The 57,671-nt window shown below is 57.6% G+C and carries 53 protein-coding genes and 1 pseudogene (1 of these 54 running past the window's edge); 21 read left to right on the top strand and 33 right to left on the bottom strand.

Translation table 11 applies throughout. The features are described from left to right. Both J5M72_RS22345 and J5M72_RS22340 read left to right on the top strand, forming a co-directional pair. Positions 1–22 carry the 3' end of a DUF927 domain-containing protein gene (locus J5M72_RS22345; protein WP_207867124.1) on the top strand. The gene continues 2,861 nt to the left of window position 1, outside the view, so 22 of the gene's 2,883 nt are visible here — the last part of the coding sequence; the start codon falls outside the window, past its left edge; the stop codon is at positions 20–22. Positions 23–117: 95 nt separating this feature from the next. Continuing rightward, positions 118–972: a hypothetical protein gene (locus J5M72_RS22340; RefSeq protein WP_207867123.1), complete on the top strand. Its 855-nt coding sequence runs from the start codon at positions 118–120 to the stop codon at positions 970–972. A gap of 460 nt (positions 973–1,432) precedes the next feature. Here the strand turns inward: J5M72_RS22340 and J5M72_RS22335 are convergent, their stop codons facing one another. Then, positions 1,433–5,254 carry a hypothetical protein gene (locus J5M72_RS22335; protein ID WP_207867122.1) on the bottom strand — a complete coding sequence of 1,274 codons (3,822 nt, stop codon included), beginning with the start codon at positions 5,252–5,254 and terminating at the stop codon, positions 1,433–1,435. A 148-nt stretch (positions 5,255–5,402) separates the two neighbouring features. Next, positions 5,403–6,272 carry a nucleotide-binding protein gene (locus J5M72_RS22330; protein WP_207867121.1) on the bottom strand — a complete coding sequence of 290 codons (870 nt, stop codon included), beginning with the start codon at positions 6,270–6,272 and terminating at the stop codon, positions 5,403–5,405. Between the two features lie 246 nt (positions 6,273–6,518). Here J5M72_RS22330 and J5M72_RS22325 point away from each other — a divergent pair, with 246 nt between their 5' ends. The 4 genes from J5M72_RS22325 to J5M72_RS22310 all read left to right on the top strand — a co-directional run bounded on the left by J5M72_RS22325 (position 6,519) and on the right by J5M72_RS22310 (position 10,517). Further along, positions 6,519–6,848 (top strand): hypothetical protein, encoded by a 330-nt coding sequence (locus J5M72_RS22325; RefSeq protein ID WP_207867120.1) that lies wholly within the window; start codon positions 6,519–6,521, stop codon positions 6,846–6,848. Between the two features lie 447 nt (positions 6,849–7,295). After that, entirely contained in the window at positions 7,296–7,649 is a 354-nt protein-coding gene (locus tag J5M72_RS22320) for a hypothetical protein (protein WP_207867119.1), read from the top strand. A 132-nt stretch (positions 7,650–7,781) separates the two neighbouring features. Beyond that, on the top strand, positions 7,782–8,525 hold the full coding sequence (locus J5M72_RS22315; protein WP_207867118.1) for a hypothetical protein: 744 nt from the start codon (positions 7,782–7,784) through the stop codon (positions 8,523–8,525). Positions 8,526–8,597: 72 nt separating this feature from the next. Continuing rightward, on the top strand, positions 8,598–10,517 hold the full coding sequence (locus J5M72_RS22310; RefSeq protein WP_207867117.1) for an alkaline phosphatase D family protein: 1,920 nt from the start codon (positions 8,598–8,600) through the stop codon (positions 10,515–10,517). A gap of 89 nt (positions 10,518–10,606) precedes the next feature. Here the strand turns inward: J5M72_RS22310 and J5M72_RS22305 are convergent, their stop codons facing one another. Further along, positions 10,607–11,782 carry an aspartate aminotransferase family protein gene (locus J5M72_RS22305; protein WP_169431807.1) on the bottom strand — a complete coding sequence of 392 codons (1,176 nt, stop codon included), beginning with the start codon at positions 11,780–11,782 and terminating at the stop codon, positions 10,607–10,609. A gap of 102 nt (positions 11,783–11,884) precedes the next feature. Here J5M72_RS22305 and J5M72_RS22300 point away from each other — a divergent pair, with 102 nt between their 5' ends. The 4 genes from J5M72_RS22300 to J5M72_RS22285 all read left to right on the top strand — a co-directional run bounded on the left by J5M72_RS22300 (position 11,885) and on the right by J5M72_RS22285 (position 16,286). Next, positions 11,885–12,790, top strand: a complete 906-nt coding sequence (locus tag J5M72_RS22300; RefSeq protein WP_169431808.1) for a LysR family transcriptional regulator — start codon at positions 11,885–11,887, stop codon at positions 12,788–12,790. Between the two features lie 281 nt (positions 12,791–13,071). Next, entirely contained in the window at positions 13,072–14,553 is a 1,482-nt protein-coding gene (locus J5M72_RS22295; protein WP_207867116.1) for an MBOAT family protein, read from the top strand. Positions 14,554–14,564: 11 nt separating this feature from the next. Further along, positions 14,565–15,692, top strand: coding sequence for a hypothetical protein (locus tag J5M72_RS22290; RefSeq protein WP_207867115.1), 1,128 nt, complete (start codon positions 14,565–14,567; stop codon positions 15,690–15,692). A 78-nt stretch (positions 15,693–15,770) separates the two neighbouring features. Further along, positions 15,771–16,286 carry a hypothetical protein gene (locus J5M72_RS22285; protein ID WP_207867114.1) on the top strand — a complete coding sequence of 172 codons (516 nt, stop codon included), beginning with the start codon at positions 15,771–15,773 and terminating at the stop codon, positions 16,284–16,286. A gap of 7 nt (positions 16,287–16,293) precedes the next feature. Here J5M72_RS22285 and msrA read toward each other — a convergent pair whose 3' ends face one another. Genes msrA through msrB form a run of 3 tightly spaced genes read right to left on the bottom strand, consistent with a single transcriptional unit; the run spans position 16,294 to position 19,384 of the window. Next, entirely contained in the window at positions 16,294–16,998 is a 705-nt protein-coding gene (msrA, locus tag J5M72_RS22280; protein WP_169431812.1) for a peptide-methionine (S)-S-oxide reductase MsrA, read from the bottom strand. Positions 16,999–17,013: 15 nt separating this feature from the next. Next, positions 17,014–18,822 (bottom strand): cytochrome c biogenesis protein DipZ, encoded by a 1,809-nt coding sequence (locus tag J5M72_RS22275; RefSeq protein ID WP_207867113.1) that lies wholly within the window; start codon positions 18,820–18,822, stop codon positions 17,014–17,016. 43 nt (positions 18,823–18,865) lie between these two features. Then, a complete protein-coding gene (gene msrB / locus J5M72_RS22270) occupies positions 18,866–19,384 on the bottom strand; it encodes a peptide-methionine (R)-S-oxide reductase MsrB (RefSeq protein ID WP_169431814.1) in 519 nt (172 codons plus the stop codon). A gap of 151 nt (positions 19,385–19,535) precedes the next feature. Here msrB and J5M72_RS22265 point away from each other — a divergent pair, with 151 nt between their 5' ends. The 3 genes from J5M72_RS22265 (at position 19,536) to J5M72_RS22255 (ending at position 22,589) form a co-directional block, all read left to right on the top strand. Next, a complete protein-coding gene (locus J5M72_RS22265) occupies positions 19,536–20,252 on the top strand; it encodes a response regulator transcription factor (RefSeq protein WP_096822804.1) in 717 nt (238 codons plus the stop codon). Continuing rightward, positions 20,249–21,769, top strand: coding sequence for a HAMP domain-containing sensor histidine kinase (locus J5M72_RS22260; RefSeq protein WP_207867112.1), 1,521 nt, complete (start codon positions 20,249–20,251; stop codon positions 21,767–21,769). Before J5M72_RS22265 ends, J5M72_RS22260 begins: the two co-directional genes overlap by 4 nt. A 115-nt stretch (positions 21,770–21,884) precedes the next feature. Further along, a complete protein-coding gene (locus tag J5M72_RS22255) occupies positions 21,885–22,589 on the top strand; it encodes a hypothetical protein (RefSeq protein ID WP_169431816.1) in 705 nt (234 codons plus the stop codon). A 72-nt stretch (positions 22,590–22,661) separates the two neighbouring features. Here J5M72_RS22255 and J5M72_RS22250 read toward each other — a convergent pair whose 3' ends face one another. The 6 genes from J5M72_RS22250 to J5M72_RS22225 all read right to left on the bottom strand — a co-directional run bounded on the left by J5M72_RS22250 (position 22,662) and on the right by J5M72_RS22225 (position 29,593). Further along, positions 22,662–23,387, bottom strand: a complete 726-nt coding sequence (locus tag J5M72_RS22250) for a phosphocholine cytidylyltransferase family protein (RefSeq protein WP_207867111.1) — start codon at positions 23,385–23,387, stop codon at positions 22,662–22,664. Further along, positions 23,384–23,986: a gamma-glutamyl-gamma-aminobutyrate hydrolase family protein gene (locus J5M72_RS22245; protein WP_207867110.1), complete on the bottom strand. Its 603-nt coding sequence runs from the start codon at positions 23,984–23,986 to the stop codon at positions 23,384–23,386. The genes J5M72_RS22250 and J5M72_RS22245 overlap by 4 nt, the downstream gene beginning before the upstream one ends. After that, positions 23,983–26,343 (bottom strand): PEP/pyruvate-binding domain-containing protein, encoded by a 2,361-nt coding sequence (locus J5M72_RS22240; protein WP_207867109.1) that lies wholly within the window; start codon positions 26,341–26,343, stop codon positions 23,983–23,985. Before J5M72_RS22240 ends, J5M72_RS22245 begins: the two co-directional genes overlap by 4 nt. Positions 26,344–26,420: 77 nt before the next feature. Next, a complete protein-coding gene (locus J5M72_RS22235) occupies positions 26,421–27,731 on the bottom strand; it encodes an ATP-grasp domain-containing protein (protein ID WP_169431820.1) in 1,311 nt (436 codons plus the stop codon). Positions 27,732–27,749: 18 nt separating this feature from the next. Continuing rightward, entirely contained in the window at positions 27,750–28,367 is a 618-nt protein-coding gene (locus J5M72_RS22230; RefSeq protein ID WP_169431821.1) for a CDP-alcohol phosphatidyltransferase family protein, read from the bottom strand. 32 nt (positions 28,368–28,399) lie between these two features. After that, entirely contained in the window at positions 28,400–29,593 is a 1,194-nt protein-coding gene (locus J5M72_RS22225; protein ID WP_169431822.1) for an MFS transporter, read from the bottom strand. Positions 29,594–30,148: 555 nt separating this feature from the next. On the opposite strand from J5M72_RS22225, the gene J5M72_RS22220 reads away from it, so the two are divergent. Then, positions 30,149–31,579, top strand: a complete 1,431-nt coding sequence (locus J5M72_RS22220; protein ID WP_169431823.1) for a PLP-dependent aminotransferase family protein — start codon at positions 30,149–30,151, stop codon at positions 31,577–31,579. Here J5M72_RS22220 and J5M72_RS22215 read toward each other — a convergent pair. From J5M72_RS22215 to J5M72_RS22170, 10 genes are all read right to left on the bottom strand, one after another. Next, entirely contained in the window at positions 31,576–32,385 is an 810-nt protein-coding gene (locus tag J5M72_RS22215; RefSeq protein ID WP_207867108.1) for an N-acyl homoserine lactonase family protein, read from the bottom strand. The two genes, J5M72_RS22220 and J5M72_RS22215, sit on opposite strands and share 4 nt — an antisense overlap. A gap of 14 nt (positions 32,386–32,399) precedes the next feature. Next, positions 32,400–33,359: a diiron oxygenase gene (locus J5M72_RS22210; RefSeq protein WP_207867107.1), complete on the bottom strand. Its 960-nt coding sequence runs from the start codon at positions 33,357–33,359 to the stop codon at positions 32,400–32,402. A 67-nt stretch (positions 33,360–33,426) separates the two neighbouring features. Beyond that, complete coding sequence (locus J5M72_RS22205) at positions 33,427–34,185, bottom strand: TauD/TfdA family dioxygenase (protein ID WP_169431826.1); 759 nt, start codon at positions 34,183–34,185, stop codon at positions 33,427–33,429. A 20-nt stretch (positions 34,186–34,205) separates the two neighbouring features. Next, positions 34,206–35,078, bottom strand: coding sequence for a branched-chain amino acid aminotransferase (locus J5M72_RS22200; RefSeq protein WP_169431827.1), 873 nt, complete (start codon positions 35,076–35,078; stop codon positions 34,206–34,208). Positions 35,079–35,110: 32 nt separating this feature from the next. Further along, the gene (locus tag J5M72_RS22195; RefSeq protein ID WP_207867106.1) at positions 35,111–36,463 is read right to left on the bottom strand and encodes a lysine 2,3-aminomutase; all 1,353 of its coding nucleotides are present in this window, start codon (positions 36,461–36,463) and stop codon (positions 35,111–35,113) included. Positions 36,464–36,486: 23 nt separating this feature from the next. Next, positions 36,487–37,131, bottom strand: coding sequence for a glutathione transferase (gene yfcF / locus J5M72_RS22190; protein ID WP_169431829.1), 645 nt, complete (start codon positions 37,129–37,131; stop codon positions 36,487–36,489). A 215-nt stretch (positions 37,132–37,346) separates the two neighbouring features. Beyond that, a complete protein-coding gene (locus tag J5M72_RS22185) occupies positions 37,347–37,832 on the bottom strand; it encodes a cupin domain-containing protein (protein WP_169431830.1) in 486 nt (161 codons plus the stop codon). A 78-nt stretch (positions 37,833–37,910) separates the two neighbouring features. Next, the gene (locus tag J5M72_RS22180) at positions 37,911–38,402 is read right to left on the bottom strand and encodes a RidA family protein (protein ID WP_169431831.1); all 492 of its coding nucleotides are present in this window, start codon (positions 38,400–38,402) and stop codon (positions 37,911–37,913) included. A 38-nt stretch (positions 38,403–38,440) separates the two neighbouring features. After that, on the bottom strand, positions 38,441–39,709 hold the full coding sequence (locus J5M72_RS22175) for a biotin carboxylase (RefSeq protein WP_207867105.1): 1,269 nt from the start codon (positions 39,707–39,709) through the stop codon (positions 38,441–38,443). Positions 39,710–39,731: 22 nt separating this feature from the next. After that, on the bottom strand, positions 39,732–40,832 hold the full coding sequence (locus J5M72_RS22170; protein WP_207867104.1) for a hypothetical protein: 1,101 nt from the start codon (positions 40,830–40,832) through the stop codon (positions 39,732–39,734). A gap of 123 nt (positions 40,833–40,955) precedes the next feature. On the opposite strand from J5M72_RS22170, the gene J5M72_RS22165 reads away from it, so the two are divergent. Further along, positions 40,956–42,368: a PLP-dependent aminotransferase family protein gene (locus J5M72_RS22165; RefSeq protein WP_169431834.1), complete on the top strand. Its 1,413-nt coding sequence runs from the start codon at positions 40,956–40,958 to the stop codon at positions 42,366–42,368. Positions 42,369–42,430: 62 nt separating this feature from the next. Here J5M72_RS22165 and cyoE read toward each other — a convergent pair whose 3' ends face one another. From cyoE to cyoA, 5 genes are read right to left on the bottom strand one after another with little or no spacing between them, the layout of a single operon-like run. Next, the gene (gene cyoE / locus J5M72_RS22160) at positions 42,431–43,318 is read right to left on the bottom strand and encodes a heme o synthase (protein ID WP_085668163.1); all 888 of its coding nucleotides are present in this window, start codon (positions 43,316–43,318) and stop codon (positions 42,431–42,433) included. Between the two features lie 10 nt (positions 43,319–43,328). Continuing rightward, positions 43,329–43,664: a cytochrome o ubiquinol oxidase subunit IV gene (gene cyoD / locus J5M72_RS22155; RefSeq protein WP_007956718.1), complete on the bottom strand. Its 336-nt coding sequence runs from the start codon at positions 43,662–43,664 to the stop codon at positions 43,329–43,331. Next, positions 43,664–44,284, bottom strand: a complete 621-nt coding sequence (locus J5M72_RS22150; protein WP_207867103.1) for a cytochrome o ubiquinol oxidase subunit III — start codon at positions 44,282–44,284, stop codon at positions 43,664–43,666. The genes cyoD and J5M72_RS22150 overlap by 1 nt, the downstream gene beginning before the upstream one ends. A 3-nt stretch (positions 44,285–44,287) precedes the next feature. Next, on the bottom strand, positions 44,288–46,318 hold the full coding sequence (gene cyoB, locus J5M72_RS22145; RefSeq protein ID WP_169431836.1) for a cytochrome o ubiquinol oxidase subunit I: 2,031 nt from the start codon (positions 46,316–46,318) through the stop codon (positions 44,288–44,290). Positions 46,319–46,321: 3 nt separating this feature from the next. Beyond that, on the bottom strand, positions 46,322–47,263 hold the full coding sequence (cyoA, locus tag J5M72_RS22140; RefSeq protein ID WP_011335843.1) for a ubiquinol oxidase subunit II: 942 nt from the start codon (positions 47,261–47,263) through the stop codon (positions 46,322–46,324). A gap of 27 nt (positions 47,264–47,290) precedes the next feature. Here cyoA and J5M72_RS29260 point away from each other — a divergent pair. Next, a pseudogene (locus tag J5M72_RS29260) lies at positions 47,291–47,592 on the top strand (hypothetical protein). Positions 47,593–48,086: 494 nt separating this feature from the next. On the opposite strand, the gene J5M72_RS22135 reads toward J5M72_RS29260, so the two are convergent. From J5M72_RS22135 to hmpA, 3 genes are all read right to left on the bottom strand, one after another. Beyond that, positions 48,087–48,596, bottom strand: coding sequence for a disulfide bond formation protein B (locus J5M72_RS22135; RefSeq protein ID WP_065261343.1), 510 nt, complete (start codon positions 48,594–48,596; stop codon positions 48,087–48,089). Between the two features lie 25 nt (positions 48,597–48,621). Beyond that, positions 48,622–49,182, bottom strand: coding sequence for an ester cyclase (locus J5M72_RS22130; protein WP_207867102.1), 561 nt, complete (start codon positions 49,180–49,182; stop codon positions 48,622–48,624). A gap of 236 nt (positions 49,183–49,418) precedes the next feature. Continuing rightward, positions 49,419–50,600, bottom strand: a complete 1,182-nt coding sequence (gene hmpA / locus J5M72_RS22125) for an NO-inducible flavohemoprotein (RefSeq protein WP_207867101.1) — start codon at positions 50,598–50,600, stop codon at positions 49,419–49,421. 163 nt (positions 50,601–50,763) lie between these two features. Between hmpA and norR the strand changes: the two genes are divergently transcribed. The 5 genes from norR to J5M72_RS22100 all read left to right on the top strand — a co-directional run bounded on the left by norR (position 50,764) and on the right by J5M72_RS22100 (position 55,265). Beyond that, complete coding sequence (norR, locus tag J5M72_RS22120; protein ID WP_207867100.1) at positions 50,764–52,320, top strand: nitric oxide reductase transcriptional regulator NorR; 1,557 nt, start codon at positions 50,764–50,766, stop codon at positions 52,318–52,320. A 339-nt stretch (positions 52,321–52,659) separates the two neighbouring features. After that, positions 52,660–53,562, top strand: a complete 903-nt coding sequence (locus J5M72_RS22115) for a chemotaxis protein (RefSeq protein ID WP_169431840.1) — start codon at positions 52,660–52,662, stop codon at positions 53,560–53,562. 27 nt (positions 53,563–53,589) lie between these two features. Then, positions 53,590–54,048, top strand: coding sequence for an N-acetyltransferase (locus J5M72_RS22110; RefSeq protein ID WP_207867151.1), 459 nt, complete (start codon positions 53,590–53,592; stop codon positions 54,046–54,048). Between the two features lie 62 nt (positions 54,049–54,110). Continuing rightward, a complete protein-coding gene (locus J5M72_RS22105) occupies positions 54,111–54,428 on the top strand; it encodes a hypothetical protein (RefSeq protein WP_207867099.1) in 318 nt (105 codons plus the stop codon). An 87-nt stretch (positions 54,429–54,515) separates the two neighbouring features. Beyond that, complete coding sequence (locus tag J5M72_RS22100) at positions 54,516–55,265, top strand: YkgJ family cysteine cluster protein (RefSeq protein ID WP_163976410.1); 750 nt, start codon at positions 54,516–54,518, stop codon at positions 55,263–55,265. Here J5M72_RS22100 and J5M72_RS22095 read toward each other — a convergent pair. The 3 genes from J5M72_RS22095 to J5M72_RS22085 all read right to left on the bottom strand — a co-directional run. After that, entirely contained in the window at positions 55,235–56,851 is a 1,617-nt protein-coding gene (locus J5M72_RS22095; protein ID WP_207867098.1) for a PAS domain-containing methyl-accepting chemotaxis protein, read from the bottom strand. The genes J5M72_RS22100 and J5M72_RS22095 overlap by 31 nt on opposite strands. Positions 56,852–57,002: 151 nt before the next feature. Then, positions 57,003–57,230 carry a hypothetical protein gene (locus J5M72_RS22090; RefSeq protein ID WP_207867097.1) on the bottom strand — a complete coding sequence of 76 codons (228 nt, stop codon included), beginning with the start codon at positions 57,228–57,230 and terminating at the stop codon, positions 57,003–57,005. A 134-nt stretch (positions 57,231–57,364) separates the two neighbouring features. Then, the coding region (locus J5M72_RS22085) for a DUF6124 family protein (RefSeq protein WP_207867096.1) at positions 57,365–57,671 on the bottom strand (307 nt) is incomplete at its 5' end.

Here is a 57,671-nt window from a genome sequence, read left to right as displayed (position 1 = left end):
CTCTGAAACCGAAGCCGCTTAAGGCTGAGGCATCAGCAGGGAAAGCCGGCCGCTATGGGTCTGGCCAGCCCAAACCAAACCGAACGAACCATCAATTTAAGATACGGAAATTTTCAAATGAGCGAATATCAGAAGCAACTCAAGCAACATCAAATCGACATCGAACAACTCAAAAAGCAGTTACCGAGCCTACGAGAAAATGCCCAAGAAGCTAAAAAGGCATTCGCACGAAGCCGCGCCGGTAGGCCCGAATACCCCCATGAAATTGTTGACGCTTACAACAACGTCAAAACGGCGATTGAGGCGCACACATCCGAGATCAAGCGGCTACAAATTCTGATTGAGTGGGAAGACGGTGTGCGATTCGCGAACACCAATATCAAAAAGGCTCAGAAGGAAATCAGCCAAGCGCAGACAGATCTCCAAAAGCTGCAGGATAAGCGTGCAAAGCTTTCAACCAAACTTCAGAAACTAGAGAACGAAAAACGCACCGAAATTGAGAAAGCTCAGTCTGCTGAGCAACAAGCGGCAGCCGGTTATGCCGCGGCATTGAGTGAAGGAGACGACGCGGACGAACAACGAGCGGAGAAGCTTCTCAAACAGGCATCAGAGGCCCTGACGCTGGCGACACGCGGTAAACGCGGAGTGGCAACGGTTGTGAATGCCTTGACGGCCGAAGTCGAAAAGCTCAATGAAACTATCACCGTCACCAAACAGCACTTGACCGATCTGCGCCAAGACCAGCTGCGAGCAGTTCGCTTCCTCTGGGCCGACCGCCTGGACAAAGCCGCTCAGGACTTTGCAAACGTTGCAGCACAGTTGTCCGCCGCCGAAAAAGCACTGGGCCGTTATAGCTCGCTGCAGGATCTTTACCTGCCATTGCAGGCGCCTATGGGTCGGCAACACATTAGCCAAAGTGAAATCCGTGAGAAGGCAAACGCGATCTCTATCGAGCAGCTACTGGCTGCGTGACCATCTATGCATCGCCGCGACAGGCGGTGATGCTCTCCCCTCCAACCGGAACAGCATTCGCGGAACACCAAACGTGTTCCGCGCAACTGGTGTTCCGGTTGTTCGCATTTGGTGTTCCACCTCTGAAAGCCTTGAAAGACGTGGCCTCCAGTAAATCTGGAACACATGGAACACACGGAACACCTGTATTTACACACCTCCGCATTAGCATTCCCCTCGCCCCTTTTCACAGCGTGAACCTTCAGCGAGAACGGGCGCGGCAGGTAGCTCCGGATCTTCGAAGGTCTGCCCTGACTTCATCGCAGCCTGCGCACCCGACACGGCAGATTTTACGGGTCCTCCCAAAGGGGGGCCCCCTACACGGGTTATCAGACTCGCAGCTTTCCTCTAGCTGAGACTTTCGTAGAGATGTCCGTCTTTATAAAGGAGTTACTGCCACGCTGGCATGACGTGTACCAAATCACTCAAAACGCTGCTCGCGTGTTAAATCTTGACTAGCCTCTTTTTCTCGCTGAGCCTTAATGAACTTCCCAGCAAGAATAATTTTCTCTTCCACTACAACACGCACTTCTACCATTGGAAAATCTAAAAGCGCTGAAAAAGCTTTCGCCCTCAACTCTAAAATATCAGCCAATGAATTCGTCCATGAGTCAGGGCTAATCTTTTCAAAGAACACTTCTATAATGTCGATTTTATTAGCAGCTGCTGCCAATACCGCTAGCGCATGCTCGCTAATTAAAAATCCTTTTGGAGGATCAATATTTTGGAGACTATCAGCAACTGGCAAATACACAGTTAACGCAGAAGCGATAAACTGAAGCTTTTGTTCATCCTTCTCACACCAATCAATTAGCCGATGGACAGGCACAGAATTTAACGGAGAAGCCTCTCTAGAAACCCTATCTTTAAAAAAAACATGAACCGCTTGTTCAACAGGCTTATCTTTTCGAAAAATTCTATCCAGCAACAATTCTGGAAAATTTTTAACAACAGTTTCGATTATATTTAAAATTTCAAAATTATATAAACGATACGACATCAACCCCTCGTATAGCACATCTATGATCTCGACAACTTTAGTAGTTATCACAGAGACTGAAAGACAAACAGCCAACACTAAATCGATGCTATGACTGGGGAGGCCTTTAATTTCATTTCGATGCATCGTCAAAAGAACATGGAGTGAGTTGGTCCCTATAGATACCAACTCATCTGACGGAGAATAGCTATTACCTTTCTCAGCAAAAAACCTCATACCTAAGATATCCAGCGAAGTCAGAACACCGCAATCCAACCTATTTATGGATGTTAATATGCAACATAAATCAGAGTCGGAAATATTGCTGTGAGCTTGGCCATGTCCAAGCTGTCGAAAGCGCCACGCATCTACCTCTTTACTGTCAGCTAATAAAATAAGCTTTTGGATGCCCCAATCATCTATAGGGCTGGCGCACAGCAAAAATATGAAATAAGGAGAAAGCTCAGGTGCCTCAAGAACGCATTGCAGAATGAAGCGAGCACATTCAGTATCTGCGGAGTACACCTCATTAATAAAGCCTGCGAATAACCCTGGCTCTATAGTTTCCTGCTTTTGGTCTCTCATCAATTGCAGAAGATACTCAAACATTCCATACGGATCACTACTCCCTCGCGCAAGCCCTTTACCAAACAACCGAAGTGAATCGATTTGTTTACTCCACAACTTATCTCCGATTGATTCGAGTAGCCTGTAGTCCGACGCAGCGCGGACACCTAATAAAATAACCCTTTCATGAATCGCATCCACTTGCGCGGTATAATTATCTGAAAAACTTTCCGACTGATCCCAAGTATTGGTTAGTGCATAAGCCTCAATCTCAGCATTAACCCCCATGGGAGCCGTCAATTTTTCCAGCGCTTCCAAGCGAAGTAAAAGCTCACCGCCAAAATTTTTACCACGAAACTTAATGGTCCGTTGTATGGATCTCCAAATTTCAGTCCACTTTCCTTCAGCGCCATACTTTTTAATCACTTCCTCCAATTCTTCAATGCATCCCGCGAAGGACCACAACCCCATAAAATGCCTTGCAATTAGAGTTTTCGCGAGTGACTGCGTTTTTTTATCTGTAGATTCCAGACAAGCGTGAAGTTGCTTGATAAACCCTCTATACCAAGCCTGGCCTTCACTCTTATTTGCTGGGACCCAACCATATGTTCTAGTCCTCGCACCAAAATTAAAACTAGCTGAAGATGACCAATTAGAAACTTGAAAAGCAGAGTCAAATAACTTTTCTGCAATTTCCTGATGACGACCATTACTCGAAACTATTAGCTGCCCAGCAACTTTCTGCCGTAACGAAGGTGGCGCATTAGTCCCTGACAAATAAAGAGAAAACAACTGATCAAGCCTACCAACAATACTATTATTATTCTCATCAACCTTCTCAGACTCAGCAAACTTCAATATAACCTGCACAGCTCTATCAAACAAACTTTCATCATAAGCAATTTTACATAACAAATTCACAAACCGATTGAAAGACTTATTATCTCTAGATGCAAACCCCTTCTCATTCGACGCCAAATCAATTGCATTAAGAACCACAACAGGAAATACCGGAGCTATATATTCCAAAGCCTGCAACTGTTCATCGTTACAAGTTGCTACATCCTGCAAAGGCCCTCCAAACCTAACCCAAGAGCCCGCCAAATCATAAGCCAGGTCTATATCGTGCAAATAACCAATTCTGTGCGCACACGACACTAATAGCCGTGAATTCTCAGGTTTAAACAACTCAGAATTTATCTCATCTACTGAAATATTCTCCAAAGCTCGCTTTGCCAGCCGATTGGCAAGAGCATGTGGAAGCACGGCACGCCAATTTCCGCGTTTTTGTGACAGTTGTCGCCTCAACAACTCTGCGTGAGATTTATATAGCTCGCGTCGACTCGCCCCACCAATTAAAGCCAAAACCTCCAGCTCGTTATTCAATAACGCCGAGTCCACATTGAATGAATATACAAGCGATAAAATCGCAGCATGCTCCATTAAATTTTCACTGCTTTCCTTTCGCTGGGTAAACAAACGGTAAAACAGCTCCTCATCGGTAAAATTTGAAAGTGTTTCACCTGCCTTTACCCGGTCAGCCAACGCTAATGCAATACGGGCGTTACCTCCGGCAAACTCTGATATCTTATCGGCATTAGGCGGCCCCAGATTTGGAAATCGTTTCTGCACCAACTTTGAAACATTTCCCTCACTAGATGGCTCCATATGGAACACCATAGTTTCTTCTGGGTGATCATCAGAAATATCATACTCAATAGTTAATAAACTTAGTTTTACACCGCCTTTAAAAATCAGCTTCTGCAACCTTCGATGAACATCAGGAGGACAATTATCTAGCACAACATAGGCGCAAAAATTATTAGCAATCAGATAGGAAACCAACTCTGAGGCAGAAGGAGAGATCTCATCACCCAAATCTGCATAGATCACATCGGTCGAAGGAATCGCATCTTTGCCAACACTTGACTCAAATAGTGCCTGAGCAAAACGTGTTTTCCCTACTCCCGACAGGCCAGTAATACGTACTACGCTCCCAGCGGCGCGAAGCTGCTTACGTACCAAATTTATCCCATCTAGTAATGACACAGGGTCCGCCATACCAGAACTTTTATCCAGAATGCAGGGGTGTTCATCCTGTAGGAAATCATCAGAGCCAGCAGGAGCGGACGTCCATCGGCCGAATGGAAGCCAACCTGATAATTGTTTACCTAATTTTGATCGAACCCATAAACCAACGCCAGGATGTTGCCGTAGCCAAACGGCTAAGCGATCCCTACCGTAAAAATCGACGACTAGATTATTTTTATCCTTTAAATCAACAAGTGCTGCCTTCATGCCTGCTACACGCTCAGAAAGCATTTTATCGGTGCAGTCATCTTTCCCACTTACAATTATGTAAGCGCCATTCTTGCCTGCCAAGCTCTTAATAACTTCCTTTGGCTGCCCTTTGTATAGCATTTCCTTCTTACATGCAGCTTTGCCCATGCTGTTTTTCTTTACTTGAAATCCTGTATTATCTCGAACTACAAAACCCGGCTTCGTGAGACTTCCTGCCCCCCTAACATATACATCCAATCCACCATCCGGAGCCTCTTGAGCGCCTCCCCAAAATACACAGGAGGGCTGTATTTTTTGTCGAGACAACTCTGCTTCACACAATCTCGCCACCAACTCTCTTAGATCGCCGTCGGTAAGATCAGATATATCAGCCGGGTCGAGTTCAAAAAACTTCATGAAAGCACTCTTTTAAAGATTATTTTCGGACCCACTGCCCATGCATCCTGCGCGTGGACCAGTTTACGGCTACATTCAGCTTTTTAAGCACTCTTATAGGCTCAATTGATAGCTTTAATAAAAGTAGACTAATAATTGGAATCGACCATCATGATTTCATTACTTTGTTCCAATCAATATCGTATCCGGCTTCTTGAAGTTCCCGGCCCAATGCCTGCTTCCAATTGCCCTCCATCGATTCATAAACCACTCCAGCGTAATCAGTCGGAATTTCCAATGTCCCTCGCTTGAGCGCGCAGACTTTCCCTCGCCCAAGTCGACCAATGAAATATCCGAGCTCTAGGATCACATTTTGCCGAGCACGTGGCCCAGGTGTTCCCCCACGAACGCAGCCCTCATCATCAGGAGTGAGCAGCACCACAGCAAATCCAACATCACCGTATGCCTCTACTTTCTCGATGACGGTTCGTCCCTGGTTTGCTTGCTCATGCAAAATGACGGCTTCAAAACCAATTCTTTCGAGAAAACGAGCAACCATTTCGCGTGAACCATCATCATGGCCATGAACCACGAACACGCGACGCGAGAGCGCTTCAGAAACGGCCAATGTGGAAGTAGTGCCGTCGGATTCGAGCTCAAAGTCTGCGAGATCCTCTCTCAACGTCCGCTGGGCTTGATTTAGGAGAGCGATAGCTGTCTTGATGTGCTTCTCGATCGGCCCAATGTAATCGGGCGAGACGTCACCCGCCCAGAACCTTGGGTAGTACGTGAGTTGAGCAGCACCTTGAAAATGGTTGTAGGTGGATGTGTTTTCGCCAAAGCATCGTGCCAAGGTGTCCTTGATGGCTATCTCTAGACCTTCAAGCTCGGGCGTATTACCGCGACGAACTGTGTTCACCTCAAATGCTTCAAGCTCAGAAATTCGATCTTGGAGTCGATCGATTCCTCGCTCAATATTTTGACGGGACGGTTGAGGCTTTACAGCGGTTGGCATCGCTGGGGGCTTAGCTCGAGCCATCGAGGACATACTCCTTTAAGTGGTGAAGGCATTATTCCATAATGGGAAATGTGCCAGCATCCATCAGGCTGTATCCCTGCATGTATCCCTGACCATAAAACCTTGCTGCAAGCCACGGTTTATATGGTGCCCTACAGTCTCCCTCGGGCACCAAAATTAAAAAAGGTCTTGCTTAGCAAGGCCTTTTTTTTCGTCTGTCGGAAAGTGCCGCTGACCATCCGACGAGAACTCACACAGGTTCACCGTATGGAAACGTCACTGGAAACCGTCGCCCTGTTCTCCCTCAAACTCGCCTACGAAGAAGAAGGCCTGAGCCCGATTCTGCGGGATGACATGGTCATGGGCGACTATCAGAAAGACGTGTTCGAATTGTTGGTGCGCCGAGGTGATGTCGAGACGATCCAGTTCAAGATGAACGAGTGCCTGGCGCTGGCGATGGATGCGTTGGGTGGCGTCGAGACACCGTTGGGGCGGGAACTGCACAAGTTGTCGACCGACTTCAGTCAGGCGCAGTCGCTGGATCAGCTGGATCAGCCGCTCCTCGCGCTCAAGGGTTATTTGAAGGACGTTCTGTAATCAGACGTGCGATCTGAAGAAACAGCCCCTCGGACTACTTGCACACCTTTACCACTTGAATGTCGATGGGGAACCCGTCTGCTCCTTCCAGCTTCTTCCATCCCACGTATTGAAAAATCGCGTCACGATCGGTGGTATCGACCCTCTCCACCATGGCTCCGCCCGGCACCGCGACCTCTCTATAGATTGCGCAGTTGCCCTAATCGGGATGGGCGGTGTAGATCACCTAGGATTTGACGTATCGCACGGCTCGGCAATGTCGGCCGCCACGCCAGTCGACCTTGATCATCAATGTCTTCAGATGCGCTTCGCCAGAAATGCCAGGCACGTGTAGTCCATTGCGCAGCTGAAGAAAGTGGCGCGACGCTACTATTTTGCTATCTTGCCATCCACTGCCGGGCGGGGCGCAAAGAACCTGACCGGTACTGACTCAAATGGAAGGATTCGATGGACTTTGCGTTTTGTCTTTTAGCCTGGGCGGCCATGTGGGTGTGGGTCGTCCAGCAGCGTGGTAGCTGGAACCTGTTTCTCGCCAACCTGCTGGGCGCTGTCAGCGGTCTGGTGGTGGGACTGGTGGTCTCGGAGTTTTACATCGGCCTGTTCGGGTCGACCCGGCCACACGTATCCGGGCTGACGGGTACATTGCTGGAAATGATGACAACCGCCGCGGCACTGATCGGCGTGTGGATGCTGGTCGCGCGACGCTCGCAAGTCGAGCCCGTCATTGCGCGGCAGCTTCTGGCAGGCCTTTGTGGCACGGTGGCCGGTATTACAGCCCTGGCGTTTTTTGCACTCAAGTAATCTGTATCGACACGGAGCATGAAGGTTCTCGTGGCACCAGAAATCTATTTTGATATCTTGCCGTCCACCGTCAGGACTCATTCTCCACGACGCACTGTTTTCAGGTTTTTGCAGGTTTAAGGAAAGGATCGAATGGAGTTTCTGCGTTTTCTGGCATTTGTCGCAGCCTGGGGTTTCATGTGGCGCTGGGTGGTAAAAAACCGCGGCAGCTGGAATCTGTTTTACGGCAACCTGGTCGGTGCAGCGGGCGGTTTTATTGTGGCGCTGGTGGTGTTGTCGATCACTTTTTCACTGTTCCCTTCGGCGCATCGTTACGAAGCGGCGCAGACTGAAAACGTGGTGGCGCAGGACGCCGAGCCGACGTCGTTGCTGCCGGAAGCCGAGTCGGCTGCAAGCCCCGCTGCGCTGAAAGACGCGCCAGTGTTTGCCGCTATCGAGCCGGACGACAAACCCTCTCTACCAGATTCGGCATTGCTGCCGAACTACGCCAGTCGGGCGCCGAAGACGATGTCGGTGCAAACCGTGATTGACCGGAGTGACGACCAGGGACGCAAGGCCCTGACAGCCCTGAGCAAAAAACTGCGCAACGACGCGCAGGGCGACAAGTCGATGCTCGCGTATGTCATGTGCAGCCCGTTCGTGACCAGTACCTTGCGCTTCCCCGCTTCTGCGCGGTTTGCCGATAGCAAGAGCCTCACCCCGCAACGATTCAAGGAACAGGTCTACACCTTCAGCAACACCGTCACCGCGCGGAACATGAATGGCGACGACGTCACTTACCGTTTCGACTGCTCCGTGCAAGAACAACCAAGCGTCGACGCGACGCCTGCCGAATGGCGCCTGTTGGCGCTGAAGCTGCAAAAGGTGGACTCTTAAGCCTCGCTTAAGGGTTGAAAGCACAGGCTGAGCTATTATCGCCAGCCTGTACGACCTGAGTTTTGCCCTCCGATGTCTCAAACTTCTGTTGACCTGACTGCGCTGCCTCCGGTGCTGGCCGGCCCCCTGCTGCGACGGCTGGAGCCGACTCGCGTAGTGCTTTGGCTGGTCGGCAGCCGCGAGCTGGCGCTGACCTTGCGCCTGCAAGGCGCAGGAGACATTCCACTGGAGGCCGGGAAGTGCACGGTCATTCCTGTGGGCGCTCATGCATTCATTCACCTGATAGACATCACGCTCGACAGCCCCCTGCCTTTTGATACGCGTGTCGATTACGACTTGCTGATCGATGGCCGACATCCCGTCGCCGACTGGGCGCCGCATCTGTTATACGGCAGCGCCCTGTGCCCGAACCTTGTCGTGCGCTCGCGGATCGATCAACTGCTCCACGGCTCCTGTCGCAAACCGCATCACCCTTCGACTGACGGTCTGCTCTGTGTCGATCAACTGCTGGCGGCTGAAAACGAGCCACAACAACGCCCTGCCTTGCTGATGATGAGCGGCGATCAGATCTACGCCGATGACGTCGCCGGCCCGATGCTGCGGGCGATTCACGCCCTGATCGAGCGACTCGGCCTGTTCGGTGAGCAACTCGAAGGCGCGGTGGTCAGCGACAGCGCTCGACTCTACGAACACCCGGCCAGCTATTACCACCGTGCGGATTTGTTACCGGCGCTCGAGAGCAACGAGACGTTGCGCGAGCGATTTTTCGGCGGTGCGCGCAAGCCGATTTTCACCAGCAGCAGCGCGGACAATCACTTGGTGACGTTCGCTGAAGTCATGGCCATGTACCTGTTGGTGTGGTCGCCGACGCCATGGACGCTGATCGATCCGCAAGTCCCGAATCTGACGCACGAACGCCAGCAGCGCTACGCACTGGAGCAGACCCGGATCGATGCCTTCAAGGCAGGTCTTGGCAACGTCGCCCGAGCATTGGCGCACTTGCCGAGCCTGATGATTTTCGATGATCACGACATCACCGATGACTGGAATCTTTCCGCGCAATGGGAGGAAACCGCCTACAGCCACCCGTTCTCCAAACGCATCATCGGCAACGCGCTGATCGCCTACATGCTGTGTCAGGGCTGGGGCAACAATCCGGATGCATTCAGCACAGTGCTGGAGAAAACCCGTGGCCTGAGCGCCGGCGGTGACGAACGTCATCTCGACGCTCTCGTGCAGGACGAATTGATTGATGAACTGCTGCGCTTCCAACACTGGCATTTCGTGCTGCCGACCAGCCCGGCGCTGGTGGTACTCGACACCCGCACCCGTCGCTGGCGCAGCGAGATGGCGCTCAAGCAACCTTCAGGTCTGCTGGATTGGGAAGCCCTGAGCGAACTGCAACAGGAACTGCTCGATCATCCCTCGGCGATCATCGTCTCACCGGCGCCGATCTTTGGCGTGAAACTGATCGAGACTGTGCAGAAAGTCTTCAGCTGGTGCGGTTACCCCTTGTTGGTGGACGCGGAAAACTGGATGGCCCATCGAGGTGCGGCCCAGGTGATCCTGAATATTTTCCGACACACCCGTACACCCGGCAGCTACGTGGTGCTGTCAGGGGATGTGCATTATTCCTTTGTCTACGAAGTGCTTATCCGACACCGCAAGGCCGGACCGCGAATCTGGCAGATCACCAGCAGCGGCATCAAAAACGAATTCCCGCCCACCCTGCTGGAATGGTTCGACCGCCTCAACCGCTGGCTCTACTCACCCCGTTCGCCGCTGAACTGGCTGACCAAGCGCCGGCGCATGCGCATCGTGCCGTACGTTCCCGAGCATGCCGAAGCCGGTGAACGGCTATGGAATTCGGCGGGGATCGGTCAGGTGTTTTTCAATGAACAAGGGCAGCCCCGAGAGATCATTCAACACAACTCGAACGGCGCGCCGAAGACCCGGATGCAGGCGCCGGATCTGACGGATTATCCTGATTAGGATTGCGGCAATATCCGACAGCAGATTTACCCGGATGAAAAAATGGCTGCCGAAAAAATCGGCAGCAACTTCAGGCGATCTCGTGGCGGTCAGTTTGCCTCAAGCATCCGCCCCACTCCCCTCACAATCATCCCCACCTCCCGCTCATCAATCGTCAACGGCGGCAGCAGCCGGATCGTCTTGCCGCGAGTAACGTTGATCAGCAACGCGTGATCCCGCGCGGCAATCAGGGTCAGGTCGCGGATCGGCTGTTTCAGTTCGATACCGATCATCAATCCCTGTCCACGAATCGCCAGCACATTCGGGTTGTCCGCCAGTTCCGCCCGCAAACGGCTGAGCAAGTGCTCGCCTTGTGTCCGGGCATTCTCCAACAGCCCCTGCTCTTCAATGATGTCGAGCACCGTACAACCCACCCGACAGGCCAGCGGATTGCCGCCGAAGGTGCTGCCATGGCTGCCCGGCGTGAACAGTTCCGCCGCCCGGCCCTGTGCCAGGCAGGCACCGATCGGCACACCATTGCCCAGGCCCTTGGCGAGGGTCATGACATCCGGAACGATGCCTTCGTGCTGAAACGCAAACCACCGCCCGGTGCGGCCGATGCCGGTCTGGATCTCGTCGAGCATCAACAGCCAGGCGTGGCGATTGCATTGTTCGCGCAGGGCTTTCAGGTAACCCGGCGGCGCCATCTGCACACCGCTTTCGCCCTGGATCGGCTCGACCAGAATCGCCACGATCCGCTCGCCATGTTTTTGCTGCACCTGCTTCAGCGCTTCAAGATCACCAAATGGCACTTTGACGAAATCCCCCGGCAGCTCGTTGAATCCCAAGCGCACCGCCGGGCCATCGCTGGCGGACAAGGTGCCGAGAGTGCGGCCATGAAACGCATTGGCCATGACCACCACCAGCGGCTGTTCGATCCCTTTGCGCCAACCGTGCAGCCGCGCCAGTTTCAGCGCGGTTTCATTGGCCTCGGCGCCGGAATTGTTGAAGAACGCCCGCTCCATCCCCGACAGCTGCGTCAGCTTGCGCGCCAACTGCTGCTGCCAATCGATGCTGTAGAGGTTGGAGGTGTGCAGCAGCAATCCCGCCTGCTCGCTGATCGCCGAAACAATCCGCGGATGCGAGTGGCCGACATTGGTCACCGCCACTCCTGCGACGGCATCGAGGTATTCACGACCGGCCTGATCCCACAGTCGAGTGCCCAGACCCTTGGTGAAACTCAGGGCCAATGGTTGGTACGTGTTCATCAGGGCGGCGGCGGTCATGACTTCAAACTCCAGTGAAGGTCGGTGTGCTTGCAGTATGGTTAGCCACCAGAACTGGATAAACTCGGCAAAACTTCAATCATTTAAAAGCAGGGCTTGATAATGGATCTGTTCCAGTCGATGAGCGTCTACGTCAAGGTTGTGGAAACCGGCAGCATGACGGCGGCCGCCCTGCAATGCGAAATGTCCACGACCATGGTCGGCAATCACCTGCGGGCATTGGAACAGCGCCTTGGCGTGCAACTCCTGCAACGCACCACACGCCGTCAGCGGCTGACCGAATTCGGCACGGTCTATTACCAGCGCTGTCTGGAAGTGCTGGGCCTGGTGCAAGACTCCGAACGACTCGCCGAGCAAACCCTGGATGAGCCGCGCGGCTTGCTGCGCATCACCGCGCCGTTAACCTTTGGTGTCGAACGCCTGGCTCCGGCGCTCAGCGAATTTTCCCTGCAGTATCCGCAAGTCAGAATGGATGTCGTGCTGACCAACAGCCGCCCGGATCTGCTGGAAAGTGGTCTCGATGTCGCGTTCCGCCTCGGCCATTTCGAGCAATCGAACCTGATCGCCCGCCCATTGATCGACTACACCCTGACCGTCTGCGCCTCCCCGGAATACGTGGCCCGGCGCGGCATGCCCCTGACACCTGAAGACCTGCAACAACACGATTGCCTGTCATTCGCCTACCCCGCCGGCGATGACTGGCAATCGGTGGAAAAACGCTGGCGATTGAGTGGTCCGGAGGGTGAAATCATGATCGACGTCAGCGGGCCGATGCTGATGAATACCTCCGCCGGTTTGCATCAGGCTGCCCGCACCGGCATGGGTATCGTGATGTTGCCCGATGCACTGGTGGAACAGGATCTGCGCGACGGCAAACTGGTCACGGTGATTCCCGACTACCAGCCACCGAGCCGCCCATTGCACCTGCTTTATGCACAGGATCGCTATCGTTTGCCGAAACTGCGGCGCTTCGTCGAGTTTGCGATGCGGACATGGGGAAAAAACTGACTACGCTTGGCATCGGTTCAATTGCATTCATCCACTCATCAAGGACTCGATCACCCAATGGAAAACGCTCTGACGGTACGCGATCTTTTACCCGCCTGGGGTTTGAAGCCTCAGTGATTGCGATGGAACGTTCTCTGTGTTTAAACACTCAGCAAACTTGAATGCCATTTCCGAGATGTGTGTAGGAACCGTCTAGACCAGCACTTTCAGTCTTCACGATTACACTGGGCTTGATACAATCCGCCGCTTTTCTGAAAGCACGGACACATTCCAGGCCCTTCATGACCTTCAGCTCCCCAAAATTCTTCCTGATCTACCTTCCCATTGTCTTTTTTGTGTACTTTTTCCTGAATCGCAAACGACTGATCACGGCTGGAAAAGTCTGGCTTGTCATTGCCAGCCTGATCTTTTACGGGCACTGGAGCGTCGCGTATATTCCTTTGCTCGGGCTCTCCATTGGATTCAATTTCATTGTGGGAAAAAGCCTTGCGACCTCCAACCGACCTGTGACGTCTTGCCTATCTAAAAAAGCCATTCTCGTTATTGGAATCGTCACGAATCTGGCCTTGCTTGGATACTTCAAATACGCCAATTTCCTTGTCGACAACATAAACTCGGCTCTTGGTACAGACCTGTTTTTTGTCCAGGTCGTTCTGCCTTTGGGCATCAGCTTCTACACTTTTACGCAGATCGCCTTTCTGGTGGACTGCTACAAGAACCTCGCGAAAGAGTACAGCTTCGTAAACTATGCGTTGTTTGTAACGTTCTTTCCTCACTTGATCGCCGGGCCGATTCTTCACCATAAAGAAATGATGAGCCAGTTTCAGTCGCGCTGGACGCTCGCCGTTCGCCACAGAAACATAATGATGGGGCTGTTTATTTCCAGCATCGGTCTTTTCAAGAAAGTCGTGCTTGCCGATACATTCGCCATCTGGGCGGATGCCGGCTTCGCACAAGGTGCCAGCCATGATTTTTTCAGCGCCTGGGCGACCAGCCTTTCCTATACCTTTCAACTCTATTTTGACTTCAGTGGTTATTGCGACATGGCAATAGGTGCAGCGCTGTTGTTCAACATCTGGCTGCCAGTCAACTTCAACTCACCTTACAAGTCGCTGGACATCCAGGACTTCTGGCGGCGTTGGCACATGACGTTGAGCCGCTATCTTCGCGATTACCTATACATACCGCTAGGCGGTAACAGAGGGGGTCGGCAGCGCTTGTATTTCAATTTGATGATTACTTTCGTTCTCGGTGGACTCTGGCATGGCGCGAGCTGGATGTTCATCATTTGGGGAGCATTACACGGCGGCGCCATCGTCATGCATCGGATCTGGAAACAATGGGGCATGTCGCTGCCCGATCCTGTCGCATGGATTGTTACCTTCATGTTCGTGAACATCACATGGGTATTCTTCAGAGCCGATACCGTTGACGATGCCCTGCGCATACTTCGTGGGCTGGTAGATTTCGACTCAATCCATCAACTCGCCGTCAATAGCGTGCCGACCGCCAATCTTGCATGGGGAGGGATTTTTTCCGACCGTTTGCTAGAGATCCTTCCCGCAGGCCTGGTCGCCAACCTTGCACCCACATTGATGATCGCGATCGCCCTGCTGATCATTCGCCAGAAGAATGCTTTCGAACTCACCGTTCGCAGCGACTTCGGGCATGCGAAGGCGCTCGCAATGTCCACACTGTTTTGCCTCGCGCTGTACACCGGCGTGCAAAGCAAAAGCCCCGTTTTCCTCTACTTCAATTTCTGAGGATGCCGCCAATGAAAAAGAAATTGTATGCGGCACTCACTCTGACAGTGCTGATCATGAGCGTTGTACCGGCGATCAATCTTAAACAGGTGTTCACGGCACAGAGCGACGTGAAATGGTGGAAATCAAAGGTGTTGTACAACATGGATTCATTTCATGCTGTCATCAGCGAATGGATCTACCCCATCGGGCTGTCCATCAGTCCGGGGAAAGTCATCATCGGCAAGGATGGCTGGCTGTTTCTCGGTGACGACTACGCCAATACGATTTCATCGAAACGTATGGGTATGAACCAGGAAGATACTCGGACAGTCGAGAAAGTCGCCCGGTCCGTAGAGGCCTGGAGTCAATGGTTGAACAACAAAGGCGTGGTCGCCTTTCGTATTGTCGTAGGCCCGGACAAGGACTCCGTATATCCGGAACACCTCCCGGACTGGTCGTCGCACGCCCCTGCCAGGCCAACCGATGTGCTGCTGCGTTACGTGCGAGATGATATTTATGTCGATCCGACAAAGGCGTTGCTCAAGGCCAAAGAACAATTTCTCCATCCGCTCTACTACAAGACCGATACACACTGGAACAACGCAGGTGCATGGATCGCCTTCGATGAGTTGCGCAAAAGCCTTTCGAAAAGCCAGGCTCGGTTGATATGGCCGCAGGCTCGGGAACCCTTGATTCTGAAAACTCACGAACGCCTTGGTGGTGACCTGGCCCAGTTTCTGAGGATTCAAGCGTCGCTGACCGACCATGAGACCGTGCTCAATTTCCCTGACGAATACGCACTAACGGTCGAACACCAGGACTTCAACTCCGGTGACATCACATTCGCGGGTCAAAACATCGGTGTCGCGTCTCCGGCGTCACCTCTTTTGGTCAAATCGCCACACGCCCTGAATGCGAAAAAAGTACTTTGGTTACGTGATTCGTTTGGCATGTCAATGTCTCCCTTGATGTCGGCCACCTTTACCGAAACATTGCATGTGTATTATCTGCCGCTCAAACCTGAGGGGCTCGTCTCACTCATTGAACGATTCCAACCGGACTATGTGTTCATCACGAGTGTCGAACGAGATATTCGCAGCGACTTTTTCCAATCAGGACCACCCATCGCCGACGTTGAAGCCGCAGTGATCAATTAGCCAAACAGGAAGGTGCTTTTGCCTTGAGTTCGATAACGACTATGCTCGTTTATCTCTTTCCAGCATGGATGCTGCACGATGCTAACGATTCTGCAAAACACCCCGATACGGGCGTACGTGATTTTTCTGTTGCTGGTTTATTTCGGGATCAAGGCATTTTCTCCCCGCCGTGAAAGCCGTCTCTCGATGCTCATCACACCACCCGCATTTTTGGCGTGGTCGTTGTACTCCGTGAACTTGACGATTGACCCGGTCCTCTTCCTTGGCTGCTGGTTCAGCGCGCTGTTGCTGGGTGGTCTCGCGGCCTGGCTGGTGTTTTCCCGCAAGGGCGTGGTACTCGACGACTCCGCGACCGGGCTGATCATGCCAGGCACCGTGAAAATCCTGATCATGCTCCTGATGTTTTTTTCAGCGAACTTCTACTTCGGATATCAACAGGACGTAAATCCGGAGTTTTCTGCTTCTGCGGATATGCTCCTGCTCAAGTCCACGGTATCGGGTTTCATGTGCGGCCTGATCAGTACCCGTTCGCTGAAGCTCTACTGGACACTGCGAACCCTCGCCGCCCGACAGTCGCCAGTGACCGCACAATAACCAGTGATCACGACCCGCTTTTCACCAGCACCGGCTTCTCCTGATAACGTTCGGCGAACAGTTGCTTCAACTGCGCCACTTTCGGCAGGTCGTTGATCACGATGTATGGATAGGTCGGGTGTTCGGTCAGGAAGTCCTGGTGATAATCCTCCGCCGGGTAGAAGCCGTTGTAGGTTTCCAGTTTGGTCACGATGGGTTTGCTGTAGGCATGCGCCGCATCGAGTTGAGCGATATAGGCCTGGGCCACTCGTTGCTGATCGGCATTGACCGGGAACAGTGCCGATCGATATTGCGTGCCGCTGTCCGGCCCCTGACGATTGAGTTCGGTCGGGTTGTGGGCCACCGAGAAGTAGATCTGCAACAGGCTGCCGTAGCTGACTTGAGTTGGATCGAAGGTAACCTGCACCGACTCGGCATGCCCGGTGTCGCCCTCGCTGACTCGTTCATATTCCGCCGTGTCGGCCGCGCCGCCAGCGTATCCGGAAACGGCTTTCTGCACGCCTTTGACGTGCTGGAAAACACCCTGCACACCCCAGAAACAGCCGCCAGCGAACACTGCCGTCTCGCTGTGTGCCTGGGTGTTCTCATCAAGAGCCGGCGGCGCAATGGCCACACCCTCCTCGGCGCCGAAAGAAAATGCCGAGCATTGACCGATCACCCCGGCCGCTGCGACGCCCAGCAACAGACGACGCCAGATAATTCGAGTTTTCATGTCGCGCACTCCTGATCAGCCGAAGGTAAAGGCGTAGGCCGACACGCCCGGATCGAGAAACTCGATACTGAAGGTTCGATCCTTCACCCCATCGTTTTGCCGCACCAATTGATACAAACGCTGCTCGGTTACCCGACCACTGCCGTCAGGCGCCACATCGACTCCGTGGGCATCGCCGGGTGCCTGACCATCGATGGTCACCTTGAAACGCACCGGTTTACCGTCCGTACCCGGCCCCAGCACCAGATGCAGGTCACGGGCATGGAACCGGTAAACGATACGACTGGCTGGCGCACTGGCGGTGGCGCGCTCGGCACCGACCGCCCATTGCCCGCCCAGACTCCAGTCATTCAGGGCCAGGTTGGTCGGCGTCGTGTAAGCCGCCACCTTGTCAGGCACGAGGCTGGTCTCCGGTACGAAATGTTCCGCGCGCTGGTAGCCGACGTAGGTTTCCGGCGACAGCACCTGATTCATGTCCGGCGCCATCTGCACGCCTTGTGCATCGGCATTGATCAAACCGTCGGCGACGGTTTTCGCACCGGCCTCACGCAGCAGTTGCTGGATGACGCGTTCCGATTCGGCGTAGTCTCCTTCGCCAAAGTGGTGGTAACGAATGCGCCCCTGTGCGTCGGCAAAGTAATGCGCCGGCCAGTATTCATTGCTGAAAGCACGCCAGATCCTGTAGTCGTTATCGACGGCAACCGGGTAGTTGATACCCAGTTCCTTCATGGCTTTGGTGACGTTGCCTACGTCACGCTCGAAGGCGAATTCCGGTGCGTGCACGCCGATCACCACCAGGCCCTGATCCTTGTACTTCTTGGCCCAGGCTTTGACATAAGGCAGCGTGCGCAGGCAGTTGATGCAGGAGTAGGTCCAGAAATCCACCAGCACCACTTTGCCCTTCAATGCCTGTGCATCCAGGGGGGCGGAGTTAAGCCATTGCACGGCGCCATCGAGCGGCGGCAGCTGACCTTCGACCGGCAAAGAGCCCGGCGCCTTGGCAGCCATTTTCATCGCGCCACCGGCGGCCATCATGCTGCTGTTCGCCGCATCATCCGCAGCGGGAATCTGCGCCATCATCGTGCCGTTGCTTTGAGGGGATTTTCCCGCGAGCTTGCCGACCAGTGCCTGTTCCAGACCGCCGGTGGAGGCCGTCGAGACCCGTGCCAGAATCCCGGTATCGAGGCCCAGCGCGATGGCGGCCACACCGGCCAGCATCGCAGCGCCGAGCCCGCGGCGGATCCACTCGCCAGTGCCGATCGAACGCTTCATCAGCGCAAAAACCTTACCGCCCAGCAGCAGCGCCGCAGCCAGCGACGTAGCCGCGCCCGCCGCGTAGGCGAGCAACAACAGCGTGGTGGCGATGCTTGCCCCTTGCAGTGCGGCTCCGGTCAGAATCAAGCCGAGGATTGGCCCGGCGCACGGTGCCCAGAGCAGCCCGGTGGCGACACCGATCAGAAACGACGCGCCGGGACGCGGACGATTGTCCCGGCCGGCGGCCTCCGACAGGCGACTGCCGGCGGACACCAGCGGCCGGGTCAGACGCTCGGCCAGATGCGGCAGCAGCAAGGTCAGCCCGAACAGTGCAACGAACAGCAACGCGAGCCAGCGACCGTACTGATTGACTTGCACCACCCAACCGCCGCCCACCGCCGCCAGTGTCGCAACGAGGGCGAAGGTCAGAGCCATCCCGGCCAGCAGCGGCAAGCCACTCTTGATAAACGGCTGCCCGGTGCGAGCGAAGACAAAAGGCAGAACAGGCAGGATGCACGGGCTGACGATCGTCAGCACACCGCCGAGATAAGCGAGAACCAAGAGCCACATGGTGTCGTCCTGTAGTGAGTGAAGATTGCAGGCGGGCCATGACTCAAACCGCCACGGGTTTGAAGGTCATGGCCAGGCCGTTCATGCAGTAGCGCAGGCCGGTGGGCTTTGGCCCGTCGTCAAAGACATGTCCCAGGTGACCACCGCAGCGCCGGCAATGGACCTCCTCGCGGGTCATGCCGAAGGAGCGGTCCTGGCGGGTGGCCACGGCGTGTTCCAGCGGCGCCCAGAAGCTCGGCCAGCCGGTGCGGCTGTCGAACTTGGTGTCCGACGGGAACAGCGCCAGATCGCACCCGGCACAGGCAAACGTGCCGGCCCGATGCTCGTTGTTCAGTGGGCTGCTGTAGGCCCGTTCCGTGCCTTCCTTGCGCAGCACGTCGTATTGCTCGTCGGTGAGCAGTGCATGCCACTCGCTGTCACTGTGGGTCACTTCGAAAGCTTCGTCGGCAAGCGCCTCACTCACCAGCGCGGAGCCCGTGGATAATTTTGGCAATACACCCGTCAGTAACGCTGCAAGCCCCAGCCCGCCGCCTGTTGCGAGAATCTGTCGCCGTGAAAACATGGCCGTCTCCCAAAATTCCAGATGCCTGTCGTGGAACACAGCCTAGGCTTGGGTTGATCGCCAAATCCTCACGGGAAGTTAAACAATTCGTGATAACTCGCCCCGAGGAAAACCCGCACAATGCGCACATTGCGCCGAAGGATTGAGCTTCATGGAACAGACCAAACGCGTCCTGGTGGTCGAGGACGACCTGCACATCGCTGACCTCATTTGCCTGCATCTGCGGGACGAACAATTCGAGGTGGTGCACAGCGCCGATGGCGACGAAGGCATGCGCCTGCTGCAACAAGGCCACTGGGATGCGCTCATCCTCGATCTCATGCTGCCCGGCGTCGATGGCCTGGAAATCTGCCGCCGCGCCCGGGCCATGGCCCGCTATACGCCGATCATCATCACCAGCGCCCGCTCCAGCGAACTGCACCGCATTCTTGGCCTCGAACTGGGCGCCGACGATTACCTCGCCAAACCGTTTTCGATGCTCGAACTCGTCGCCCGGGTCAAGGCACTGCTGCGTCGGGTGGACGCCATGGCGCGCAACCTGAAGATGGACGCCGGCAGCCTGAGCCTCGATGGCCTGACCATCGACCCGATCACCCGTGACGTTGCCCTCAACGGCCAGCGTCTTGATCTCACGCCTCGGGAGTTCGACCTGCTGTATTTCTTCGCCCGCCAGCCGGGCAAGGTGTTCTCGCGCATGGATCTGCTCAACGCAGTCTGGGGCTACAGCCACGAAGGTTACGAACACACGGTCAACACCCACATCAATCGCCTGCGGGCGAAGATCGAGGCCGATCCGGCACAACCGGTGCGCATCCTTACGGTGTGGGGCCGTGGCTACAAATTCGGCACGAGCGCAGAGCAACCATGAAACTGACCCTGACGCAGCGCCTGTCTCTGGTATTCGCCGTGTTGCTGCTGGCGTGCTGCGGCACGTCCGCGTGGCTGCAGGTGCGCTCCAGCCAGATGCATGAACTGGAGGTGGTGCAGGGCCTGTCCCGGGATCTGGCGCAGCACATCGCCCACGACACGGTGCTGATGGACAGCAACGGCCTGATGCCTGGCGCGGTGCGCGAACTGTTCAGCCAGTTAATGCTGGTCAACCCGAGTGTCGAGGTGTACCTGCTCGACACCGAAGGGCGGATCGTTGGCAATGCGGCGCCGGAAGGACGCCTGCGTCGGCAGACTGTCGATCTCGCGCCGATTCAGCGATTGCTCAACGATCAGCCATTGCCGATCCTTGGTGATGACCCGCGCAGCCTCGACGGCCGCAAGGTCTTCAGCGCCGCCCCGTTGCAGGTCAACGGCAAGCCGGCCGGGTATCTTTACGTGGTGTTGCTCAGTGAAGCCCATGATCGCTTTGCCGAACGTGGCGCCACCAGCGCGGCGCTGAATACGGCGTTGCTGTCCATCGGTCTGGTGGCGTTCCTGTGTCTGATTGCCGGTCTGACGGCATTCAACCTGATCACCCGACCGCTGCGACGATTGACCGAAACCGTGAGCCAGTTCGACATCGACGGTGCGCCGCAAACGCTTCCTGTCACTCCGAACGCTGTGGACAAGTTCGCCGATCCGGATGAAATCGCCGTACTCGACGCGGCGTTCCGACAAATGCAAAACCGCCTCGGTGAACAGTGGCGCTCATTGACCCGCCAGGATCAGGAACGCCGGGAACTGGTGGCGAACATTTCCCATGACCTGCGCACACCACTGGCTTCGCTGCACGGTTATCTGGAAACCCTGTCGCTCAAGGACGCCACACTGTCTCCCGAAGAACGCCGCCGCTATCTGGGGATTGCCCTGGACCAGAGCCGCAAGGTCGGCGGACTCGCGCAGTCTTTGCTGGAACTGGTGCGCCTCGAACACGGTTTTGTGCAGCCGATACTGGAGAAGTTTTCCCTGACCGACCTGGTGCAGGACATCTTCCAGAAATTCGAACTCGGGGCCGAAGCCCGGAACGTCGAGCTCAAGGCCCGTTTCAGCGCCAACCTGCCGGCCGTCTGCGCCGACCTCGGGCTGATCGAACGAGTGCTGACCAATCTGGTGGACAACGCCCTGCGTCACACACCGCAAGGCGGCGAAATCGAACTCGGCCTGATGTCACGTGGCCAATTGGTCGAGGTGACCGTAAGCGACTCCGGGCCCGGTATCGCTGCCGAACTGCGCGAAGGCTTGTTCCTGCGTCCCTTCAATATCGGCGGCGCGCGACGGGATGGCGGGCTGGGTCTGAGGATCGTGCACCGGATCCTGCAACTGCATGGACGCGAGATCCGCTTGCTGGATGTCGCCGGGCGCGGGGCGACTTTTCAATTCTCGCTGCCGGTGGATCAACAGGACGCCGAGCGGTGGATCGTCCGCTCGATGAACCTGAATACGCCAGGCAAATGATCTCCATCGGGCCGTTGCTCCGTGACAACACCGCCCCGCTCCCCTAAATTAGTCGGCCTGAAAAAGCCCCCCATGCTTTCTCGTCTTATCCCAAGTTAAAAGTAGTGAAATTTCAATGTCCGATTTCAACACCGCTGAATCCGTAGTCACCCTGTCGTCCAAAGCGGAATACGAAAACTCCATCAATCTTTCACAACACATTCCACAAGCGAAGATCATCAGCGAGATGGTGCTCGACGCGTTCCAGTCGACCCGCGAGAGCGAGCAGATCCGCGAACTGCGCGCCGCGATCCGTCAGGCTCACGATCGCTTCGATGACGATCAGGCCTACGAGCTGATGGGCCAGCTCAAGCGCCTGAAGGACGCCGAGGCAGCCGACATTGCGGCGCTCGAAGACCTGAGCAGCAAGTTCCCGATCAGCCGCATCCTGTCCAGCTTCAAGGACGACCCGGCGTTCCAGGAAATCGTCTACGGCCTGGCTCTCAAGGTGCTGAACCAGACCCATCAGGCCATCAGCAACCCGGGCGGCGGCAAGAGCAAGGCTGCCCGTGCCAAGAAAGATGTCGAAGTGTTCAGCATCAGCAAGGACGGCATCAGCGTGACCCTGCCCCTGCGCACGCCGCGTTCGCGCCTGAGCGTGGATCGTGAAGCGCTGGAGTTCCTCGGCTTCACCTTCGTCGGGGAAGGCGAAGAAGCAGAAATCGAAGGCGAGACCTTCGTCGACAACGCCGGCACCGAACACGCGATCAACCGCAAGAACATCATCACGGCCCTGCAACAGCAGACCGCGTTCGACGGTTACAGCATCGCTGCCCAGTAACACGGCGACCGCAAAAAAAAGCCCCACGCTGTCCGGCAGCGTGGGGCTTTTGGTTTTTACGACGGGCAATCGTCAGAGCTGTGGATAAATCCGCTCGTACAATCGCACATCCGACGGGCAATCGATTTCGCCCCAGGGTTCATGGGTCGGCACTCCCTGAACCCGGATACCCGCTTCGATTGCCAGAGAAAACAACGAGGTCATGTCCACCTGATCGCGCTGTTCGGTACTCAGATCCGCCAATTGTTCATTCAATCCGCGCCAGCCCGCCGGGGTCAGCTTGAACAAGCCCATGTACTGCCCCTGAATCTGCTCCAGCGACTGCGCGCGATGGCCGATCTCGCAGATCTGTCCGTTATCGATGACAAAGCGCTCCATATCGTCCAGCGGCTGCTCGAAGCGTTGCTGCCAGAGCTCGACTGCGCGTGGGTCATAGCCCAGAACGATATCGCCCTGCGCTTGCGTCAGATTACGCACCAGAGCCGGCGAGTAGAAAATGTCGCCATAACTCACCACACACGGTTCGTCGTCGAGCCACGCTTGCGCCGCACTCAAGGACTGGCGAATACCGGTGGTACTCCACAACGGGTTGATGAACAGCCGATCAGCGTAGGCGGCAAGCATGTCGCTGCGATAACCGGCGACAATGCCGATTTCGCTGATACCGCCGGCGCGCAACGTGTTGACCGTGCGCTCGATCAACGGGATCGCATTAAACTCGACCAGCGCCTTGGGCCGTTGATCGGTCAGCGATCCCAGTCGGCTGCCGCGCCCTGCCGCAAGAATGATTGCCTTCATGGTGAAACTCCAAAAACCTGGCGGACCAGCGAAAGGTCGGCACTGTCAAAGGGGGAATTGCGCTCGGGATGCCACATCACCGCGCGGTGGCGGGCGTCCGGATGGCTGACCGCTTCAATCACGCCATCGGCGCTCTCTGCCTCGATTTCATAGCCCAACGGAACGGAACGGAACCCGTAGTCGTGGAACGAATTGACACGTCGGGGCGCACCGCGATACCGGATGTCGTGACTGCCGACATGATCTGTGACCGGTGCAAGTGCGGCGCCAGCCCGCGTGAGCATGACCTGCATGCCGCGACACACCCCCAGCACCGGCAATCGCCGTCGTTGCGCCCAATCCAGCAGCAGCGCTTCAGTCTCATCGCGCAGATCGGCGCTGCCGGTCAGAGCCTGACAGCTTCCACCTCCGGTCAGCAGCACCCCGTCAGGCTCGAATCGCTCCAGCAATTGCCGACTGACGACGGGATCGTTCGGCAGGTACAACGGCAGCACTGCGCATTGCGTCAGAAACGCCGTCCAGCGCTGGTCGATCGCATCGCGCCACTCCTGGCGCGCGGTATCGAACAGACGCAGCATGGTCACCGCGATCAACGTCACGACAGCACCTGAATCCGCCGCTCGGCGCAATCGAGGATCAACCGTTTGCTGTTCAGCAAGCTGCGAAACTTCACGTCACCGACGCCGATGGCGGCGGGAATCGCAAACTCCCTGGCGCGGATCGACATGTGCGAGTTTTCCCCACCATAGGCGGTGATGAAGCCGGCGATGCGGTGGGTGAAAATCCAGTCGAATCCGGGATCGGCGTTTTCGATCAGGACAATGCAGCCCTCGATATCGCGCTTGCCGATGTCTTCCGCACGCAACACCGCGACCGGCGCCTGCGTCGAACTGCGGGTGATGAAGTTGGGGTTGCACGATTCGATGGCGTGAGCCAGCAAATCCTGCGGTTTGCAGACGATCACCGGGGTGCGAATGTTCTGCGTCTGTTGCCAGCGCGTGCGGTTACTGGCGATCTTGTCGCGAATCGAGTCCAGTCGCACCTCTTCCAGGTTGCCGACAAAATCGCCAAGCCTGGCGAAGCTCAGTTCATCGAGACTCAATTCATGCTCGCGCCCCCAGCCTGCCAGCGCCTTGAGCGCCTGGGATACGAACGCGCCATACAAGTATTTGACCTTCTCGCGCGCCGCCACGGCGGCATCGAGGAACTTGAAAAACTGCTCCGCCGACACCCGGAACCGGCACTCGTCGAACGCCTGCTGCACCGCCAGGCGGATCTCGCCACTGATCACCCTTGGCCCTTCGTCACGCTGGGCCCGTTGCGGCGGCGTGCTCCAGTCGAAATACGCTTGCGGACTTTCGTCATAACGCGCCACACGCACGTCATAAGTGCCAGGCCGCACATGACCATGCAGGCGCAGGAACGCTTCTTTGTGCAGGATGCGGAAGTCGTCGGCCATCTTGCGCCCGACCGTGTGCACGCCACCGATCATCCAGTCGGTGAAACCCGCCGGAATGCGCTGCTGGTTTTCCAGCGACTTGATCACCGCTGTCGCCACGAACGCTGCCCGGGCGACCCCGGAAAACACTTCGCCCACGACCTTCGCATCGGCGAGTGCGTGACGCAGACGATGCAACGGATCGACGTTCTCAGGGTCGCGATCCAGGCGCTCTACCTTCTGTTCGATACGCGGCAGTCGTGTCAGATCCGAAAAGAACGGGCCATCGGCACTGATGATATGTTCGGTGACGCTTTTCAGTTCGGCCAGATAGAGTGCGCGCTGCCCGGCATTGAGCCCCTTGAAGGCCGGGATCGACTCGGCGGGCATCGCAGCCAGTTGCGGTGTGAAACAGGTGGGAATGATCGAGAACTCGATCTTGTCGTGCAACGACTGATGCGCCCCCAGATGTTCACAACATTGGGTGACCACCGAGTTGACGATCGACAGCGGCAAACTCGCAGGGATGAACGACTCCACGCTGTAGGGAATGCAGATATAGGGTGAGCCGCTGAACTGATACATCAGCGGCTTGTTGCGCATGTCACGGTAGCCATAGCGGAACCGGGCCGATGCCCAGTTCACGTCGGTGATCAGTTCCTTGTACAGCGAGTAGGCCAAGGGACGTGGCTTGACCCCAATCATCTCGGCCGGGTTCCAGTCCGGCATCAGCCCCAGAAAGGCATGCACGCCGAGTTCGGGCTGACGGGTTTTGCGGGCCAGTCCTTCGAGTAGCACCACTTCCGAGTCGAGTACCGCCTGTAACCCGATGTCCGCCCGCGCATCGATGTTGTCGATGCCTTGTCCGGTCATCGGTCGCACTTGAAACAGCAGCGGCCCGTCTTCGGTAATGGCGAACTCGATGTCCAGCGCATCGCGTTCGGTGAGTTGTTCGACTTCGGCCAGCAAGGCAAACAGCCCCTTGAGCGCTGCCGGTTCTGCAGCGGTCTGGGACTTGATCGCAACAAATGAATGAACGGTGCCGGTGCCGGCCGTCACGCCATCGGTTCCGTGACCGGGCACATAGTCGACCACGTAATACGGCAGGCCGGATTCCGGATCGCGGGTCATCGCCACGCCCGAAGCCAGCACCCCGGTCGCCATGCTTTGAATCAGCACTTCATCGAAGTCACGCGCCTGCCCATAAGAAGCGATCACTTGCTCGATGGCCTGCTGCAGCGCCGGCGCGCCGCAGACATTACCGACCGAGTCGTACATCCCGGCGCCCGAGGTGCCATCCTGATCTTCGGTCAGACTGCTCGAACGCACGATCAAAGGCTGATCACCGAAGCGCCCGACACAGTAATCCAGAATCGCCTGGGGTTTATTGCGCCAGTTTCCCACAGTGAACCGGTGCAGAGGCAGCACACGACCGTTCTGCAGAAACGGGGCAAGGCTTTCCAGTGTTCCGGCCTTACCGGAAAACTCGAAGGGACTGACTAAAGTCATCGACTGCATGTCGTCTTCCATTGAGAGAGGTCATTACATTCCGTTGTGAGCCGTGACGGCCACCGGGAGCCGGGTACAACGACGATTTACAACAACTCGGGGCCGGTGTATTTCGCCAGTTCGTTGCCGTACAACAGCGACAGTTCGGCCAGGAACTCATTGCCTTTTTTCGCTGCGGCATACGGACAGCTGTCGAGCACGATCACATGGCCGATAGTGCCGATGTTGCCGCTGTAGACACTCACCTGCTGGCCAGGAACCACGTGCGCCGTGCAGAACTCGATGGCGTACTTGTCCAGAAGCGGCTGCAACAGACTTGGGTCGTAGCTTTCGCAAATGCTGCCGCCATGACGCGAAGCGACCGTCACCACGGTGCCGGCGGTTTCGATCAGCGAATCGTCGATCTTGATGGTCTCGCCCAGGTGCAGGCGAATGAGCATTTCGAAGGGATCGATACCGGTCAGCATCCGGTACATCTGCGGAGCAACGCTGCCCATCATGCGGGCATTGATTTCCACCAGGCACGGACCTTTTTCGTCACGCAGCAGCTCGACGTGATACAGACCGATATCGAGTTTCAGCGCACTGAAAACATCCTGTACGTATGCCTTGATTTCATCACGCGCGGCATTGTCCAGACCCGACGGCATGGTCGCGGTCATTTCGAGGATTTCGTTGTACTCGGCGCGGAAACGGATGGTCGTCGCATAGCACGACACCACGCCCTTTTGCACGATCACTTCGGCCGAATGCAGCGTGCCTTTGACGTATTCCTCGATCAGGTATTCACGGCTGACCAGTCCATCGATCATCGGGTCCGATTCGGAACGGGCCTGGCGGATGTTCTCGACGAAACCGTCGAAATCCTGCCGAGTAAAACAGATCGCGGAAAACTGCTTGGAGAAACCACGGGTAGGCTTGACCACGAACGGCAGTGCCAGTCGTGGCGCGACACCTTCAGCCAGCTGGCTTTCAGTGAGTACCTGGAAATCAGGTGAGCGAACATTATTGGCTCGCAGCGTTTCGCGCAGACGACTTTTATAGACCGCACCGCACAGATGCTCGTGGCTTGGATAACGGGTACCCAGCCACTCCGACTCTCTGGCCACTGCCACAATGGCGGCTTCAGATGTGGTGATCAGCGCATCGATCTTGCGGGCTTCGTTGAGCTTGACCAGCAGGTCGTGGAATTCGCTACCTTCCAGCGATCCGACCCGAATGTATTCATCGACATGCTTGAGGTACGGTTCGATCTTCGATTGATCACCCTTGACCGAGATGGTCAGGAACGACATGTCGCGCTGGTGAATGAAGGTCACGTAACAACCCAGACGCTTGGCCGCTTCAAAGGCCAGCAGGCCACTGACCGTGCTGTCGACCAAAACAACGTGTTTCATAAGGAACGCTCCATGTAGTTATGCGTTGTGCAGGAGAAAACTGCTCAGAGAAAACACCACCGCGATGAACGTCACCGTAGGAACCGCCTTGAATTTCGGCAGTTTCAGGCTGGTGACTTGCAATACGGCAATCAGAAAGGTCAGCCACAGAACGCTGTGTTCCGAAGCCTTGCCAGCGGCGACAGCCTGGAACGCGAGCGCGAACAGCAGGCCGGAATAAGTGGTTGGCAATCCGCGATAACCGACCGGGGCATTCGGGTCGTTGATGGCGAACACCGCCAGGCGTAGAACACCCGATAGCACCAGCGCAGCAGCGGCCGACACCCCGGGCAAGGAAGGCGACAGCAGAATCAGGATCAGCGCCGGCGCAACGCTGAAGTTCAACAGGTCGGCAAAGCTGTCCAGGTGTTTACCGAAGGCACGACGGGGAGCATCAGCGGCCAGCCAGGTTCTGGCGATGTGACCATCAACGAAATCCAGAATGGCCGCCAGGCATATGATGCTCGCGGCCCAGGACAGACTTCCCCGGTAGGCGGTCACGACCGCAGCGAAGGACAACAATATATTTATTGTTGTCACCCAGTTAGCGAGGTCGAGAAAACGGACGAACGGAAACACCGGCACAATAATGCGCATGACTCATGACTTCCTTGTCTTATTTGATTTGATTAAACGACTTGCTCGGCGGCTCTTGTACCGAACGACAATAACTTTATAGCGAGCAAGTAAGTAACAACGAAAACAATACTGGTGATAAACAGCCCGACCTGCTCAACCAATAATGTTCCGAGAAAGATAGTAACTATCATCCCTGCGTAGACACCCGCGTACTGAACCGATGCGACTAATGGCATGGCATGACCGGGCGTCGCCAATACCACATCCGACTGCAGTTTGAAAAATGCCAGTTCAAAGAAAAAGATATAGAAAAAGTAAGCCACGTAACTTGAAGAGAACCCGCCACCGAAAGCGGCAGTCATCATGAACAATGCACTGGCACACGCCATCGACAACGGCGCCAGCCGATGCCCACGCTTGTTCAGCCTGTAATAAACGATGGCTCCGACCAGGGCAGCGATGCTGTTCACCGCTTGCAACAGCCCGACATAACCTTCCGACAAACCCAGCACGTGGGCAGGCAGCAAAATCCGGGAAACGTTGAAGAAACCCTGATAGACGCTCACGAAAACGATGAAGCTGATGAAACTGTGGCGCAGCTGCGGGGTGCTTTTCATGAGCGCCGAAAAAGTCGCGATCAGCGCCGTGGACGCTGGCACCCCGGTACTGACCGAGCGCTCGGCCCGTGGCAGCAGAAACGCCGCGATAGCTGCGCAGGCAAACAGCGTGGCGGTAATCAGCAAGGCGTGCCAGGGCATCATTTCACCCTTGACCAACGCCATGGCGGCACCGGCAATCCCGCCGGCGATGAACTGCGCCGTGAGAGTCAGCGGCACTGTCGACTCCACGTTCTGCGAATTGAAATAGCACTTGATCGCGACGATCCGCCCTACCCGCTGCAAAGCATCCAGTGCCCCTATCGCAATACCGCCGACGACGGCAATCAACGCAAACGTCGGCAACACCGAATACACCAGGATGGCGACCAGCAACGCCACGGCATTGGATAACAGCAACAGGGTGCGTGGGGAGACGCGATCAGAGAGCCGATAAATCTGCCCGACGAACAGAACCGGCAACACCATCGGCGAAAACAACACGATTTGAGAATACAGCAGGCTACCGGTTTCTTTATAAGTGTAATAAGAAAGGTAGATATAACTGAGCGTCGATGCACAGATGGCGCAAAGATTGATGATCCATATAAGGATCGTCAGTTTTTTCGTAGAGAGGGTGTTGCTCATTATGATCCTTCACTGTGCAAGCTTCCTGCTTGACGGACACGCTATCGTAAAAAACAATACTGGGCAATATCTTTTAATAATTTTGTCATCTATCTCTGAATGAAAAAACACGCACTCTTTTAGTGCGCAAAGTTAGACAAAGTCACCTTGTTGTTACAAAGGACGTGCAACAACACTCAGACCCATAATGACTTATTAGTCGCGTTTATTTTCCCTGGCCAGGCAAAAAGAAACTGCCTTCGGTTGCACTGTTTCGATTCAAAACAAACATAAGTACAACCCGATACTTTCGGCGGTTGCACCCACCCCGTCGATTGCATCTCTCAAGCCCTGCCAGGCCCCCCTCCACCAGACCATTTGCAAAGTGCCAGTATCTGCGGCACTCAATGCCGGTCCCTGAAAGTCACAGGCGCCGGACGGCCGCGACAGCCCACCCGATGCCTTTTACCCCGGACACCTCCATTTTTCCCAACCCTTGAGCACCACGGATCCGCCTGCAGGGAGCATCGAATCACTTTCCAGCCAACGACGAGTGGTGCGTTTGCTGAGGCTCTCATGAATACCCCACCCCTCTATCGGCAACTCGCCAATCACTATCTCGATGCCATTCGCAGCGGCACCCTCAAGGCAGGCGAACGGTTGCCCTCGATCCGACTGATGATGGAAAAACATGCCGTCAGCCTCTCCACGGCAGTGCAGGTGTGCCGAGAACTGGAACACCAGGGCGTGCTGGAAGCCCGTCCACGTTCGGGCAACTTCATCCGTCAGCCCGACAAATTGCCCAAATCGCCAGCCATTGCAGCCCCGTCACCTGTGAGCACCGACGTGTACGTCGGCATTCATGAACAGGTGTCGTCGGTGCTCAAGGCCAGCCAGGGTCTGTCGATCAAAGTCAATTTCGCCAGTGCCTACTGCGCGCCCGAACTGTATCCACTGAAGATCCTGCAGGCCCACATGACCAAGTCCCTGCGCCTGGATCAACACCTGCTCGGTGCTCCGGGTTCTGCCTGTGGCAACACGCTGCTGCGTCAGGTCCTGGCGCGCCGCGCCTTGGCCAGCAAGGCCAATCTGCCGGCCGAGCGCATCGTCATCACCAACGGTGCAACCGAGGCGATCAATCTTGCGTTGCGCGCAGTCACTCAACCCGGCGATATCGTGGCAGTGGAATCTCCGACCTTCTATGGCCTGCTGCAAATCCTTGAGAGCCTCAATCTGCGGGTGCTCGAAGTGCCGACAACCAGCGACACCGGCCTGAACCTCGACGTCCTCGAACAATTGCTCGCAGGAGCAAAACCGATCCGCGCGCTGATCGTCATCCCCAACCTGCAGAATCCGTTGGGCAGCATCATGCCCGACGCCCACAAGGCGCGGCTGGTCGAGTTGTGCGATAAACACGGCACCGTACTGATCGAAGACGACACCTATGGCGATCTGGTGGATACCGAGCAACCGCTGTCGACCCTCAAGCACTGGGATCGTAACGACAACCTGATTTATTGCGCCTCACTGAACAAAACCCTGGCACCGGGCATTCGCCTGGGCTGGATAAGCGCCGGGCGCTGGCATGAACGTGTAGAGATGCTCAAACATACGCAGTCGCGTGGTTGCGAGGCATTGTCTCAACTGGCGGTCAGCGCCTTGATGAAAACGCCCTCCTACGAACGTTATCTGCGTCGTTTGCGCAAGACACTCACCGGGCAACGCCAGCAAATGAGCAGCGCGATCCTGCGTCATTTCCCCGCCGGTACTCGGGTCACGTCACCTCAGGGCGGCACGTTGCTGTGGGTGGAACTGCCGCGGGAGTTGTCGGCAATGAGGTTGTTTCACGACGCGTTGAAACTTGGTATCCAGATCACGCCAGGTGACATCTTTTCCAACGCCAAGCGCTTCGGTCACTGTGTGCGTATCGGTTGCGGCGCGCCGTTTTCACCGCGTATCGAGGACGCGGTGAAAACCCTTGGACGACTGCTGGAGAACCAGTACTAGCCAGCAGACAACGGCGGCAGGTGCAGACAAATGATGTGCGGATCACCGTTCCAGTGAACGAAACGCTCGGCGATCAATGGATCGTGACCGGGAATGACATGGTCTTCACCGTCCGCCAATTCATCGATCCGATCGAACGCCTCAAGCGTGCGCGCCAGATCATCGAGGATCGGAAACGGACTGCGCTGGCGGATGTTGGCCCACAGGTGGGCGGCGTCGGAGGCCAGTACGATCCAGCCGCGCTCGGTGAACACCCGCACCACCTGGCTGCCGGGTGTGTGACCGCCGACCGGATGCAGGGTGATGCCCGGCAACACTTCGACACTGCCGCTGTGCAAACGCAAGCGCCCTTCGAACAATGGCGGCAGGGCCGACATGACGTCCTCGACCTCGTAGGTTTTGTTGAGGGTGCGATGGGTCATTTTCGGCCCGGTGCAGAAACGCAGTTCAGCTTCCTGCAAATGCACCTTGGCATTGGCAAACAAACCGATGTTGCCGGCATGATCCCAATGCAGATGCGTCAGGATCAATTGTTTGACTTGCGCAGGATCGATATCCAGTTGCCGCAGGGAGTTTTCTGGCCGGCGATACATCTGACGATCACGCCGTTCCGCCGTGGCAGGCTGGAAGCAGGTATCGACCACGACCACGTGCTCGGCATTGCGAATGACCCAGAAGTAATAGTCCAGCGGCATTGGCGCATTCGGGTCACCGCAGCAGGCGTCGTAAAGAAAGCTCTCGCGGGCTGTGCGTTGTGCATTGGCCCCGACACGGATGGCAAAAACTTCGTACTCAGGAACAGACATGTTCACCTCCCGATTCAGGCTGCCGCTTCGGATTTGAGCGTCGGGCGGAAATCAAAATCGATCTGCGCGCCGATTCCCAGATCTTCGGCCAGACGATGCAATCCGCTGTAGTCGCGCATGATGGTGGCGTTGCGGTTGCTTTCACGGGTTTCGTCGATGATCTGCCTGGCTTGCTCAACACCGAGCTGGCTCAGAATCGCCTCCCACATCGAGTAGTCCTGGGCCACGAATGCGCTCAATGCCTGGGACAGGGTGCGGGTGAAAAACGCTCGCTGTTCCGGCTGCATGTTGGCGTACATGACCTTGGCCACTTCGGCCAGCACCTTGCTGTGGGCATATTCATCCCGATTGTGCAGTTCGGCGACGAGTCGATTCTGAGGTTGGATGCTTTGGTCATCCGCCAGCAGGTCGAGGAAGGCGTTGACGCTGATTTCTGCCACGACAGCAAACGTGATTGCAGCCATGTCCTGCTGCCAGGGCTCACTCAGTTCCTGTTGCAAGGCCTTCAGCCGCAGATACGTGACCGACGGAGGCAGGTCAAGCATCGCCCCCAGTTTGCGTTCGGCGCGGGTACGCTCCACAGCGCGCAGGTGCATCAGCGTGTGGTAGTGCTCGTCTATCAGTGCCTGCTGCATGGCCTCGCGAAAATGCCAGTCGTCCGGACCGAGGTACTGGTTGGCAATGACGCTCAATGCCGGGTTTACCACCAGTTCTTCGGCAGTGACGGTGCGCAGGTTATAGCCAATCCACCCCCAGGTGAGCACGCTGCTCTTGAGTTCTTCACTGAGCGCCTGAAACGCCGGGTGATGGAAGAACGGCACCAGCCGCTCGGGGTAATCAGCACGGGTCGGGTCGAACGCCTCGCTGACATCCGCCTTTGCCGGCGAACACACCGTAGCCCGTTTGCTCCAGGCCTGATTCAGACGGATCACCAGTTGATGATCGACAGAGACGATCTCGATTGCAGTTTCCATGACGCGATACCTGTAGGACGCGTACCTGTTGCCAGGTACGTCAATGAAATTAAGAAAGTCGCAAAACTCAACCCAGCCAGTAGCGAACAAGGTGTCGCGCCGGATCGCTGTAGCGGCTGCGAGCATGGATCATTCGCCAGTTGTCCCAGATCAGCATGTGCCCGTCAGGGATAAGCACCGGGGTGTTGTGTTCAAGAAAGTACGCCTCGCCCAAACGGGCAAAACGGGCCAGCGGGCTATCGCTGTTGGCGACCTGTGATTGCTCCAGCGCTTGTTTCGAAGGGTTCACATCGCCGTAATGAAACTGGTTGTAGCTGAAACGAAAGACGTCGCCCTTCTCGGCCGGCGTGAGGATGTACTCCAGCACACGGCGCTGCCCTGGCTCACCGGGCTTGGCGGTGGCGACAAACTCCACCGGAGTATCGTGAATCCACTCGCGCAACTCTGGATCGTCCTGCTCCAGTGATTGGAGAAACTCGAGGCCATCCACCAGCCCCGTATGCCCGCCACCACAAGTGGCCTGGCGCAGACAATGCAGCGCGAGGTAGCGCGGCGGCGGACCATAGACCGGAGCCTCGGTGTGCGGGCCGATGCCATTCATGCTTTGCGAATAAGGCAGATCCTCATAACCCGGCTTGCGGGTGATGGCGAACGCCGTTTGCCCGTTGAACTGCGGAATGATCGGGCCGAACGCCTGCAAAACGCCCTCGACATCGTGCGCAAATTCGTTGGGGGTGAGCACCGTCCAGCCGCGTATGGCCAACTCTTCTTGACGAAGGTCCAGCGAAGCTTGAGGGGCGGGCACAGCGAATCCTTGGTCTGACATGGTGGCAGTCCTTTTCCGGTTCAGGCGTTAACGGTTGAGGTGTAGGCCGCAATCAGTTCGCGGCATGCGGCGCCAGGTTCGAAGCGTTGTTGGTCGATGCTTTGCACGGGGGTAATTTCAGCGGCGGTGCCGGTGAGAAAACACTCATCGAACTCGCCCAGCTCCGAGGGCACGATCGTTCGTTCGATGACCTGATAGTCCAATGCCCGCGCCAGTTCGATCACGGTCTGGCGAGTGATGCCATTGAGGAAACAATCGGCCGTTGGCGTGTGCAGCGTCCGGCCTTTGACGAAGAACACGTTGGCGCTGGTCGCCTCCGCAACATGCCCACGCCAGTCAAGCATCAGTGCATCGTGATAACCGCTGTTCTCTGCATCGTGCTTGCTCAATGTCGCGATCTGATAGTGCCCGGACGCCTTGGCCTGGAACGGGCTGGTGTCCGGTGGCGGCCGACGCCACAGTGCAGTCTTCAAACGGATGCCAGCCATGCGTGCCGCCGGATCGAAATAGCTCGGCCATTGCCAGCAGGCAATCGCCACATGGACCCGGTTGAAACGTGCGGAAGTGGAAATCATCTCGCTGCCGCGCCACGCCACCGGACGCAGATAGCCGTCGATGACCGAGTTGCGCCGCAGCAACTCATGACTGGCGTCTTCCAGCGCCTGCGGCGTAAAGGGAATCGTGAAATCCATCCATTGCGCCGAGCGATACAAACGCTCTGTGTGCTCACGCAGCTTGAATACTTTTCCCCCATAGACTCTCTCGCCTTCATACACGGTGCTGGCGTAATGCAGCCCGTGACTGAGCACATGCAACCGTGCCTGCGACCACTCGACGAACTCGCCGTCAAGCCAGATCACGCCTTCGCGCTGATCAAATGGAATTGCGCTCATGTCCCTTCTTCTCCCTTTGACAATCAATCGTCCTAAGCGGTTTGCAGCAGCACCGGTATCAATTCAGGCGTGATCGCCGCTTCGGTCTGAAAGAAAAAACTCCGCTCGCCGAACGCCGGTCTCAGCTCGTCAAACCACGTGGCGTGGGGATCGAATGCGGCATAAAACGTGCGCAGCACCCACTGCGGGTTGCGGGCCTGGAGAAACTGCAACACGAAGACCTTTTCCCCGGCGACGGTTTCGATTCCGTTGATCAGAACCTTGCCGTAAAACGTGCTCATCGATGGCCCACGCACAGTGCGCGCCAGACCCGAGACCGTGCGATAGGCTGCCTGAAAGATCTCGAACGCCCGGGCCAGCGGCATTGCGAAGTAGTGGCTCGGCCCGGTATCGCGTTCGACGAACATGTAGTAGGGAATCGCCCCCAACCGCACGCCCTCCGTCCACAGTGCCGCCCAGTCCGCCGGCGCTTCATTGATATGGCGGATCACTGGAGCCTGCATGCGCAGGGTTGCGCCGCTTGCACGAATATTCGCCACAGCCTGTCGGGCGATGTCCTGACGGATTTCCGCCGGATGGTTGTAGTGCCCCATGATCGACAGGTTCTTGCCGGCGGCCACAATCCGCTCGAACAGTGCCAGCAACTGCGGCGCGTCCTTGTCGCTGACGAACCGCTGCGGCCAGTACGCCACCGATTTGGTGCCGATGCGGATGCTCTTCAGATGCGCCAGTTCCAGCAGCGGTTCGATGTAGGACGCCAGTGAGCGGGTATTCATGATCATCGGATCGCCACCCGTGATCAGCACATCGGTGACCTCGGTGTGCAGCGTCAGATAATTCACCAGCTCCTGGGATTCCCGGGCGTTGAACTTGAGTTCTTCTTCACCGATGAACTGCGCCCAGCGGAAACAGAACGTGCAGTAGGCGTGACACGTCTGACCGGCGCCGGGGAAAAACAGAACCGTCTCGCGGTACTTGTGCTGAATGCCCGGCAGGATTTTTCCGTCGAGGCTGGCGCCATTGTGTGTCAGCTGTCCCGCAGGATGCGGATTCATTCGCCGCCAGATCCCTTCGATGCAGCGCTTGATCGCGATGGAATCATCCTGCTCGATCAACCGTTTCAACGTGTCGTATTCGTGAGCCAGCAGCATGTCTCGATGCGGAAAGGTCATGCGAAAGATCGGGTCGTCGGGAATGTTGTCCCAATCGATCAGCGTGCCCAGCACATAGTCGTTGGTGCGAAACGGCATGACCCGCGCCACCACGTCCATGGCTTCCTGCAACGCCGGCGTCAGTCTTTGCCAGTACGACGTGTCGCGAATGCTGCGTGAGTTGTAGGGTTTGTAGCGTTCAAATTGCGACGGTCCTTGTTCGAATCCCTGCATGGCGATACTCCTGGGCGCGATGATCAGGCTTGCAGCGGCGCGACGCGCGGCTGATCCAGCCACGCTTGCACGCTGTCACGCTGCCATTGGCGGCGTACGTATTCGGCAAGCCGCTCGGGCAACGGATCACCATTGGCCAGCAGCCGGTTGAGCATGATCGCCAGGTCGATATCAGCGATGCACCATTCGTCAAACAGGTACTCGCTCCCTGTCTTCAGCAAAGTCTGGGCAACGAACAAGAGGCGTTGCACAGCGCTCCGGGCGTCGGGGGACAATGGCGTATCACGCGGTCCGAAGTAGATGAGGTCTGCCGGACGCTCCTTGCGGATGACCAGCAAATCACTGCGCAGCCAGGCTTGCAGCTGTCGGGCCCGGGCACGATGGTGGATGTTCTGTGGCAGCAGCTTCGGATGGCCGGGGGCGATCTCGTCGAGGTATTCGACGATGGCGGACGATTCCGACAGGGCGAAGTTTTCATGAACCAGTGTGGGAATCTTGCAGGTCAGCGAAAGATCTCGGTAAGCCGACTGGTAGTTCTCTCCCGACTTCAGATCAACACTCACAAGTTCAAAGGAAAGTTGTTTTTCCTTGAGCCCGACAAAGGCCGACATCGCAAACGCGCTGACGAAATCCGCACCGACATATAACTTCAATCTTGAACTATTCACGCATGCGCTCCCCTATATAAACGCGCTCGATCGCACCACTAAAAGCGGGCGCTTCGTTAATATCGAACGTCTTGCAACCAATCCTAATTAGTTGCCAGGAGGCTGAATAGATACAGAAATGCCTTGTTTGCATCGATACAGAAAACGCGCGCAAAGGCTCAAACTCCAGACAAAAAAAAGGGAGCCATTGGCTCCCTCGCAGTTGCAATCCGATATCAGGCCGGGGTGGTGATCAGCCCGTGACTGTCGGCAAAGTTGGACAACAATGCCATCTGCGGCATGTTGCTCAGATTCAGCATCGCCAGGGGTTCCTCCCCCTCGACATTGTCGAAGCCGTGGGTGTTCCAGGCCGGCACCAGCAACACATCGCCCGGTCCAACGGCCACTGGCGCGGCATCGCCGAGGGTCAGGTAACCGCGGCCGGACTGAATGATGAACAGGTGCCACCAGGCATGGGCATGCCCCTTCAACTGGACGCCAGGGTTCAGCCATTGCATCGCCATGGCCATGCCGGGTGCCACCTCGCAGCCAGCCGTATCCGCTGCCGATGTGAGCGCCACGATATCCACATCCTCACTCGCCAGGGCCTGGCGCTCGTTCGTCAGTTGCGTGCGGGTCCAGACTTTCGGACTGAGCGTTTGATGATGAAGACTTCTTCTAAAGTCTTTGTAAGAAAAAAAATCGCCACGGATATCGTTCATCAACTCCAGCCTTCCATCCCTAAAAGTCGCGCCACATTAGTTCAGAGCAACGCCACTGTAAAGTTGCGACGGCACAACTTATAACGCGGTTGGACGCAATGCTACGATCATGTCCACTTCAATCGCCGCATTCTTTGGAAGTTGATAAACACCCACGGTTGTCCGTGTATGTTTACCTGAATCGCCGAGTACATGACTGAAGACATCGGAGGCGCCATTGGCAACTTCGCTCAGGTCGACGAAGTCCGCCGTGGACTTGACGTAGACCGTCACTTTCACCAGCGACTTGATTTTGTCCAGTGAGCCAATCGCATCAACGATCAGGGCCAGGCAACGCATGGCACTGATACTCGCTGCCGCCTGGGCCTGGCTCATATCCAGTTCAACGCCGACACGCCCGGGATACTGAATCTTGCCATTCATGCGCGGCACCATACCGCTTACATACAGCTCATCCTGATGACGCACGAGCGGTACGTAATGGCCTCCGGCAGCGTTTTCACCATAGATGTCATAGCCCAATTCCCGGGCCAGTCTGATGAAGCGCTCATCACACGTCTCTTTCTCCACAGCGTCACCCTCTGACTCATTACTACGAAAAATGCGTTTCAACCCGCCATTGCCAGCGCCGTGACCTCAACCTGCACCTCGACGGCTTCGGCCAGTCGCTGCAAGTCGTCACTGAGTTGTGTGTAGTCACTGTTGAACAAAATGATGTGACCGATGAAGGCAGTGTTGTCCTTCACCTGCGCCGTCACAGAGTCGCCGACCTTGCGGGCATACACCGCCTCGATCAGCTCGATCCCGAGGCTGCGGGCCAGCGCATGGATATCCGGCATCGAGCGCAGGATGCCGTCGCGCGGCGCGCGCAACAGGCGGATTGCGCAATGACCACGGGCCACTGGCGCATGAGGGGCAACCTGCCCTTCGACGGCCCAGCGCACCCAACGCTCCCACGGATCGAAATCACTGAAGGCATGACGCGCCAGATCCCAGATGTGCATGCCGCCGGGGCGCATGTTGGTTTCCACCGCCGAACTGAAACCATCGCGACGCAGGAACACCTCGTTGTGCCAGGCACCGTTGTCGGTCGACACCAGATCCGCCATGTGCTTTCCGGCAGCGATCAGGCGCGTGTGCAACTGATTCGCCAGCGGCGCGGGTACCACTTGCTGGATCTCGGCACGATAAGCACCTTCGGTGGTCGTTTTCTCGGTGATCCAGGTGCTCCCGGCGACGTTGTCCCAGCTGTATTCACGTGCGCCCTCGATCAGCTCTTCGAGAACGATCCCGCCATCGCGATAGGGTTTGAGGGCCTGCCATGCCTCCTCACACTCGGACGGATGATGGATCACCCGGCAACCACGGCTCGCACCTTCACAGGCGGGTTTGATGAACGCCTTGCCGCCCAGCGAGACGACCCGCTCACGCAGTTGCGCGAGGTTTTCAATACGAGTCGAGGCAACCGGGCGATAGTCCGCCGGAGCAGCATCGGCGGCGGCTTCGAGGCCACGAAAAATCTGTTTATCGAGTCCCGCCCGCGCCTGTGCTGCGGTAATGCCGGGCAATCCGAATCGCTGCGCCAGTGCAGCGCCGAGCAAGACGCCGCGATCGGAAAACGGCAGCACACCGAGCAACTTCCAGCGATCTGCACTGAGGCAGCCGCTCACCAGTTCCACGGCATCGGACAAGTCTTTTTCGGCAAAGGACGTGGTGCAGACGTGATCGGCAACCCGGTGATCATCCTTGTGTATCTGCTCGACCAGAAGCACCAGTCGCGCGTTGTACAGACGATGGCTCAGATCGCGCAGTTTCTGGATATCGTTGATCCGGTTGCCGTTGTAACCGACCACCACCAGACAAGACGTCGTACTCATAACCCCTCCTGCATTCCGTGAATCATTCGTGCAACGCGGCGTTGGAGCGGCGAACCATCCAATACCAGGCCAGAATCCCGCCGGCTCCGATCAGCGCCAGCAATACCGCGTTGAACGGCGCCGGTACCACACGCATGACCAGTACCGTGAGGCCTGCGCCGACACCCAGCGAGACTTCCTTGACGAACATGTTGTTCTGCTTGACCGAGAAGTAGTCGAGGTAGCTGAACGCGCACTCGGCCACCGACAGCAGCGCCACCCAGACAAGGGCTCCGAGCAGTGTTTCGACATGGAACAGCGCGGGCGAGGAAAGCACGGCAAAGCCACCGGCGATGATCGCGATCACGGTCAGCACCTTGAAGCGCCCGGTGCGCTCGATCAGCTTCATCACGGGCATCTGTGCAAACACCACCACCGCACTGTTCAGGATCAGCATCAGGCCGTACCAGGCTGGCAGCTCACCGGTCTCAAGCAGGATGGCTTGCGGCAGGATCGAAAATACCCCGAACAACTTGATACCCATGATGATCCCGGCGACCACCCAAGGCAGCTTGTTGCGCCAGCCGCTGCCCTCATGCGTCACCGCAGGTGCGACGCCTGGCGCGGTGGTGAACGTGGCACCGAAGGCAATCGGCAGGCACAGCAACACGAATGCGGCCGCCCCCAGGAAAAACATCGTCGGGGTCAGCAGCGGCGAGAGCAGGATCAGCCCTGCCACCAGACTGCCCATGTTCATCGCCACCCGGTTATAGGCCGCACCTTCTTTGGTCTGCGCCGCTTCACTCTTGATCAGATAGCCGGCAATGGCGATTCCGTAGGCGAACAGCGCTGCGGCAAACATCACCACACCTTGTTGACTGGTCAGTGCCAGCAGCACCAGCCCGAGACCGGCGCACAGCAGCGTCACGCTCAGCGAGCGCCGTCCCAGAATCAGCAAGGTCAGCGGCAGCAACAGCAGCAGGGCGCGATAGCCCAGCGCCAGAATGCTGTTGGTGGCGGTATCGAGCCAGACATTGGCCTTGCCCAGCACCGCGAACAGCGAGACAGCGGTGATCATGCGGATCACGAACAACCGCACGTTAATGACCGGTTTGGCGACTGCAACCGTTGTTTCAATACTCATTGAAAGCCCCTGACCAGCAAACGTCGGAAAGTCTGTCAGGCGATGGTAGAGACGCAGGTCACTTTCGGTCAGAGCAAGTTCGTATAGAATCCAACGAAGTTTACTGCTGGGGAGACCAGTAAAATGCAGGTTCAACGCGCCGTGATCGCCGCGATCGAATTCCAGCCGGGTGCACCACTGGTGCAACAGATCGTCGATCAGTTGTCCCGCGCAATCAGCAGCGGCGCTCTGCCACACGGTGCCCGATTGCCCCCGATTCGTGAGCTTTCAGAGCTGATGAATGTCGGCAAATCCACGGTGGTCGATGCCCTTGACCGCTTGCGGGCCAAGGGCCAGGTTGTGTCGCGTCAAGGCTCCGGGCACTACGTGCACCGTTCGAGCAGTTCGCAGCCCGGCAGTCGCGGCCCTGATCTGCTGCCCCAGGACACTCTCAGCGTCGTTCGCCGCGCCTTGTTGCTGGACAACGGCGCATTGCGCCCGGGCTGCGGTTTCCTGCCCTCGTCCTGGCTGCCTGCCGAAGAACTGCTCAAGGCCGTACGCGGTACTTTGCGCGCCACCACCCTGCGTATGGGTGAATACGGCGTTGCCGGCGGCTACCTGCCCTTGCGTCAGGCATTGCGGGTAAAACTGGCGAGCTTCGGCATCGAGGCGCCGGTGGAGCAGATCATCACGACGGCCAATACCATGCAGGCGATTGACCTGCTGATGCGCCTGCTGATCAAACCCGGCGATACGGTACTGCTCGATGATCCCTGTTACTTCAACATGCACGCCAATCTGGCATTGCACGGCGCCAGGGTCATTACCATTGCCCGCGATTGCGACGGCATGGATCTGGAAGCCTTCGAACAACTGCTGATCGCCCATCGACCGGTGCTGTACATGACCAACAGCACCCTGCACAACCCGACCGGTCACTCCTTCTCCCCGGCACAAGTCTATCGTTTGCTGGAGTTGAGCCATCGTTATGGCTTCCACCTGGTCGAGGACGATTTGTACTGCGATATCCAGCAGCGCCGCACCCCGCGACTGGCGGCGAGCGGACTGGACAACGTCAGTTACGTTTCCGGTTTCTCGAAAACCCTGACCGCCAACAGCCGGGTCAGTTATGCGGTGCTGTCAGCACCACTCGCTGCACGGATGATTGCGCTGAAAATGGCCTGCGGCGGCGTCACCTCCGAACTGGCCGAGCAGATTACCTGCACCATGCTCAGCGATGGCAGCTACGCCAGACACACGCGGCGCACGGTAGATCGCCTTTATGAATCCAACAGCCGGGTCGCCGGCTGGCTGGTCGAAGCGGGATGTTCGGTGTCATCGCTACCGGGGGAGGGTCTGTTCATCTGGACGCGTCTGCCCGAGGGCAAACATGCCGAAACGCTCGCCCGCCGGGGTCTGGAAAATGATCTGGTGCTGGCACCGGGCACCCTGCTGAGCAAAGCGGCGGATGCCGACAACTATCTGCGCTTCAACGTCGCGCACAGTGATCACGTGCAAGTGCGTGAACGGTTCCTGCGCTTGCTCGACGAGAAATAACGATCAATAAAAAACCCCGCTCATCTCTCGATGAACGGGGTTTTTCGTACAACGTTCGAACCTTACGGTGCGTACGTCAGCAGCAGCTCGGTCGGCACCTTGAAGTCCAGGGACATCATGACGCTCAACGCGGTGATGGTGAAGATCGAGAACACGAACAGCTTGCGTGCCCAGACCGTGTCATCCACCGCCTTGTAGCCGGTCCAGGCCATGTACAGCCAGTACATGCCCATGGCCGCGGCAACCGCGAGGTAGCTCATGCCGGCGTAGCCGCTGAAGGTCAGCATCAGGGTCGCCACGAGGAACGCCAGGATGTAGAGCAGGATGTGCTTCTTGGCTACCTGGATCCCGCGCTTCACTGGCAGCACCGGAATCGATGCGGCCAGGTAATCGTTGAAGCGGAAGATCGCGATAGCGTAGGAATGCGGCATCTGCCACAGGCTGAACATTACCAGCAGGGTCAGCGCGGCCATGTCGAAACTGTTGGTCACGGCCACGTAACCGATCACTGGCGGCATGGCGCCCGACAGACTGCCCACCAGCGTGCCGTGAACCGACTTGCGCTTGAGGTACAGGCTGTAGAAGCCGACGTAGATGATGAAGCCGATCACGGCGAACAGGGCAGCCAACGGGTTGGCCACCTTGTACAGCAACGCAACGCCGGCGACACCCAGGACGGTCGCATAGACCAGGGCCAGTTTCAGGGAGATCAGGCCCTGGACCAGCACCCGGTTCTTGGTGCGTTCCATCTTCAGGTCGATGTCGCGGTCGATGCAGTTGTTGAACACGCAACCGGAGGCCACGACCAGGGAAGTGCCGATCATGGCGGCCAGGAACACCGCCAGATCGACATGCCCTTTCGAGGCCAGGAAGAACCCGCCTGCCACAGAAAGCACGTTACCGAAAATGATCCCCGGTTTGGTGATTTGGATAAAGTGCTTGAGCGACATCGGGTTTACCTCACTTCGCCATCATGTAGGTGTGGATGCTGAACATGATCCACAACGACAGACCGACCAGCAGCACGATCACGATGGCCGTAAAGACGAACGCAATCACGTTGTTACGTTGGGCAATGGAGCGGTCCAGGTGCAGGAAGTAATACAGGTGAACGATCACCTGGATGACTGCGAACAGCAGGACGATTGCCAGCGTGGTGGACTTCGGCAGGGTCGGGAACATCACCAGGCCGAACGGGATGACGGTCAGGATCACCGACAGGATGAAGCCGATGGCGTACGACTTTACGCTGCCGTGGCCAGCATCATGGCTGTCATGGGAGTGTGCATTAGCCATTACAGGGTCCCCATCAGGTAAACAACGGTGAATACGCAGATCCACACCACGTCCAGGAAGTGCCAGAACAGGCTCAGGCAGCTCAGACGGGTCTTGTTGGTCGCCGTCAGGCCGTGCTTGTTGACCTGGTACATCATGATGCCCATCCAGATCAGACCCGCAGACACGTGCAGACCGTGGGTACCGACCAGGGTGAAGAACGCCGACAGGAAGCCCGAACGGCTAGGACCGAAGCCCTCGGAGATCAGCAGGTGGAACTCGTTGATCTCCATGGCGATGAAGCCTGCGCCGAGCAGGAAGGTCATGAACAACCAGCCCAGAACCTGCTGCTTTTTACCTTTGTACAACGCCAGCATGGCGAAGCCGTAGGTGATCGAACTGAACAGCAGCAGAGCGGTTTCGCCCAGCACGTATGGCAGTTCGAAGATGTCGTGGCCCGACGGGCCACCGGCGACGTTGTTTACCAGTACCGCGTACACCGCGAAGATCGACGCAAACAGAATGCAGTCGGTCATCAGGTAGAGCCAGAAACCGTATACGGTCATCTCGCCCGAGTCGTGGTGATGGTCATCGTGCCCATGGTCATGGGCGTGTCCAGCATTGGTCACTAAGTTCGACATTGTTTAAGCCTGTTCCAACTTGGTTTCAACACGGGTCGCGGAAGCAGGGATCTTCCCGGCCGCTACCAGACGCTTGTGCTGCTCGGCTTCGATGCGCTCGATCGTTTCAACCGGAACCATGTAGCCCTGGTCGTCACGTGCAGCGTGGATCACGAAGTAGATGACAGTGCCGGCCAGGCTGGCGATCGCCAACCACCAGATGTGCCAGATCATCGCGAAACCGAACACGGTCAGCAGTGCGCCCATCACCACGCCAGTGGCGGTGTTGTTCGGCATGTGGATCGGTTCGTACTTGGCCGGAGCCTGGTACGCAGTACCGTTTTCCTTGGCTTCGGTGAACGGGTCGATGCAGTCAGCCTTTGGCAGTACAGCGAAGTTGTAGAACGGAGGTGGCGACGAGGTCGACCATTCCAGGGTATGGGCATTCCACGGGTCACCGTGTTCGCACATGTTTTCCGGTTTGTTGCGGTCACGTACCGATACATACAGCTGGATCAGCTGGCAGGCGATACCCACAGCGATCAGGATCGCACCGAACATGGCAACGTACAGGTACGGTACCCACTCAGGGTTGGTGGTGGCGTTCAGACGACGGGTCATGCCCATGAAGCCCAGAGCGTAGAGCGGCATGAACGCAACGAAGAAGCCCGAGATCCAGAACCAGAACGCTGCTTTACCCCAGCCTTCGTGCAGCTTGAAGCCGAACGCTTTCGGGAAGTAGAAGCCGAAGCCTGCGATGTAGCCGAATACCGCGCCGCCGATGATCACGTTGTGGAAGTGCGCGATCACGAACAGGCTGTTGTGCAGAACGAAGTCAGCACCCGGGATGGCCAGCAGTACGCCGGTCATGCCGCCGATGGCGAAGGTCACCATGAAGCCCAGGGTCCACAGAACCTGGCTGGTGAAGCGCAGACGGCCCTGGTAGATGGTGAACAGCCAGTTGAACAGTTTCACACCCGTCGGGATGGAAATCAGCATCGTCGCCAGACCGAAGAAGGCGTTGACGCTGGCACCCGAACCCATGGTGAAGAAGTGGTGCAGCCAAACCATGAAGCCCAGTACCGAGATCGCGCCCGAAGCGTAGATCATCGAGTGATGGCCGAACAGTTTCTTGCCGGTGAAGGCCGAGATGACTTCCGAGAAAATGCCGAATGCCGGCAGGATCAGGATGTAAACCTCAGGGTGGCCCCATGCCCAGAACAGGTTGACGTACATCATTGGATTGCCACCAAGTTCATTGGTGAAAATGTGGAAATCCATGTAACGGTCAAGGGTCAGCAGTGCCAGGGTAGCGGTCAGGATCGGGAACGAAGCCACGATCAGAACGTTTGCCCAGGTGCAGGTCCAGGTGAAGATCGGCATGTCCATCAGTTTCATGCCAGGGGTACGCATTTTCAGCACGGTCGCGAGGAAGTTGACCCCGGTTAACGTTGTACCCAGACCCGATAGCTGTAGCGCCCAGATGTAGTAGTCCATCCCCACGCCAGGGCTGTATTGCAGACCCGACAGCGGTGGATAGGCAACCCAGCCGGTCTTGGCGAATTCGCCGACGCCCAGGGACAGGTTGATCAGCACGACGCCGGACACCAGCAGCCAGAAGCTCAGGGAGTTCAGGAACGGGAACGCAACGTCACGGGCGCCGATCTGCAGCGGCACTGCAAGGTTCATCAGGCCGGTGAAGAATGGCATCGCCATGAAGATGATCATGATCACACCGTGAGCGGTGAAGATCTGGTCATAGTGTTCAGGTGGCAGGTAGCCAGGCGAACCCTCGGTGGCCATGGCCAGCTGGGTACGCATCATGATGGCGTCGGCAAAGCCACGCAGCAGCATGACCATGGCAACGATGATGTACATCACGCCGATTTTCTTGTGGTCGACCGACGTCAGCCACTCGGTCCACAAGTAAGTCCACTTCTTGAAGTAGGTGATTGCAGCGAACAACGCCAGACCACCGAGCGCGATCATCGAGATGGTGACCATCACGATCGGCTCGTGGAAAGGGATCGCTTCCCAACTTAATTTACCAAACATCGTTTACTCCTCTGCCCCGGCAGCTGAATGCGAATTCGAGTCCATATCCGTTGCCGCCACTTCTTTCTCTTTCTTCTCGTGCTTCAGCGGCTTGCCCGGTTTCATGCCTTCGTACTTGTCGACGATGGTCTGGAACAGGTTCGGCGTGACCGAGGAGTAGAGCTCGACTGGATTGTTCTGGCTTGGCTTGGCAAGGGCTGCGTATTCAGCGGCTTCAAGCTGTTTAGGTGCCTTTTTGACTTCACTTACCCAGGCGTCGAAATCTTCCTGAGAAGTTGCGATCGCTTTGAATTTCATACCGGTGAAACCAGCGCCGCTGTAGTTGGCGGAGATACCGTCCATTTCAGCGTTGCGGTCAGCGATCAGGTGCAGCTTGGTGGTCATGCCCGCCATCGCATAGATCTGGCCGCCCAGGCCCGGGATGAAGAACGAGTTCATCACCGCATCCGAAGTGATCCGGAAGTTAACCGGGGTGTGCGCCGGGAATACGATCTTGTTGACCGTGGCGATGCCTTGTTCCGGGTAGATGAACAGCCACTTCCAGTCCAGCGCGACCACTTCGATGGTCACAGGCTTGACGTCGGATTCGATCGGACGATACGGATCCAGCGAGTGGGTCGACTTGTAGGTGATGTAACCCAGGGCAATGATGATCAGGACCGGAATGGTCCAGACTGCCACTTCGATCTTGGTCGAGTGCGACCATTTCGGGGTGTAGACGGCGTTCTTGTTCGAGGCGCGGTACTTCCAGGCGAACAGGAAGGTCATGACGATGACCGGCACAACGACCAACAGCATCAGCAGCGTAGCGGTGATGATCAGGTTGCGCTGTTCCAGGCCGACCTGGCCCGTTGGATTGAGCAAGGTCATGTTGCAGCCTCCCAGCAACAACGTGCCGAGCAGCGGCACTAGGCCTAGTAATCTGGGGTACCTGTTTTTACTCATCTCACGACCTCTAAAGCAGCTTGCGCAATGCAGTTGGGTTTTGATCGCCAACACTTCACCCTGCCAAGGGTTGGCATTTTCTTTGGATTGAATAAGGGCCGCCCGTCGCGCGTCAGACGCTCGACAAATCCTGGGACAGCGGTCAGTTCTTATTCGAATTCGTGGTCAAAGGCCTTGTTACAGACCAATTCCATTTGGTGCGGAAAGTTGGAAGGCACCGACACCTGGGTGTCTCGCAAGCCTTTCGGCCCCTCGACACCCGACTTCCTGCTCAGTTCCTTATAAAGGTTGAACAGTGCCGGGAATTCAGTGCGGGCGATTGTAGATAGGTAGCGCCCTATACACCATGTCTTATCCCGAAATAATTTTTATCGCTCAGAGCAACAATCCATCACCGTTTTTGCAAAAGTGACCCATGCTATCGAAATCGATTCTCAACAAAAACACCAAAAAATGTAGGTGTACCTGACTCGGATCAGACAGTTCCGAAGACTTTTTCCGACACCGTGAAGCGCTTAAACCCCGATAACCCAAGGGCTTTGGCCAATTGCCACAGGTTGTTAAAACTGCCTGTTCCGGCACAAGCGTCCCAAAGCCGAAAACCCCTGAAACAGACCAATCCTTTTTTGTAACAACAGTCCAATCCGGGCCCGCGAAAGGCACTGCGACATGGCGCGTGTGACAACATGTCGCACACCTGTCGCACGCTCCCTTGCCGTTCGTCACGACGTTTTCACAAAGACCCTGAAATGCAAAACGCCCCGATTTGCGTCACTGCAAATCGAGGCGTTTGTGTTATCGGCACAGGGGCCGAAAAGTTGATTCAACGCAATGCTTTTCGGTTGCGCGAGGTCAACAGCGGCACCAGGATCACCACCAGCACGAAGGCCACGAGTGCCCACTGCGCCAGCGACAGACCGAGGATCGGCGGGTACGGCGTCGAGCAGAAACCATCGACCTGGAAGCCCAGCGGGAAGATCTTCGCCAGCGGCAGATCATCGACAATCGGCTGCAGCACATCGATGCCGCAACTCACCGCCGGGTAGAACTGGGTGTACACGTGATGCCCGGCGACACCGGCCCCGGCGATCGCACAGATCACCACCAGCACCTCGAACACGGTGATGCTGCGGCGGGTGCGCATGGCCGCGCCGATGAACGCGAACAGCGCGATCAACAGCAATGCATAGCGTTGCAGGATGCACAGCGGGCATGGCGCCTCGCCCAGCACGACCTGCATGTACAGCGCGCCACCGATCAGTGCCAGACAGATGACGCCCAGCAACACCAGATAGCGTCGCTCACGCCCCAATCGAATCGTTTCCTCGCTCATCGCGTTTCCCTTTCATGTCCATGGTTCAGCTGGCCGGCGGCTGCGCTTGCAGTTGCGCCATCAGGCTGATGTTGTCTTCGATATGCCAATTGGCCGCGATGCGACCGTTGTCGATCTGATAGATATCGGTTGCCCGGAAGTCTACACGCTGGCCCTGCCCTTTGAGAGCCTTGAACGTACCGGTGAAATGTCCGCGAAAGTGCAGATGCACCACCACGCGGTCGCCGGCAACGATCATTTGTTCGATCTCGCAGCTCAGGTCCGGCACCGCCGTGCGAAAGAACTTCGACGCCAGCAGCGGCCCGGTCGGCCCTTGCACCCGGCCTTCCGGCGGGGTCTTGTCGACAAACTGCGGCGACAGGGCGGCGGTGGCCAACGCCTCTTCGCCCGTGTTCCAGAAACTGCCGTAACGCCGCGCCGCCAGCTCCATCGCATCACGCTGGGCCTTGGGCAGGCTCTGATCGACGATCAGGGTCTGGGGTTCGATCAAGGCGGATTCGGCGAAGGCGAACGGACTGGACAGCAAGGCAACCGACAGGCCCAACGTGGCCAGGCTGAAACGACGGGAAGAGGTGAAGTGCGACATGGGGGCGATCCTAATCATGTAAACGAACGAGCGCCTATCATCAGCATCGGGGAATAAACGATAAACCGGTTAAGAAACGATTAACCTTTAAACAGAATTTAAGAATCAGGACCGCGTAACGGCCAATCGCGGGCAAGCCCGCTCCCACAAGGATCGATGTCGTATACACATTCTGTGAACGACGCCGAACCTGTGGGAGCGAGCCTGCTCGCGAATGAGGGCAACCCGGTTCCGGATTATTCCAGAGCAGCAGCCGGCCCGAAGAACTCATAACGGCTCTGCTTCTCCGGCACGCCCAGCGCCTTCAGATAACGCTTGATTGCCCCCATGAAGCCTTTCGGACCGAGGAAATAGGCGTCCACATCACGCTGCGCCGGCAACCACTCGCCCAATTGCTCCTGGCTCAGCAGGCCGACCTTGTCCGCCGCTGGGCTCACGCCGTCATCTTCGGCGTAGCAATAGAAGCGCTTGAGCTGCGGATGACGCTCGGCCAGACCGTCGATCCAGTCACGGAACGCATGCACGCTGCCATTGCGCGCGCAGTGAATGAAGTGCACCGGACGCTCGGTTTGCAGTGCCGCTTCCAGCATCGCCAGGGTCGGAGTGATGCCGACGCCGCCGCTGATCAGCACCAGCGGTTTGTCGCTGGCAGCCAGAGTGAACTCGCCCGATGGCGGAAACAGCTGAATGCTGGAACCGACGTGCAGTTGATCGTGCAGGTGATTGGAGGCACGGCCGCCCGGTTCACGCTTGACGCTGATGCGGTACTGGCCTTTGTTGGCCAGGGCCGACAGCGAATAGTTGCGGCGGATTTCTTCGCCGTCGAGGATCAGCTTCATGCCGATGTACTGACCGGGCTCGGCGGCGAGGATCGGGCCCTTGTCTGCTGGCTCGAAGTAGAACGAAATGATTTCCGCACTCTCCTCGACCCTGGCCGCGACGATGAACTCCCGCGCCCCGCGCCAGCCGCCGACGGCTTGTTCTTTCTGGTCATAAATGGCGGTTTCGGCGCCGATCAGGATCTCGGCCAATTGACCGTAGGCCGCGCCCCAGGCGCTCATCACTTCAGGCGTGGCAATTTCATCGCCCAGCACTTCGGAGATGGCGCGCAGCAGGCAGGTGCCGACGATCGGGTAGTGCTCTGGCAGAATCTGCAATGCCACGTGCTTGTTGATGATCTTCGCCACCAGGTCGCCCAACTGGTCGAGTTGATCGATGTGGCGGGCGTACATCAACACGCCGTTGGCCAGGGCGCGGGGCTGGTCACCGCTGGCCTGGTGGGCCTGGTTGAACAGCGGGCGGACTTGTGGGTACTCGGAGAGCATCATCCGGTAGAAATGGGTGATCAGCGCTTCACCGCCGCTTTCCAGCAGAGGCACGGTGGACTTGACGATGGCACGATCCTGGACGCTAAGCATAAGGGTGACTCCTGAGCTTTCTCTAAAAGTGCCTTGTTCACTCCAGTATTCATGCCAACTATTTTTTCCATATAAATCAATAGTTTGAAAATTGTGTAGTCAGATCGACACAAGCCCCTCTATAGTCGCTTCGACTACAACGTGTCTCTTTGACTACAAGTCCATGTCCGCCAAATCATTGCTCACCGCCCTGCTCCCACTGGTCTCGGACCTGTCCCGTGAACTGCCTGAAGGCGAGCGCTATCGACGCCTGCTCGAAGCCATGCGCGCCCTGCTGCCCTGCGATGCCGCCGCCCTGCTGCGCCTCGACGGTGAATGGCTGGTGCCGCTGGCCGTGGACGGTTTGAGCACCGACACCCTCGGCCGGCGCTTCAAAGTGAACGAACATCCGCGTTTCGAAGTCCTGTTGGCAGGCGCCGGGCCGACCCGTTTCGCCGCCGACTGTGAATTGCCCGATCCTTATGACGGATTGGTCGACGGCCTCGACGATCATCTGGAAGTTCACGACTGCCTCGGCTGTCCGTTGTTCGTCGATGAAAAGCTCTGGGGCCTGATCACCCTCGACGCACTCGATCCGGAGCGCTTCGAACCGATCGAACTCGATGCCCTGCAAGCCTTCGCCAGCCTCGCCTCGGCCACGGTCAACGCCGCCGAACGCATCGAACGTCTGGCGACTCGCGCTGAAGACGAACATCAGCGCGCCGAGGTTTATCGTCAGGCCAGCGGCCAGCAGCATCGCGAAATGATCGGCCAGAGCAAGGCCCACAAGCGGCTGGTGGAAGAGATCAATCTGGTCGGCGGCAGCGACCTGACCGTGCTGATCACCGGGGAAACCGGGGTCGGCAAGGAACTGGTGGCCCAGGCCATTCACGCCGCTTCCAAACGCGCCGACAAACCGATCATCAGCCTCAACTGCGCGGCCCTGCCGGACACGCTGGTGGAAAGCGAACTGTTCGGCCACGTGCGCGGCGCCTTCACTGGCGCTACCAGCGATCGACGCGGCAAATTCGAACTGGCCAATGGCGGAACGCTGTTTCTCGATGAAGTCGGCGAGTTGTCGCTGACCGTCCAGGCCAAGCTGTTGCGGGTGTTGCAGAGTGGTCAGTTGCAGCGTCTGGGTTCGGACAAGGAGCATCAGGTCGACGTGCGCCTGATCGCGGCGACCAACCGCGACCTGGCCGAAGAAGTGCGCAGCGGCCGCTACCGCGCCGACTTTTACCATCGCCTCAGCGTCTACCCGTTGCGGGTGCCGGCGCTGCGTGACCGGGGTCGCGATGTGTTGCTGCTCAGCGGCTATTTTCTGGAACAGAACCGCTCACGCATGGGCCTCAACAGCCTGCGCCTGAACAGCGACGCCCAGGAAGCGCTGCTGACCTACACCTGGCCGGGCAACGTGCGGGAACTGGAACACCTGATCGGGCGCAGCGCACTCAAAGCGCTGGGCAACTGCAAGGTGCGCCCGAAGATTCTCAGCTTGAGCGCGATGGACCTCGATCTGCCGCGCGAGGTTGTAGATAACTCGTCGGTGCCGTCCGAAGCGACTGCCGCTCTGCCATTGATCAGCGGCGACCTGCGTGCAGCCACCGAGCAGTATCAGCGGCAGTTGATCAGCGCAGCGCTTGAGCGTAACCGGGACAACTGGGCCAGTGCTGCGCGTGAACTGGGGCTGGATCGAGCGAATCTGGGGCGGATGGCGAAGCGGTTGGGGATGAAAAGCTGAAATGCTTATTCAAGATCAAAAGCACCCTCATCGGAACGCCGCCCGCCCAGCCCTCTCCCGGAGGGAGAGGGAGCCGATTGGGGGATGATTCAGAGCTACACCGACCTGAAAGTGCATTGTTGAATCCATAATCGACTCGGTGGTTCAGGTCGATGTCAGACGCCAGACACCTCGGTCGGCCCCCTCTCCCTCCGGGAGAGGGCTGGGGTGAGGGGCTCTGGATCTCGACGCCACCCGACAACTAACCTAAAGCCCACCCCTTTGACGCCGATAACCCGGCATCAATAGTTTCTGGCGATTTCCACCTTCGCCCACCACCTTTCTCCACAGAAGGTTTTTATGTCTTCCAACAAAGCCCGCGCAGATTCACTTTCGCTTCTGCTGTTTACCTTGCGCAGCGGCAAGCTGATGGCGATCAACCTGCTGAAAGTCAGTGAAATCATCCCCTGCCCGCCGCTGACCAAGCTGCCGGAGTCGCACCCGCACGTCAAAGGCATCGCCACTCTGCGCGGCGCTTCGCTGTCGGTGATCGACCTGAGCCGCGCCATCGGTGAGCGTCCGCTGGAGGACCCGAACGGCGGCTGCCTGATCGTCACCGACGTCAGCCGTTCGAAACAGGGCCTGCATGTGCAGGCGGTGAGCAAGATCGTGCATTGCCTGACCACCGACATCAAACCGCCGCCGTTCGGTTCCGGCGGCTCCCGCGCCTACATTACCGGCGTGACTTCGGTGGACGGCACGCTGGTGCAGGTGCTGGACATCGAAAAAGTCATCCACGGCATCGCCCCGGCGCAGATCGAAATGGCCCCGACCGAGCTGAGCATGGAAGACGCCGAAGTGCTGGGCAACGCACGGATCCTGGTGGTCGACGACAGCCAGGTGGCGCTGCAGCAATCGGTGCACACCCTGCGCAACCTCGGCCTGCAATGCCACACCGCTCGCAGCGCCAAGGAAGCCATCGACTGCCTGCTGGACCTGCAAGGTACGGCGCAGCAGATCAACCTGATCGTCTCCGACATCGAAATGTCCGAGATGGACGGCTACGCCTTCACCCGTACCCTGCGCGAGACCCCGGACTTCGCCCACCTCTACGTACTGCTGCACACCTCGCTGGACAGCGCGATGAACAGCGAAAAGGCCCGCCTCGCCGGCGCCAACGGCGTGTTGACCAAGTTCTCCTCGCCCGAGCTGACCCACTGCCTGATCGAAGCGGCCAAACACGTCGCCGCCCAGGGCTACTGAGCCTTGAGCGAGACGTTCTGCTTTCTGATGCGGCGCGACCTGAGCCAGGACGTGCCGGCCATCGAATGGCCGAACGGCATCGAACTCACGACCTACAGCGCCGAACGCGCACCCGCCGTGCATGAACTGATGCAAATCGGTTACCGCGAAGGCGGCGGTCGGGTGCCGGCGCTGGACGTCTGGCAACAGCAGTTTGAAAACGATCCGGAATACGATCCGGCACTGTGTTTCATCGCCAGTGATGCCGAAGGCGTCATTGGCGTGGCGCAATGCTGGACCAGTTCCTACATCAAGAATCTGGTGGTGCACCCTCGCGCCCAGGGTCGTGGATTGGGTCGGGCGTTGCTGCTTCATGCGTTCACGGCGTTTCGGGATCGACGTGAAGGGTTTGTCGACCTGAAGGTGCTGGAGAGCAATCAGCGAGCGCAACGCTTGTACGAAAGGTCTGGAATGTACGTGGTTCGCCGGGAATGGGTGCCGGACTGACAAACTAAAATCCTGCGGCATACTCCAACCTTGGCGATCACCCCTCCAAGGATGCCCGAACCATGAAACGCCTCGCCCTCTCCGTGCTTTGCCTCATCGCCCCATTGGCCCACGCCTCCAGCCCCGACGCCTGGGCGGCCTACGACAAAAACGTACTCGCCAGTTGCACCAGGGCCAGTGGCCTGAAAGGTGCAAAACCGGTCGGCAACGCCGCGCAATTCGATGACCGGGTCGGCTATACCGCGCTATTGCTGCAAGGCCAGTACCCGCAAAAACACATGAAAGGCCAGCAAGGCACCGAGTTGTGCCTGTACAACAAGAAATCGAAAACCGCGTACGTCACCGAATGGGACTCGATCCGCCCGAACGCCAAGCCCTGAGCGAATGGCGCACAACTTGCTTCACTCCGGACCTGTACGGCGGCTTTATGTCGCCGATTCACACCCTGATTGAAGATTGCCCGCTCAATGAATACGACCTTTTCCTGCGTAGGTTGCGGCAAATGCTGCACCGATCACCATGTGCCCCTGACCCTCGCCGAAGCCCGCATGTGGGCGGCCGACGGCGGTCAGGTGATCGTGCTGGTGGAGGCGTTTCTCGCCAACGGTCTGGGTCTGCCGGAACAGCAGCGCGAGCATGCGCAGCGCCGTTCGGCGGTAGTGCGCAGCGGCATGTCCGACGCCCATGTGGCGATCACTTTTGCCGCCTACAACGTCGGCCCCTGCCGGAATCTTGACGAAGACAAGCTGTGCCGTATCTACGAACGTCGGCCGCTGGTATGCCGCATCTATCCCGCCGAAATCAATCCGCACATCCCACTGAACCCTGCCGCCAAGGACTGCCCGCCAGAGTCCTGGGAGCAAGGGCCGCAGTTGATCGTCGGCGGTGAGTTGGTGGATCAGGAACTGGTGACGCTGATCCAGCGCTCCCGTCAGGCCGATCGCGATGACATCCGGATCAAGGATGCGATTTGCGGCTTGCTCGGCATTCGCACCACCGCGCTCAAGGGCGACGGGTTTACCGCGTACCTGCCAGACATGGGCGCGTTTGCCTCGGTGATCGATCAGGTCACGGCGCAGCCATTGAGCGAAGTTTCCAGTGAATGGCTGTTCCATGTCTCCGGTGACGACATTGCCGGGCAAGTTCGGGCGGCCGGGGCACAAGTGGTGTCCGAACCGCCGCAGACCTACGCGTTCATATCGTTGCGAGCGGCCTGAGCGCCCTGCCGCCGCCCCCAGAACTCCCGCGCCAGCGAACGCAAATCCCCCGCCAGCCCCGCCACATCCTGTGAGTTGAGCTGGCTCTGGCGCCCCTCATCCACCGTCAGTTCGCAGGCCGTACGAATACTGACGATGTTGCGGTTGATGTCCTCACTCACCGCGCTCTGCTCTTCAACGGCTGCAGCGATTTGCAGACTCATCTCGGTAATCTGCTCGACCCGCCCGCTGATCCCGTCCAAGGCCCGGGCCGCACGCTGCGCCTGTTCGACGCTGTTATCCACATGCTCGCTGCTCTGCTGCATCACCAGCACCGCATCCCTCGCGCCGTTTTGCAGGGTGCTGATCATCCGTTGAATCTCGTTGGTCGACTGCTGAGTACGCTGGGCCAGACCGCGCACCTCATCGGCGACCACCGCAAACCCACGCCCGGCATCCCCGGCCCGCGCCGCTTCGATCGCCGCGTTAAGTGCCAGCAGATTGGTCTGCTCGGCGATGCTGCGAATCACCTCCAGCACCCCGGAAATCTCGCTGCTGTGGCCTTCGAGCTGATGGATGACCTCGGTCGCCCGCCCCAACTCTTCGGCCAGCCGCAACACCGCACTGCGACTCTCGCCGACCAACAAATGCCCTTCACGGGTTTCCGTTCCCGCCATATCGGCCGCCACCGACGCCTGCTGCGCATGGCTGGCGACTTCGGCCACACTGGCCGCCATCTGATGAATCGCCGCCGCCACCTGATCGGTTTCCGCCTGCTGTGCCAACGTGCTGGTGTGACTGCTGTGCAGATGATCCACAAGCTGCGCCGCATGCCCGGCCAGCCGTTGCGACGCATCACCGATCCGCCCGACCACCGCACCGACCTGGGCCTCGAGCATCTGCAACGCAAACTCGATCTGCCCGAACTCATCCCGCCGCCCGGTATAAATGCCCTGACTCAACGGGTTGTCGGCAATCAGCCGCGCACGCTCGGTCAGACGTTCCAGTGGCCGCAACAACCAGCCCACGCCGAGCGCACACGCGCCACTGCCGACCAACAGCGCAGCGGCTTCGATGCCCAGAGACTCCGGCCGCAGCCAGGCTTCAATCCCCAGCACCACCGCCAGCACCGAACTGGTCAACGCCATGATCTTCGCCCGCAAACTCAGCGCCGGCAGCCGCTGCCACCGCGCCATCCGCCCCTCGCGCAACTGCGCATACGCCCGCTCCGCTGCGGTGATCTGCCGGGCATCCGGCCGTGTACGCACCGACTGAAACTCCACCGCCGCACCGTTCTGCGTGACCGGGGTGACATAGGCACTGACCCAATAGTGATCACCGTTCTTGCAACGATTCTTCACCAGCCCCATCCACGACCGCCCGCCCTTGAGCGTCTGCCACATATGGGCAAACGCCTGCGCAGGCATGTCCGGATGACGCAACAGGTTGTGCGGCGCGCCCAGCAGCTCGTCGCGGCTGTAACCGCTGATCCTGATGAAATCGTCGTTGGCGTAGGTGATCGCGCTGGTCAGATCGGTGGTCGAGAGAATGTTCGCATCCGGCGCAACATCAACATTGCGCCCGGTCACCGGGAGATTGATCTTCATGGAAAGCGCGCTCGTTTTATTGGAAAGAGTCGGCAGGGCTGCTGACTCTAAGCGCACTCACTGGTTAAACGTTGATCTGGCTCAGGAACTGAGCAATTAGCCATCACTGTGACCGAAAATCACAGACGATGGCTGCAGGAGGGAGGTGGAATCAGCGCTTGCCCATCGAACGACGCGTGCCCGACGGCGCCACACCCGGAATCTTGGCGTGACGATCACCGTCCTTGCCCTTGAACTGCGGCAGTTTCGCCGCTTTGGCAGCCGCAAGGTCACCTGGCTTGAACGGGAACTTGAAGGCAGGAATGGTCGGCTTGGATTCACCGGCCTCGGCCAGCTCTGCCGGGACATCGCTCACAGCGTTGTCGATTGGGGAAGTCATGAAAGCTCCGCGAAGCAAAAAGTCCGGCCCGATGGACGAGCCGCGAAAGCGCGCAGTATACCTGCGCGCGTGGACTTTAAAGAGCCCCAAAACGGCTACGATCGGTGCCTTTTGGGGACTGTTCGACTAACGGATCACGTCAGCGGATCAACCCGATCCAGCGCTCGATTCACAGCAAGTTCGGCCAGCATGATGATCTGCTGAATGCCCAACGCCGTACTACGCTGCGGGCCGGAAAGCTCATTGGCGAAATTGCTGGCAATGGTACTGGCCGAGGCCAGCGATTCGCAGGCATTGGCCAACAGGCTTTCGGTATCGACGTTGGGAGTGACGCTGTACATCGTGCTCGGGCGCGGCTTGGTGGGGTTGGGGCAGAGGTAGTAGTCGAGGGCGCGTTTGATGGCTTCGCGGTTACGGGCGAGGTCTTCGGCGCGCATGGCC

The sequence above is a fragment of the Pseudomonas sp. 58(2021) genome, assembly GCF_017491585.1.
Taxonomy (GTDB): Bacteria; Pseudomonadota; Gammaproteobacteria; order Pseudomonadales; family Pseudomonadaceae; genus Aquipseudomonas; species Aquipseudomonas fluorescens_BT.
This window is presented reverse-complemented; position numbering and strand designations above follow the sequence as displayed.

Coding starts and splice junctions, on each gene's coding strand:
- J5M72_RS22340 (WP_207867123.1), top strand. CDS start 118: ATGAGCGAATATCAGAAGCAACTCAAGCAACATCAAATCGACATCGAA.
- J5M72_RS22335 (WP_207867122.1), bottom strand. CDS start 5,254: ATGAAGTTTTTTGAACTCGACCCGGCTGATATATCTGATCTTACCGAC.
- J5M72_RS22330 (WP_207867121.1), bottom strand. CDS start 6,272: ATGGCTCGAGCTAAGCCCCCAGCGATGCCAACCGCTGTAAAGCCTCAA.
- J5M72_RS22325 (WP_207867120.1), top strand. CDS start 6,519: ATGGAAACGTCACTGGAAACCGTCGCCCTGTTCTCCCTCAAACTCGCC.
- J5M72_RS22320 (WP_207867119.1), top strand. CDS start 7,296: ATGGACTTTGCGTTTTGTCTTTTAGCCTGGGCGGCCATGTGGGTGTGG.
- J5M72_RS22315 (WP_207867118.1), top strand. CDS start 7,782: ATGGAGTTTCTGCGTTTTCTGGCATTTGTCGCAGCCTGGGGTTTCATG.
- J5M72_RS22310 (WP_207867117.1), top strand. CDS start 8,598: ATGTCTCAAACTTCTGTTGACCTGACTGCGCTGCCTCCGGTGCTGGCC.
- J5M72_RS22305 (WP_169431807.1), bottom strand. CDS start 11,782: ATGACCGCCGCCGCCCTGATGAACACGTACCAACCATTGGCCCTGAGT.
- J5M72_RS22300 (WP_169431808.1), top strand. CDS start 11,885: ATGGATCTGTTCCAGTCGATGAGCGTCTACGTCAAGGTTGTGGAAACC.
- J5M72_RS22295 (WP_207867116.1), top strand. CDS start 13,072: ATGACCTTCAGCTCCCCAAAATTCTTCCTGATCTACCTTCCCATTGTC.
- J5M72_RS22290 (WP_207867115.1), top strand. CDS start 14,565: ATGAAAAAGAAATTGTATGCGGCACTCACTCTGACAGTGCTGATCATG.
- J5M72_RS22285 (WP_207867114.1), top strand. CDS start 15,771: ATGCTAACGATTCTGCAAAACACCCCGATACGGGCGTACGTGATTTTT.
- msrA (WP_169431812.1), bottom strand. CDS start 16,998: ATGAAAACTCGAATTATCTGGCGTCGTCTGTTGCTGGGCGTCGCAGCG.
- J5M72_RS22275 (WP_207867113.1), bottom strand. CDS start 18,822: ATGTGGCTCTTGGTTCTCGCTTATCTCGGCGGTGTGCTGACGATCGTC.
- msrB (WP_169431814.1), bottom strand. CDS start 19,384: ATGTTTTCACGGCGACAGATTCTCGCAACAGGCGGCGGGCTGGGGCTT.
- J5M72_RS22265 (WP_096822804.1), top strand. CDS start 19,536: ATGGAACAGACCAAACGCGTCCTGGTGGTCGAGGACGACCTGCACATC.
- J5M72_RS22260 (WP_207867112.1), top strand. CDS start 20,249: ATGAAACTGACCCTGACGCAGCGCCTGTCTCTGGTATTCGCCGTGTTG.
- J5M72_RS22255 (WP_169431816.1), top strand. CDS start 21,885: ATGTCCGATTTCAACACCGCTGAATCCGTAGTCACCCTGTCGTCCAAA.
- J5M72_RS22250 (WP_207867111.1), bottom strand. CDS start 23,387: ATGAAGGCAATCATTCTTGCGGCAGGGCGCGGCAGCCGACTGGGATCG.
- J5M72_RS22240 (WP_207867109.1), bottom strand. CDS start 26,343: ATGCAGTCGATGACTTTAGTCAGTCCCTTCGAGTTTTCCGGTAAGGCC.
- J5M72_RS22235 (WP_169431820.1), bottom strand. CDS start 27,731: ATGAAACACGTTGTTTTGGTCGACAGCACGGTCAGTGGCCTGCTGGCC.
- J5M72_RS22230 (WP_169431821.1), bottom strand. CDS start 28,367: ATGCGCATTATTGTGCCGGTGTTTCCGTTCGTCCGTTTTCTCGACCTC.
- J5M72_RS22225 (WP_169431822.1), bottom strand. CDS start 29,593: ATGAGCAACACCCTCTCTACGAAAAAACTGACGATCCTTATATGGATC.
- J5M72_RS22220 (WP_169431823.1), top strand. CDS start 30,149: ATGAATACCCCACCCCTCTATCGGCAACTCGCCAATCACTATCTCGAT.
- J5M72_RS22215 (WP_207867108.1), bottom strand. CDS start 32,385: ATGTCTGTTCCTGAGTACGAAGTTTTTGCCATCCGTGTCGGGGCCAAT.
- J5M72_RS22210 (WP_207867107.1), bottom strand. CDS start 33,359: ATGGAAACTGCAATCGAGATCGTCTCTGTCGATCATCAACTGGTGATC.
- J5M72_RS22205 (WP_169431826.1), bottom strand. CDS start 34,185: ATGTCAGACCAAGGATTCGCTGTGCCCGCCCCTCAAGCTTCGCTGGAC.
- J5M72_RS22200 (WP_169431827.1), bottom strand. CDS start 35,078: ATGAGCGCAATTCCATTTGATCAGCGCGAAGGCGTGATCTGGCTTGAC.
- J5M72_RS22195 (WP_207867106.1), bottom strand. CDS start 36,463: ATGCAGGGATTCGAACAAGGACCGTCGCAATTTGAACGCTACAAACCC.
- J5M72_RS22185 (WP_169431830.1), bottom strand. CDS start 37,832: ATGAACGATATCCGTGGCGATTTTTTTTCTTACAAAGACTTTAGAAGA.
- J5M72_RS22175 (WP_207867105.1), bottom strand. CDS start 39,709: ATGAGTACGACGTCTTGTCTGGTGGTGGTCGGTTACAACGGCAACCGG.
- J5M72_RS22170 (WP_207867104.1), bottom strand. CDS start 40,832: ATGAGTATTGAAACAACGGTTGCAGTCGCCAAACCGGTCATTAACGTG.
- J5M72_RS22165 (WP_169431834.1), top strand. CDS start 40,956: ATGCAGGTTCAACGCGCCGTGATCGCCGCGATCGAATTCCAGCCGGGT.
- cyoE (WP_085668163.1), bottom strand. CDS start 43,318: ATGTCGCTCAAGCACTTTATCCAAATCACCAAACCGGGGATCATTTTC.
- cyoD (WP_007956718.1), bottom strand. CDS start 43,664: ATGGCTAATGCACACTCCCATGACAGCCATGATGCTGGCCACGGCAGC.
- J5M72_RS22150 (WP_207867103.1), bottom strand. CDS start 44,284: ATGTCGAACTTAGTGACCAATGCTGGACACGCCCATGACCATGGGCAC.
- cyoB (WP_169431836.1), bottom strand. CDS start 46,318: ATGTTTGGTAAATTAAGTTGGGAAGCGATCCCTTTCCACGAGCCGATC.
- cyoA (WP_011335843.1), bottom strand. CDS start 47,263: ATGAGTAAAAACAGGTACCCCAGATTACTAGGCCTAGTGCCGCTGCTC.
- J5M72_RS22135 (WP_065261343.1), bottom strand. CDS start 48,596: ATGAGCGAGGAAACGATTCGATTGGGGCGTGAGCGACGCTATCTGGTG.
- J5M72_RS22130 (WP_207867102.1), bottom strand. CDS start 49,182: ATGTCGCACTTCACCTCTTCCCGTCGTTTCAGCCTGGCCACGTTGGGC.
- hmpA (WP_207867101.1), bottom strand. CDS start 50,600: ATGCTTAGCGTCCAGGATCGTGCCATCGTCAAGTCCACCGTGCCTCTG.
- norR (WP_207867100.1), top strand. CDS start 50,764: ATGTCCGCCAAATCATTGCTCACCGCCCTGCTCCCACTGGTCTCGGAC.
- J5M72_RS22115 (WP_169431840.1), top strand. CDS start 52,660: ATGTCTTCCAACAAAGCCCGCGCAGATTCACTTTCGCTTCTGCTGTTT.
- J5M72_RS22110 (WP_207867151.1), top strand. CDS start 53,590: ATGCGGCGCGACCTGAGCCAGGACGTGCCGGCCATCGAATGGCCGAAC.
- J5M72_RS22105 (WP_207867099.1), top strand. CDS start 54,111: ATGAAACGCCTCGCCCTCTCCGTGCTTTGCCTCATCGCCCCATTGGCC.
- J5M72_RS22100 (WP_163976410.1), top strand. CDS start 54,516: ATGAATACGACCTTTTCCTGCGTAGGTTGCGGCAAATGCTGCACCGAT.
- J5M72_RS22095 (WP_207867098.1), bottom strand. CDS start 56,851: ATGAAGATCAATCTCCCGGTGACCGGGCGCAATGTTGATGTTGCGCCG.
- J5M72_RS22090 (WP_207867097.1), bottom strand. CDS start 57,230: ATGACTTCCCCAATCGACAACGCTGTGAGCGATGTCCCGGCAGAGCTG.